Source organism: SAR202 cluster bacterium (assembly GCA_009392515.1).
Classification (GTDB): Bacteria; Chloroflexota; Dehalococcoidia; order Lucifugimonadales; family UBA6952; genus UBA6952.
In genome coordinates this window covers 1-49,204 of sequence record VFGE01000028.1, presented here as the reverse complement: position 1 = coordinate 49,204, position 49,204 = coordinate 1, and the positions used below count along the sequence as shown (strand labels likewise).

The window sequence follows — 49,204 nt, the reverse complement described above, 5'->3', positions numbered from 1 at the left end:
CCTTTAGCTATTTTTTCTCCAACAAGGTTTTTAAGCCAAATTTGTTTTTGACCTGCATAAACAAAGCCAAGATATTTACGTATAAAAATATTACTAAGGCCAGATAAAGTACCAAAAATTAAAGCACCATATATAGCAATGCCACCACGCCATACTTGATATATATGACTCAAGTTATCTTGATAATAATCCCATCTATCAATAACGTGAACTAACCTGGCACCTAATATTCCGCCAATAATAACCCACAAAGCTACAGAATAAATCACATCGCTGTCGATTTCTTCCTTTGAAGACCATCGATCAATTAAGTAGATTGCTAGACCAACACCAACAAAAGTAAAGAATCCATGCCAACTCAATACTATTGGATCCCGAAATATAAATGGATCTATTCCTATTGTCATAATTTATACCTCCAAAGAAAGAATTCTAAAAGTGTTATGTAATTGTGTCAACAAATTCTTAAAACCCTTTCATTCCATAGATGTAATCATCATGGTATCATGAAATGTAATAAACTTAAGGGAATTGCTATGGATATAAGAATAGAACAATTTCTTCAGTACCTAATGATTGATCTAGGTCTATCTATAAATACTACAGCTGCGTACCGAAATGATCTAAACCAATTCTTTAATTCAATCGATAAAAACAATGATTCAATTAATTTTATCAAGGTAATAACCCGTGAAAACATAAATCTATATATAAAAATAATGCAGAAAAAACAATATGCTGCTACAACCATTTCAAGAAAAATTGCATCAATTAAATCATTTGTCAGTTATTTAGAAGAAGAGGGAATTTTATTCGAAAATGTAACAAAAAATATTAAAACTCCACGAAAAGGATTATCTATACCTAATACCTTAAGTATAGATAATATTCTTTCTATATTAGATTACTTAAAAAATGATACCTCACTAATAGGTGTAAGAAATTTAATCATGATTGAACTATTATATGCTACAGGTATGAGAGTTTCCGAACTTATCAATCTTAATTTAAATGATATTAGTATCGAACAACAACACCTACGTTGTACTGGTAAGGGATCAAAACAAAGAATGGTGCCCATGTATTCGTCAATTTCAACACTATTGTCTAACTATATAAATTTCGTTAGACCTAAACTTACCAGAAAAAAATCTAGTGATATGAAAACTGTTTTCGTTAATTCACGAGGTGCGAAATTAACTAGACAGTCAATTTGGCTATTAACAAAAGAGATTGTACACGCAACAAAAATAAAATCATTTTCCCCACATACATTACGTCATAGTTTTGCAACCCACCTACTCGAAGGAGGTGCAAGTCTAAGAAATGTACAAGATCTATTAGGACATTCAAATATATCTACAACACAAATATACACACATCTTAATGATAATAAACTTCTTGAAATTTATGATAAATCATTTCAACGATAGTGTTTGTTGTTGACAAACTTTGGTATTATTCTATAGTTTTAAATGTGAAACTAATCAAAAATAGTGTTTGAAAAATAAAATGGCAAATAAACCAAAAACTAAAACAAGAAAAAATAGAGTTAAAGTACCTAACGTTGGACCGGGGAAAAGTGTTTCGGTAGAAGAAAGCAAACCAATTACAACAAGTGAACCAATAAAATCAAATACAGAATCCACTAATATCTTAAAATCTAAAACAACAAAAATCCCAAATCAAAACACCCTTCCATACAAACGCGAGATCATACGGATTAGTATAACTAGTATGATTACTTTCGGAATTTTAATTGCACTAATATTTACTATGTAATTTATGCGTGTGATGCTGCGCCACCATCTACAAAAATTGTCTGGCCGGTAACAAAATCGCTAAATTCAGAAGCTAAATAGACCAATAATGGTCCTATTTCTTCTGATTCTCCTAATCTTCTTAGTGGAATATATTTAGATAAATTTTGTTTCTGTGCTTCGTCTGTTATCTGATCTTTAAACCATCCCATCGCAATAGAATTAATTCTTATGTTTTCTAAAGCCCATTCTAAAGACAATGATTTGGTAATTTGTTCAATAGCAGCTTGTGTTGCAGAGTATAAAACTGCATTCTTTAAACCTATTTGTGCTAATGCAGAAATAACATTTATAATTCTCCCGTATTCGTGATTTAACATTTTTTTGCCAACCTCTTGAATTACCAATAAGGTGTTCCTAATATTTGTATCAAGTAAAAAATTAAGTTCACTATCAGTTGTATCCACAAACGGTTTACCCAATACACTTTGTGCACAATTAACTAAAATGTTTATATTCCCAAATTCTTTTTCAATTTTATCTAAAGATTCTAATAATGATTTACGATTATTTCTCTCAGAGAAAAATATATTATTACCGCTAGAACTATGAGAATCAAAATTAAGAACACATACATTTGCACCAGCTTCTTCTAATGCTACAATTGCAGCATTAGAAATAAAATCGCCTCCTGCTGTAACAAGTGCATTTTTACCCGATAAATCCCATTCTTTTGGTTTCATAATTTCTCCTAAGAATACTTTTTACTGTTTATTATTAGTCTCAATCACATTAACTACGTTATAAGCACTTATAGCCGCACTCTCCATTGTAGATGGCCATCCAGTATCAACCCAATCGCCAGCAATATACAAATTATCTATAGGGGAAATATTAGTCAAGCGGTATTTCTTAGTATTAGGAGTACATCTAAATGTAGCTTTTCTTTCTTTAATTATTTTATATTTTTCAACAAATTTAACATCAAATTCTGGGAAAATAGATTTTAATTCTTTAAAGATTAAATCAATTATATCTGCTGTTGTTTTTTGCAATAAATCCTTACCGTCACTTATTGAAATATCAAGTAATTGATATTGATTATCTTGTGATGATTTATTAAAAATCCACTGTAAGGGACTATCAATAACATTAATAAATTGATCGTTCATTATTCTTGTATTTAACCAAATATAAATATTAACAATTGAAGAATGTTCTATTTGGGGTAATCTGTTAAAAAATTTATCCGATTGTAATTCTTCTGGAAGAATCTTGTAAAGAGAATTTGAAGGTACTGCGCTTATGATTACATCTGCAGATAATTTTGTCCCGTCTTTTAATTCGATATTGGTAATTTTGTTATCTTTATAGAATAATTTCATGACACCATTGCCCACGTATATAGTTCCACCCTTATTTTCAATAAATTCTTTGCCTGGAATAGATATAATTTCATCTAGGGTACCTTTCGGGAATCCTAATTTTACGTAACGATTTCCTCGTAAAACTGATTCTTGAAAAACCATTAAACCCATATCTGCACTTACTTTAGAAACATGATCATTCAATGTTGGCAATATGACTAAATCCCAAAATTTTTCGATTACATTTTTAGATTGCCCATTATGTTCTAACCATTCGGAAAAAGAAAAACTTTGATACTTAGGATTTTTTCTATTTATGAATTTCATTTTTACTAATGTAAATATTGCGCTCAATTTTTCTTGAAATCCTATATACGGATATTTTAATAGTGAAACTAATAGAATCAATCCGAATGGAAGAAATTTTGTATCGCGAATAATTCCAATCTTTCCTGTTCTATCAATGATTTTTACACTAAATGAATCTTGAAAATGTATTTCAGATAAGCTTCCAATTTTTTTGAAAAACTGTAATAAATTTCGATAACAACCCATGAGTAAATGTTGCCCATTATCATATTGAGGTTTTAAAGATTTTTTAACCGAATAAGTTCGACCACCTAAAAATTTTCTCTGTTCAATCAATGAAACTATATAGCCCTTTTCTTGTAATAAAATGGCACTATATATCCCAGCGATACCTCCCCCAATTACTATGGCATTATTTTTTTTTATTTCTTGGTTATTTTGTATCTCAACCATGCAAATCCCATAATGGATAACTTTTCAAATGTGTTCAATCTATAATTTGTTTGAAAAATATTATAATTAGACTTCTCAATTTTTTTTAAAATTTTGCTATATATTTTTGATAAGATTACCAAACAAATACGTGAATCTATATCTACAAGAGGGAGTAACCTTGATCCTGATTCAAAATATCTTTTAGCTCTATCAACTTCAAATTTCATTAATTGTATAAAATCTTCATTATACAAAGATTCTGTTAATAGCTTTATTGAATAATTAAATTTTTCCATTTCTTCATAAGCTAAATAACATCTGTTTTCATTTAAGTCATCTAGAATATCTCTTAATATGTTGGTTAATTGCATTGCTAAACCGAAATCAATTGCATATTCGACTGCTTTAGGATTTGTATATCCAAATATTTTTATACAAATTAAACCAATAACACTGGCAACTTTATAGCAATATTCTTTAACTTCATCAAAAGAATCAAATGTTGTAAATTCAATATCCATTCTTACGCCTTCGATTACATCAAAAAAATACTGTTGGGGAATATTATAATCTTCAATTATGGCACAAGTTGCTAAAATTATCGGGTTATTTTCGAGAATTGACTTATCTAAATTTATTCCAGATTTTAAATTATTTTCAATTTCATCTAACAAACGTTTTTTTTCATTTGTAGATTCACTATTATCTACAGCATCATCACATCGTCTACAAAAAGCATACGCAGTGTATATCGCTCTTTTTTTTCGCATTGGTAAAGTAATAAAGGCATAATAAAAATTTCTAGCCTCTTCTTTTGTGATCTGTTCACAATAATCATAAGCATATTCTAGTTGTATATCACTAATGCCTAATGTGTCCAAATAATTTATATCCTAACCGATTTGAAATCAAAACTGATTTTAATAAAAGCCCTGTTTTATCTATGTGACTTAATTTTGGTCTGCCTAAAAAAACATTGTACTTTCTTTTCTTAATCTTTTCCAAAACACCTAGACCCCCAAGATTAAACATAGCAATTTCAATTTTTGGCTTACCCGAAATATAATCTAGTAACTTTAATCCCTCTGAAAAATAACCTGATGTTCTATCAATCTGAAATTGCATTAGATTTACAAAGCTTTGGTTATACTCGCGATTCCATAATTGTTGTTCATTATAGTTGAAATTTTTCATATCTTCTAAGGGAATATATATACGATCTCTTAAAATGTAATCTTCTTGAACATCTTGCCAAAAATTTGTGAGCTGTAATGCTGTACAAGTTAAATCAGACAGTTCAAAACATTTATCTTCAATAAAACCCAAAATATATAAAACAAGATGTCCGACAGGGTTTGCAGATTTTTCACAATACAATAAAAGATCTGCAAAAGTATTATATCTTTTTTTATTCTGGTCTATTCTGTTGGCTTCTATCAGATCTTGGAAAGGTTTTATTGGTATATCAAATTCACAAATTGTTTTATACAGAGCATGAAAACTTAATGAATCAGGTTTACCTCGATAACATAAATTTAATTGCTCTTCAGCGTAATCGAGGAAATTATTCGATTCCCCAGAAAATTTATCCCCAAAATCATCAATCATACGACAATAAGCATAAATTGAATGAAAATGTTTAATTATTTTTCTAGGTAAGAATAATGTTCCAATAAAAAAGTTTTCATAGTTACTTTTCGCCAAAGATTCACAATATTGGAAAGCTAAATCTACTAATTGCTTTCTCTTCAAAATAACACCATTTACCTCTATTAGGATAGTCTATATGCTAAGTAATTTGTTAAATGACATAATTGATTATAACCCCATTTTGATAGTGAGTCTTTAACACTATTAATACATTCAAGAGCTAATTCTGAGTGATATTCAATCATATTTTGAGATTTTTCAAAAACTTCATAATCACTCATTATTGTAATAATTTTATCCATTTCTAAATCTGAAATCTCAGATTGAAACATTAAACTTGCTAATTCTGGATTATCTACCTCATTTGCAACATCTAATGCTAATAAAATTGGATATGTTTTTTTCTTTCGTAATATATCGCTCCCAACAGGCTTTCCGGTAATTTTCGTATCTCCCCAAATACCTAAAACATCATCACGAATTTGAAAAGCCCTACCTAGATGTGATCCGAAATCTCTAAATTTTGTTGTTATATATTCGTCATTTAAAGAATGAAGAGCACCAAGTTCTGAAGCACATCTAATCAGAGCCCCAGTTTTTCTGGAAATCATTAACAAATATTCATCCGAGGTAACATGTAATCTTTTTTCATACTCTACGTCCATAAATTGCCCTTCAATCATTTCCATAGAAGCTTGGGATAAAAGTTCAGCAGCCTTCAACATAATAGTAGAATCTAGCTCAATATTTGATTGAGTAGAATCAGCTAGAGAACGCATTGTATTCCCAATCCATAATGCTCTAGGTTCCCCCCACAAAGTCCAGACTGTTTTTTGATGTCTACGCTCTGTATCTCTATCTTGAATATCGTCATGAATTAATGAAAAGTTATGAATCAGTTCGATTGCAAGAGCTGAATATAAAACTGGTAAGTAGTCACTAGTTAATGATTCACATACCAGTAAACTTAAAGTAGGCCTCAAAGATTTACCGGCTGAACGCTTATCTAATAAATTGCCATCTTGATCATTAAAACCTAGATGATAACCCATTGTTTTTTTTAATTCGTTACTAAATGGGCCAATACAATCAAATAACCCTTGATCTACGATGAGTCTAAATTTATCGAAGCATTCAGGAGGATTTGAGAAAACATTATCAATATTATCAAAAGATTTTCTATTCATTATTTTTTAGTACTTTATATATCGTAAATCAGTTTAGCATTTAATAATTAAAGAATATATCTATTTATATAGCCTATACTTGACAGTGACACCATAGAAGTTTACATTTAACTAAAGTGGTTTGTTAATATATGCGAGCCCTTTAATCGAAAGGACGGATCTATGGAAACATTAATTCCCGTCTTCTCGGCTTTAGTAGTAGGAATTATTTTAGCAGCAACGGTTCAGTTTATCTTGAATCGTAGAGGTGTAACGCAAGCTCGTTTAAAAGCAATTAGTGTTATAGAAGAAGCTGAAGAAAACAAACGAAAAATTGTACTTCAAGCAAAAGAGGAAGCACTAAACATTCGCAGTACATCTGAAAAAGAATTACGCGATAGACGCTCAGATCTTAATCGTACAGAAAGAAGATTAAACCAAAGGGAAGAACAAATTTCCCAAAAGAATGAAAGTACACAGCAACGTCATCGCCAAATAGAAGCTGAATTAGATAGAAAGCAAAATTTACTTGATGAATCAAGAGCAGAATTAGAGGAGATTAAGGAAAAAGAAGTAAAGCAACTTGAAATAATTGCTGGTGTATCAATCTCCGATGCTAAAAATGCCTTAATGAAAAAAGCTGAAGAAGACATCAAATTTGAATTAGCTAAGCGCTATAGAGATTTAGAAAACGAATACAAAAATGATGCGAATAACCAAGCCAAACGTGTATTAACTTTAGCAATACACAGGTTAGCCTCAGATGTTGTATCAGAAAATAGTACTTCTACTGTTAAACTTCCAAATGATGAAATGAAAGGTCGATTAATTGGACGTGAAGGTAGAAATATTCGTGCAATAGAAGCAGCAACAGGGGTAGATTTAATAATTGATGACACTCCAGAAGCAGTTAGTGTTTCTTGTTTCGATCCAATACGGCGTGAAGTTGCAAAAATAGCACTTACCAACTTAGTTGCAGATGGTAGAATCCATCCAGCTAGAATTGAAGATATTGTAGAAAAAGCTCAAGAAGAGCTTGATGAAATTATTTGGCAAGAAGGTGAGAGAGCTGTTTTTGAAACAAGAGTTAGAGGAATGAACTCTGAATTAATTCGCCTAATTGGTCGCTTAAAGTATCGATATAGTTATGGCGAAAATATACTTCAACACAGTATTGAGGTTTCAAATATAGCAGGTATGCTTGCTGCTGAACTCGGTGCTAATATTGAAGTTGCCAAAGCAGGTGGACTTCTGCACGATATTGGTAAAGCTTTGACTCACGAAGTTGAAGGTACGCACGCAGAAATAGGTGCTGATGTTGCTCAAAAACATGGAATATCTGAACCAATATGGCGTGCAATTATGGAACATCATGATGAAGATATGGGATCTATTGAAGCCTTCATTGTTGCAGCAGCGGATGCAGTTAGTGCAGCAAGACCTGGTTCTAGAAAAGATACTTTAGAACACTATGTAAAACGACTTGAGGCTCTAGAAGCAGTAGCAAATGAATTTCCTGGTATTGAGAGAAGTTTTGCAATACAGGCAGGTAGAGAAATTCGAATAGTGGTACAACCAGATACTGTTGACGATACTTCTGCTGCAAAATTAGCTCGAGATGTTGCAAATAAAATACAAGATACCTTAGCTTATCCAGGACAAATTAAAGTAACTGTAATCAGAGAAACACGTAACGTAGAAATTGCAACATAATTTCACGTACAGTTTGAAAGGATTTGTTTACCTATGGTGAATGTAGATCTACATCTCCATACAACCTATTCCGATGGTGCGCTTACGCCTGATAAATTAGTAGAATTAGCACTAAAAAACAATCTGGGCATTATTGCTATAACAGATCATGATTGTACAGATGGAATTGATGAAGCAATGCTTGCCTCGCAAGGTAAGAATTTAACTATAATACCTGGAATAGAGCTTAATACAGATACCGATGAGGGCGAAATACACATTCTAGGTTATTTTATTGATTATAAAAATAAAGACTTACAAAAATTACTAATTGAATGCCGTAATAACCGTGTAGAACGTGCAAAAATAATGGTTGAAAAACTGAATGATATTGGTATTAATATCCAATGGTCGCGTGTTGAAGAACTTGCAGGATACGGTGCTGTTGGTAGACCCCACATAGCAAAAGCAATGTTAGAAATAAAATCTATAGCAACATTCCAAGAAGCTTTTGACAAATATATCGGAAGAAATGGTATAGCCTATATTGAGAGATTTAGGCTTAATGTATATGATGCAATAAAAACTATTCTTCAATATGAAGGAATACCTGTTCTAGCTCATCCTGGTTATATAAAAAACCTTCATCAACTATTGCCCAGTCTAATTAAATCTGGTTTAAAAGGAATAGAGGTTTTCTATGCCAACTATGACACCAACACTATTAATGGATTAAAAAATATTGCATCAAAATATAACCTTATACCGTGTGGAGGAAGTGATTATCATGGTATTAAAACTAAAACTGAAAAGCTACCTGGAACTCTTGGCCCACCTATAGAATCAGTTAATAAATTAATAGAATTAACAAAAAAATAGTCAAAAAAGCTTTTTAAACCTTGGCAAATAAATAACTTAGTCTATACGAATTTATATTATTAGATGAATCACTAAGTAATCTTGATTACCAAACCAGAAAAATATTTTTCAATATGTTAAAGGATATTTCACGTAATAATATTGGTATATTGCTAGCTAGTCACGATTTAGACATGGTTGAAAGATATGCAGATCAAGTCTTATTAATCAAAAATAATACCTTACAAAGACTCACAAAGCCTTTTTCAAATTTAAGTGAATATATATTCTAATTAAGTCTAGCGACCTTTGAAATTAGGTTTCCTTTTCTCCAAAAATGCCCTAACACCTTCCTTATGATCCTCAGTACCCCTTGCAATATTTTGTGCGACGGTAGCAACCTTTAGGCTATCTTCAAGATTAGTATATAAAGATTTTTGGACCAAATACTTAATTAATGACATTGAATATGTTGGGCCTTGAGCAATTCTTTTTGCTAATTCCATAGTGGTATCAAGTAATTTGTCATGTTCCACCACTTCGTTTACTAATCCAAGTTGAAATGCTTTATCGGCAGGAATAAGGTCACCTAAATATTGAAGTAATAGGGTATTACCAAGTCCAATCATTCTAGGTAATTGCCAACATGATCCATCAGCAGGAATTAATCCATTTCGGATAAAAGCTTCTGAAAAGCTAGCTTTATCGGATGCGATTCGAATATCACACGAAATAGCCATTCCCATGCCTATCCCCATAGCATATCCATTCACCATTGCAATAGATGGTTTTTGTAAATTATGTAATCTTAAAGGCAAGAAGCGTAACCGGTCTCTGTCTTCTGTTTTGTTAGCATACACCGCTTCCATGCGTTCCCATGCAGAAATACTATCCTCAACATTAGGGTTTTCTTCTGCCTTCTTTTCACGCTCTTCAATATTTTTATTAAAATTACGTACATTAGCACCAGAACAAAAAGAGGGATCCTCGCCAGATAAAACTAATACACGTAATGAAGGATCAGATTCAAGTCTATCTAATTGATCATTAATTTCATCTGACATGTCAGAGCCCAAAGCATTTCTTGTTTTTGGATCATCCATTTTTATAAATAAAACACCATCATTTTCTTCAACATGAATATATTCGGTATTCATAATCCCTCCTACTTATTGCGAGAATAAACTAACTTATTTGCATAAATAGAATAAAAAAAAATTAAGTAAATCGGAAACAAAATCAGTATACTTTAGTACAGTAAGAACGCAATTTAATTAAAATATAGCAATTATACATAGAAAAAAACCAACACTATCGTTTGAAACTAAAAGGATATGTGTTGGTTTTTTGCATTTACGGGTTCGAAATAGGATGATTTTATGCTAAAGTGACAAAAATTTAGAATCGATAGGAGTAATATGGCTAATAAATATAACACCATAACTTTAGAAAAATCTGAATCAATTGCAACTATTACTTTAAATAGACCTGAAAGACTAAATGCAATTAACATTGAACTTGGATACGAATTTCTCGACGCATTAAATGATTGTGAAATGGATGATGATGTGAGATGTATCATTCTCACTGGTACTGGACGCTCATTTTGCGCAGGAGATGATCTAAAAGGAATGGAAAATGATAAATTCCCCAGAGAAACCGGACCAGATGAAGTTAAACACTATACATTTGGTGCAAACCGTTGGACTTTAGTAGTCAATGCAATGAGGCGTCTTGCAAAACCAATTATTGGAAGTCTTAGAGGACACGCCCATGGTGGTGGATTTAATCTTGCAATGGGTACAGATATACGTATAGCATCAGACACTTTAGATATGGCTATCCCATTCATTAAATGGGCACAAGCTACTGGTGCAAATCAATTGCATTATCACATAGGTATAGGCTTGACTTTAGAGTTAGCATTTACTGGAGATTCAATAAATGCTGAACGAGCAGAAAGACTTGGATTAATTAATAAAATTGTTCCAGACGATAAACTAGAAGAAGAAACTTTAACATTTGCAAAAAGATTAGCTAATGGTCCAACAAGATCGATAGGATTAACTAAATCAGCTATCTATAAAGGATGGAATAAAGACCTAGATACTGCTTTTGATTACCAAGGTATAGCTCAAGTTTTTGCTAGACAATCCGAGGACCATGCTGAAGGAAGACTCGCATTTTCAGAAAAACGAAAACCAGAATTTAAAGGACAATAGAGAATTTGAATAAGGATCCTAAATTATTAGAAGAATTAAAGGTAATTGAAATAGGGCAACATATTGCCGCTCCTTTTGCATCAAAATTACTTGCTGATTTAGGCGCTAATGTGATAAAAATCGAACCCAAAGAAGGAGATATAGCTAGACAAATAGGCCCTTTCCCTAACGATATTAGAAACCTAGAGAAAAGTGGCCTTTTTCTCTCATTAAACACGAGTAAAATTGGTATTACTTTAGACTTTGATGATGAGGAGCATATTAAATCTTTATATACCCTTTTGGAAACCACGGATGTTTTAATTGAAGATCAATCATATCAGCTCAATTCAAACTTTAAATTTGATTATGATAAATTAACAAAAATGTTTCCTAAATTGATAATTACCACAATTACTCCATTTGGTTTAAGTGGTCCTTATAAAGATTATAAAGCTAATGATTTAATTCTTTTTCACATGAGTAGTTATGCTCATATAATTGCTAGCTCTGTGGAAGACCCAAATCAGGAACCCCCAATACGAGCTGGTGGACACCAATCTGAATTTGTTTCTGGTTTATCCGCTGCAACCGCCACAATGATTTCAGTCTTTAGTCAATTACAAAATTCACAAGGTACTCATATAGATATTTCAAAACTAGAATCTATCACAATGATGCCTCAAGGACCATTAGCTGACGCAGCTTTTTCAAAAAAGCGTCAATCAAGAAAAGCAAGTGATAGAAAGGTTGGAGCTATTGTTGCAATGCTCCCTACTATTGATGGATATATCACAATTTCGCCAAGAGAAGATCACCAATGGGAAGCTTGGTTAAAAATTATTGGCAACCCTGAATGGTCTTTAAAACCCGAATATGATACTAGAAAATCAAGGCAAACAAACTGGGTCGATCTTGAAAAATTGCTTTCAGAATGGACTTGTACAAGAAAAAAAGAAGACATCTATCGTGCATGCCAAGATGCACATGTACCAGCTTTCCCAGTAAATACTGCAGCCGATTTATATAAGTCTAAACAATTAAACAGCCGAGAATTTTATCAGAAAATCGACCATCCTATTGCAGGAGTTTTTCCTTATACTGGTTTTCCGTATAAATTATCACAAGCTACACTCGAAATAAAAGGCCCCGCACCTACTCTTGGACAACATAACAAAACTATTTTAAATCTTAGCTAAATGAATTTTAAACCAACTGAGAGCTTTACATACATATAACTTATTTGTAACAAGAATTTAACATTCTTTCTATAGATTGAATCCTAATGTTTTTTTTGAAAATTAAAATGGGGATTAGGAGGGATTTATGGATTCTGGTTCAATTGCCTGGATGTTGATGGCATCAGCATTAGTGTTGTTTATGACACCTGGTTTAGCTTTCTTTTATGGAGGTTTAGTTCGAGGAAAGAATGTTATCTCTACAGTAATGTATTCTTTTATTTCATTAGGAGTCATTAGTGTAGTTTGGGTTTTATGGGGTTACTCTCTTGCCTTTGGTGAAGGCGGCAATGCATTCATAGGATCACTTTCAAACTTTGCACTTAATGGGGTTGATACACCTGACGACCAAGTATTTGCTATTTTTCAAATGATGTTTGCAATTATCACACCTGCGCTTATTACTGGTGCATTTTGTGAAAGATTTAAATTTAAGACCTACTTAGTATTCCTAATTTTATGGGTAACTATAGTATATGCACCAATAGCTCACTGGGTATGGGCATCAGATGGGTGGTTACTTAAAAGAGGAGCTTTAGATTTTGCTGGTGGAGCAGTCGTTCACATTAATGCAGGTATGGCAGCCATTGCAGCAGCTGCATTAGTCGGAAGAAGAAGAAATATTGAACAAGGTATAGAACCTCATAATGTACCATTTGTAATTCTAGGAGCATCAATGCTCTGGTTTGGTTGGTTTGGTTTTAATGCTGGATCAGGCTTAGCAGCAAATGGCCAAGCAGTTAGCGCTTTTCTAGTCACTAATACTGCTGCAGCAACAGCTATGGTTGTATGGGTAATACTAGGAATGAATCATGGTGGAAAAGTTAGTGGTGTAGGCGCTGCTACAGGTGCGATTGCAGGGTTAGCAACTATTACACCGGCTTCTGGATTCGTAGGGGTAGATTCTGCCTTAATCATAGGTGTAATTACTGGAATTGTAACGTTTTATGCAGTCTACTTTAAAAATAAAGTTAACTTGGATGATGCATTAGATGTTTTTGCTGTTCACGGTATTGGAGGAATTATTGGTGTAATAGCAACTGGAATTTTTGCTGAAAAAGCTATTGGTGGAACAGAAGGCTTAATTGAAGGTTCATCCACACTATTAGTAGAAAACTTTATACTTGTAATAGTAACTATTGTCTATTCTTTAGTAGTCAGCCTAATCCTTCTCAAGATATTAGATATAATTCCAGGCTTAGGATTACGATCAGAAGAGTCTGAAGAAGATCAAGGATTAGATGTGAGTGACCATGGTGAAAGAGCTTATGTTGCGGATGGTGCAGATAATTAAACTCAATTAACTACTTCTACACTCCTAATTTAAGTTCTAAAGCACTTAAAAGGTTTGTGAAAGAGTTAGCAAATTGTCTAACACCGTCAACAAGTAACTTATCCGTTATTTCGTTAAGATTAATGTTAAAGTCTGACAACTGATTCAAGCTATTCTTCGCTTGCTCTAACCCTGTTTGGATTGTGTTGTCAGCTTTACCATGATCTATAAATGCTTCAAAGGTAATTTGCGGCATAGTATTGATAGTAAAATTACCAATTAGTGAATCAACGTATACTAAATCACTATAATTAGGGTTTTTGGCACTTGTGCTACCCCATAATAATCTTTGCACCCTAGAACCTTTCATATTTTCACTCATAAAGTCCTCTGAAGAAAACGTTTTATCAAATTCATCATATGCAACCTTAGCATTAGCAATAGCAATTTCCCCTAGAAGATGACTTGTATCATATTTAGAATTATTAAGTATTGTATCTATTGCTGTATCAATCCTACTTATAAAAAATGAAGCAACAGAGTAGATGTGATCTACATCCTGACCTTTTTCAATTCTCCTTTTAAGTCCATTAATATAGGCGTTTTGAACATTTTTATATTGTTCTACAGAAAAAATCAAAGTTACATTAATGTTTACTCCTTCAAAAATAAGTTCTTCAATTGCTAATATCCCTTCACTAGTCGCAGGTACCTTAATAAGTACATTAGGTTTATTAAGTCTATTAAATAAATACTTTGCTTCCTGAATAGTAGCTTTTGTATCATATCCAATGAGTGGGCTTACTTCTAATGAAACATATCCATCTTCACCATGAGTTTCATTAAAAATTGGAAGTAAAATATCAGCCGCATCACTAATATCTTTACACACTAAATCTTCATACACCTTAAAGGTATCACTTTTATCAAGTATGTCATTTATCTGCTTATCGTATGAATCACTTGCGAGTGAATTTTCAAAAATACTCGGATTGGAAGTAATGCCAGTAATTCCTAAATCCAATAGTGATTTTAATTCACCAGATTCAATAATATCTCTACTTAAATTATCTAACCAAAGTGACTGTCCTATAGATCCCATTTTGCTCATTAATTCATTCACGACATACTCCACGATTTATGAATACTTATGGTTTAAAATCACCTTAATTGTATAACGAACTTACATCTATAAAAAGCCTAGAAAGAAAAAAATTAATTTGTTACAATGCTAAAACTATTAAATATTAACAATTTCTTAACTCATCCAAACAAGGAGGATATATGTCAGCTGAAGTAGGACAACCAGCCCCAGAATTAACATTAATTAATAATGAACGACAACCTGTAACTCTTGCAGATATAAAAGGTAAAACAACAGTTTTAGCATTTTTCCCAGGAGCTTTTACAGGTGGTTGCCAACAAGAAGCTTGTACATTTAGGGATGCACTTTCTGAGTATAATAACCTTGGAGCACAAGTCTATGGAATAAGTGTAGATTCCTTTTTTGCGCAAAACGCATTTGTAAACGAAAATAATTTAAATTTCCCTTTTCTTAGCGACTACTCTAGAAAGACTATTGAAGACTATGGGATTGCGGTAAACGACTTTGCAGGAATGCCTGGATATACGACTTCAATGAGAGCTGTATTTGTTATAGATTCTGAAGGTACAATACGATATAAAGTTGCAGTTGCCCCACCAGAACAACCCGACTTTGATGAAATAAAAAACGCAGTTAGCCAAATATAAATTAGTTTCTACGGGGGTATGGTATGGTATTGAATTTAGGAGATAAAGCACCTGATTTTAATTTAAAATCAACAGACGGGTCGAACATTTCCCTTGACTCCTTGAAGGGAAATAAAACTATCCTATATTTCTACCCAAAAGACGATACTCCTGGTTGCACCATAGAAGCATGCGAATTTAGAGACTCTAATGAGGAATTACAAAAATTAAATGTTACAGTACTTGGTGTTAGTCCAGATGATGAAGAATCTCACCAACAATTTACCAATAAATTCGGTTTAAACTTTCCTTTATTAGCTGACCCTGGCGCAGAACTTGCAAAAACATACGGAGCATGGGGTGAAAGAGAACGCCAAGGTAAGATTATAGTTGGAATTTTAAGAACAACTTTTGCAATTGACGAAAATGGCTATATATCTAATATTTGGCCAAAGGTAAGTCCGGAAGGGCATGCAAAAGAAATCATTGACTGGGTAAAAGAAAATTAATTTCTACTCAAAACATTATCTAACTTGATTCTCCAAAGCATAAATGTCCCGACTAGTAATATAATTAATAGAGAGAACACCCCAAACCTTGGATCTATTAAACCTGCAACAATACCATATAAAATTGGACCTATTGTTGCAGAAAATCGACCTACGAATCCAAAAAATCCAAAAAACTCCCCTGATTGTTCTTTAGGTATTATTACCGCAAAAAGACTTCTAGCTAATGCCTGACTTCCTCCCATAACAAATCCAACAAATACCCCTAAAAATATCCACTGCAATGAAACACTGATACCTAAAGGTTCCCATAAAATACTTCTCATCAATTTGGGCCATACTGAAAGAGAATCATTCAAAATTGATTTGTGTGAGCCACCAATTCCAGAAATTGCTTCAGCTCCACCATCAATATATAAAGAATAAGGAGACAAATTTTCATCCAAAACAATTTTCTTTATTTCTTTCACATTATTTTGGTCTAACTGATCCCCAACACTATAATTTTCTAAAACGTCAAAAGCTTTTATTGGTTTTTCTATTGAGCTAGGTATTGTAATAATTTCATATTTTGAATCATTTAGACTTTTTATTTGTATATCATAGTCAGATTTATTTTCAGGGGTTAATGGTGCAAATCCAAGAGCAATTACTACAATAAAAGCCCATCCAAGCAAAGCTATTAATAGCGCTTTTTGAGAGCCGATTTTTTTTGCAAATACGCCAAATGCCATCGCACCAGGTGCAGCTATAAATTGAATAATTAATATTGTTACCATATTAATTTGCAGGGTTACTCCCAAAACATCAGGTCCAAATGCCCCAGCAACGCTAATAATCGTTTGTATAGCATCATTAAAAATAAGATATGCTATAAGATACAAAAATACAGTTCGGAATTTTGAAACTTTTTTCAAAGTACCTATAACTTGCATAAATGCCTCGGGTACAGTCATTTTTTCATTCTCATATATAGAATCAACTTCTGGTTCAGGAACATTCTTAAAAGTGATTAATGCTGACACATACCACCAAACAGCAACTGATGCCATAGATAGTCTTATAACAAAATCTGATGATTCAAAATATATGATTGCCACCAAATGAATTGCTAAAAGTAATCCTCCTCCTATATACCCATACGCAAAACCTAAACTACTTACATAATCTATCGATTCCTCTGCAACAATTTTAGGAAGTAATGCATTATAAAAAACCCATGCGCCAAGAAAGCCTGCATTTGCTAAAGTTGCACACATTAACAACCACGCCCATTCGTACCCAGTATATGCAGAAAAGAATAAAAGAAGAGTTGCAAAACACCCTATATAAGTATAAATAACCAGAACTTTTTTCTTTATTTTCCTCGTATCTGAAATTGCTCCAAGAATAGGGCTTGAGAAAGCAATAACAGCAGTTGCTAAAGCTATCGCTAATGCCCATATAGAACTTGCTGTAAAAGTAAACGGGCCAAAATCAAGACCCTGTGGGTAGGCTTCTTTAAATATAGCAACAAAGTATGGAGGTAAAATAGCCACCATTATACTTGTAGAAAAAGCTGAGTTACCCCAGTCATATAAGCACCAACCACGGATAATTTTTCGCTGTTCTTGTGGAAAATTACTTAAACGGCCTAACACTACGTCTTCTCCTATTCTTATAGTTCTATCGTGTTTTTACCTTTATAGTTAATAATTATGCAAAACACAACACAAAAAATATTAATAACTACTTAACATTATGTAAATTGCATTTTAGAATCACTTTTATGAATAAATTACCATTAGAAGGCATACGAGTAATAGACTTTAGTTGGATCATTGCTGGGCCAACATGCACGAGAATGCTAGGCATGATGGGTGCAGAAATAATAAAAATAGAAAGTCACAGAAGACCAGACCCTACAAGAGTAGGTGGTGGTGGAAACTTCCATTTTTTAAATCAATCCAAGACTTCTTTAAGTCTTAATCTACGTACTGAAGAAGGTGTAGATATTGCTAAAAAGCTTATATCAATCAGTGATGTTCTTGTAGAAAATTATGCCAGTGGTGTAATTGAACGTATAGGGCTTGGATATGAAGATATTAAGAAAGATAACCCAAACCTAATTATGGTTTCTTCTTCAGGTCTTGGACACTCGGGGCCTGATAAAGACCATGTCGCTTATGGTACATTACTCCAATGCTTCACCGGGTGGAGTTATCAAACAGGGATACCTGAAAAACCACCTATGATTGGCGGCGTTTGGGCAGACCCATTAACTGGAATGATGCAAACATTCCTAGTAGCTAGTTGTCTATCCGGAAGATATAGAACAGGATTAGGACAGTATGTTGATTTTTCGATGGCAGAAGCAAATACCACATTATTACAAGAATCCTTGATGAATTTTTTTATGAACAACAAAATTATTGAAAGAGATGGAAATTTTGAGTCAAATGTCGGTATTCATGACCTTTTTCCATGTAATGGATTCGACTCCTGGATTGCTCTAGTCATAGAAAATGATGAAGACTGGACTAAATTTTGTGAAATATCACAAATCTCTGAATTGAATAAATATAATTCCAATGAAAAAAGAATCGAAAATAGGGCGAAATTAACACAGTTAATTTCAAACTGGACAAAACAATTTGATAAGTTTGACCTAATGGAAAAACTACAGGCAAATGGTATTATGTGTGGTGCATCAATGGATAGTTTAGAAGTTATACAAAATAAACATCATTTGGATAGAAATTTTGTCAGTGACTACATTCATAAAGACTTTAAGGGCATTAAACTCCCCAATGTTCCTTGGACACTGAATAATGCTCCTGAAACAAAGATAACTCCTGCGCCTGAACTTGGAGCCAATAATAACTATATCCTAAACAAACTTTTGGGTATTGAACAAAGCACTATTGATAAAATGGTTGAAGAACAAATCATTTATTAGGGTGTAATTGTATCAAGATAAGAATGATAGTTCCTTCTGGTTTCATCTAAATGATCTCCACCAAATTTTTCAAGCATACTTTCTGCAATTACACATGCAACCATAGCTTCACCAATAACTGCACAAGTAGGAACAAAAGTTATATCGCTACGTTCAAAATGAGCTTTGTCGACAAAGTCTCCAGTATGTAAATCCACTGTTTCTAGTCCATTAATTATTGTTGCTATCGGCTTTACTATAGCATTAATAACTAATGGTTCGCCATTACTCATACCGCCTTCCACACCACCAGCATTATTAGTTTTTCTAGACCATGCACCATACCCTGGTTTATTATTATCTTTATTCCATTTACTTTTTGGTAAAATCACATCATGGACTTGTGAACCAAAAAGATCTGCCTGGCTAAATCCAGCACCAAACTCAACTCCTTTTACAGCATTAATGCTCATAACAGCCCCAGCAAGTTTAGTGGTGATTTTTCTATCCCATTGTATATGAGTCCCTAAACCTATTGGTAAACCCGTTGCAACAATTTGAATTATTCCTCCTGCACTATCTCCATTAGCCCTTGCACGATCGATAGTTTCAATCATTTCAGAGGCTTTTTCAGGATCAAAACATCTCACTGCTGCAAGCTTGGAGCCCTCTGGATTTTCTTGATGAAATGGTGCTTGTTCTAGTAAATCCCAATCTAATTCACCCATATAATTTGAATGAACACCACCAATACAAGTTACATGAGAATGAACTTCAATATCGAATTCTTCTAAAAATCTTTTTGCTATTGAACCAGCAGCAACTCTAGCAGCACTTTCTCTGGCACTTGATCTTTCTAATATGTTTCGAGCATCATCTTGATGATATTTAAGTGTTCCTGCAGTATCGGCATGACCTGGTCTAAGTTTGGTGAGCTTTTGATATTCAACATCAGTAGGATTTATGCTCATTTCATCAGTCCAATTAACCCCATCTGGTCCTGTTCCTGTAGACCAATCTCGGTTCTCGATCCACATTGCTACAGGACTACCCATTGTAAGACCATGCCGAACTCCTGATAAAATTTCAGCAAAATCTGTTTCGATCTTCATTCTACCTCCACGGCCATATCCAACTTGTCGTCTTGCCATGTCAGCAGCAATATATTTTTCACTAACAGGAATGCCTGCCGGCAATCCTTCTACTATCACTGTTAAACCTTTACCATGAGATTCTCCAGCAGTTAAAAATCGAAACATATTTTTATTCTCCTAATATAAACTTCTTTACAGGCTTTTCATTATACCAAACAAAAAATAATTTTTCGTATATAATTAATATTTTAATAATTGATAACAATATTATGTTAATTAGAGACTATATAAAAGAGTTAATTTCAGAAAGTATTAACACTTGTCATAAAAATGGAACATTACCAATATTTGATGTCGGTCAAATTGAGGTTGAACGACCACAGAACACAGATAATGGAGATTTTGCAGTAAGTTTACCTCTAAAACTTACTAAGATATTAAAAACCAATCCTTTAGAAATCGCAAATGCATTAACAACAAATTTAGATAATGAAAAAACCAATACAGTTTTTGAAAAAATCATAGTTGCTCCTCCTGGGTTTATAAACTTCTACTTAAGCCAAGAATGGGTACAAAACCACCTAAACGAAATCTTGAAATCAGGTAATAAATATGGAAATATCATAAAAACAAATCCAATAAAAATCCAATTAGAATTCGTAAGCGTTAACCCAACAGGCCCTTTACATGTTGGGCATGCCAGAGGAGCTGTGCTAGGCAGTAGCCTCGCAAGCATAATTCAAGCATCTGGAGATATGGTTTCAAAAGAATATTATATTAATGATGCTGGAAATCAAATCGATTTATTTGTTAAGTCAGTATATTCAAAATATTCCATTCTTAATGGAAAAGAATACCCAATGCCAGAAAATGGATATATGGGAGATTATATTGAAGGAATTGCACAAGAAATACATGATGAAAACAATACTCAAACATTAAATGAAGCCGAAATTAAACCTATAGCTTTAAACAAAATGCTTTCAAATATACGATCAGATCTTTTAAATCTTAATGTCGAATTTGATAACTGGTTTTCCGAAAAATCTTTATTTACCAGCGGAGAATTTAATGACACTATGAATCAATTTGAAACAAATCAACTATCATTTACAAAAAATAATGCAGTCTGGTTTAAAGCATCAGACTTTGGAGAAGAAAAAGATCATGTATTAATTCGTACCAATCTTGAACCAACATATTATGCTACTGACATTGCATATCATAGGAACAAATTCCTTGTAAGAAACTATGACAAAGTAATCGATATTTGGGGAGCAGACCACCACGGTCATATATCGCGATTAAAATCTGCATTGGAAGCTATAGGAATAGATCGTACCAAACTGAGTATCCTGCTTTATCAATTAGTAAGTCTTAAACAAGGTGAAGATAAAGTTCGTGCTTCAAAAAGAGCAGGAACTATAATTACAACAAATGAGTTAGTTCAAGAAGTTGGGCCTGATGCGTGCAGATACTTTTTTATTTCAAGATCACCAGATAGTCATATGGATTTTGATATTGATCTTGCACAAAAAAAATCTTCAGAGAATCCTGTATTTTACATTCAATATGCCCATGCTCGTGCATTCTCGATCCTAAAATCTGTAAAAGAAGGAAACATTACGTTGAATGATGGTAATTTTACGCTACTAGAAAACGAGCATGAAATAAATTTGCTTAAAAAGTTCTCTGAACTAACAGAAATTATCCAAATTGCTGCTGATCGTTATGAAACACATCATCTTGCAAAATACTCATTAGAGCTAGCTACATTATTCCATCTCTTCTATCAAAATTGCAGAGTTATTGATGAAAGTCAAAGCAAAGAAATCACCAGTGCTCGGGTAAAGCTCGTAGAGGGATTTATTATAGTTATAGGTAAGTGTTTAGATTTAATGGGAATGTCTAAACCTGAATCAATGTAATAACTATATAGTTATCCTTCTAATCCACCTTCTGCTTTATAGTTTTTGCCTCTTTGAGTGTAATGTGATGCAGTTCTTTTTATTAATTCATGATGTTTTTCAGATGTTTCCCCACGAGGTTTGCCAGGTATACCTGTTACAATAGTCTTTTCAGGGATTCTTGCCTCTTCAAGAACAACTGAACCCGCTGCTATTATTGATAATTCTCCTACTTCAACTCCATCATTTACTACGGCGCCATTCCCAACTAAACAATTATTAGATAGAATTCTTCCATGCCATACAACTCCATGCCCAATTGTAGAATCATCACCTATCCAAGAGTCTGCATCAGAATGAACTACACTGTTATCTTGAATATTTGTTCTCTTACCAATTTTAATTTTCCCACTATCCCCACGAATTATAACTCCAGGTAAAATCATGGTATATTCATCAATTTCAACGTCACCAATAACATATGCAAACTCACTAACAAATGCTGTAGGATGAATCTTAGGTTTTTTTCCTTGGAATTCTCTAATCAAAGTAATCCTCCTTAATGAATGATTCCGTCATTATTTTTCAATAATAAATAAAGTAACGTTATTATAGGGTTTAGTACTTACTATTGCTACTATTTATTTTACAGAAAGGTTTTTATACAGAAATTGGAAATTAATATATTGATTTAATGTTTAAATATATTGTATACATTATTAAAATAATGACATGGAAACAGATAAGAAATATGCTGTATTAAGACTAAGGTCTAGCACACATGAACGACTAAAAATAATAGCAGAAATACAAGATAAGTGCATTATTGATGTGGTAGATGAATTAACTGAATTCATGGATAAATACATTCTTAAACAAGAAAAAGAAACTGTTTTAAATAAATTTGATTGGGAACAATACATTATCGATAAATATGACGAAAATATATGGAAATCAAATAAGGATCTTATAACTAAAAGTACAGAAGATACAATTTTACGACTAGTAAATAAACATATTATCAATCCTAAAATAAAATCGAAGGATTCTAATAGGCCATCCACTGCCATACTTGATTCATGTTTACTAATCCAACTTAAATACATTAGTGGTGGTACGGTTGAAAAGACTAGGGAACAACTTAAAAAAGGCAGTATAACTTATCTATCCAAAGGTTGGTTTAATATATTCAAGTCTTTTGGAAGAAACCCAGAAGTACGACACTCTCAATTTGAACGATTTTTCGATAACAGAATTAAACAATTAGTAAAAGATAGAATAATAAAATCTCCTGAACCTGGTGTATTTCAATTACTTAAAAGACTTACTGGTGATGATTGGAAGTTGGTTGAATCTATTTTAACTCTACCTCCACACAAAGATTTAAAATTAACAAAACTAAAATTCTAATAAGGAAATTAATTTGCTAGTAGAGTTAACAATTCTGGGAGTCATAATTGGAATATTTTTATGGATGAAAAGTGATTCACTAGAGGGTGGAAGCGGATTAGTATTTACCATACCAATATCACTATGCATTGTATTCATAGTGTACGGACTAATTCAATTTATCTTAAAAGTTATCAATTAAACTAAGTTAATATTTGTATACAAGTAATAAATAACGACAATTAAAACTAACCAGACTGCATCATTTATAAAAATAGGAAAATTTATCTTAAAAAGGTATGTATTCTGACAAAACGAAATCGTCAGGAATGTATGTCAAAATCAAACCTTGTTGAGATACAAGAATTTAATACTAAAAATTGTTTCTCGTCGATTTTAGGCGATTTCTACATAGGTATAACCGTCAAGGCCAATAGCTTAGAATTAGTATAAATATATAGAATTAGACAATTTCTCTTCAAAAAACATATTTAGAGAAATAATCTTATATATGTATCAAACAATCTTAATTGCTGTAAAAAAAGAACAACAGGTATTATAAATCCCCAAAAGCACGACAATAAATATTTGTGAGTTACACTTTTTATTACAAAACAGATATTAAACAATGTTATTCTATATACTAAGTATAGTTATACGAAGTAATATTTCTACAGAAATTTAATAATATTAAAGGAACATTATATTGATTTTTAATAACATGAATGACACTGAAATCCAACCAATTCTTACATCTATAATTAAAGAAGCTGGGGAATTAGTTAAAGAGGGATTTTATACTACAAAACAAATATCCTTTAAGAGCCCATCAGACCCAGTTACAAATATAGATCTAGCTTCAGAAACTTTAATTCGAGAAAGATTGGGGCAATATTTTCCTGACATTGAAATTCTTGGTGAAGAATATGGCGGTAATATAATATCCGATGAATTACGATGGGTTATTGACCCCATTGATGGTACAAGAAATTTTGCAGCAGGTATACCGCATTTTTGTGTATCAATCGGTTTAGTTCAAGGTAACAACCCAGTTGTTGGGTCAATATATGATCCAATACGAGACGAGCTATTTTTTTCTCAATCCAATCAAGGAGCTACTCTTAATGGAGAATCAATGCAAGTTAGCACAAAAACAAATCCAGGAGATTTTATAATTGGACTAGATATAGGTCGCATAGATGATAAAGCTATACATGCTTTCAAACTTATTGAAAATCTTTTTCCTACCATGCAATGCTTAAGAGTATTTGGCTCAGCAGCGTTAGGAATGGCATATGCTGCTTCTGGGCGAATCGATATATTTTTACATCATTCTCTTTCACCTTGGGATATAGCTGCAGGATTATTATTGGTAACAGAAAGCAACGGAATTACCCTTGATAAAGCAACATTAAAACAAGCTAATCTTCTTACTAAGGGTTTATTATGTTCTAGTGAAGAATTACTAAATATATTTCTCAAAATGACAGAAAATGAAAAATGGTATCAGTAAAGAGTATTAGGAAATCTCGTCTATGAAAGAAACCTCTGGTCGTCCAAGTCCTCCTGACTTCCCTAAAGACTTTCGTAAATCATCAGACATACCAAACTCTTGAGCATCTTCAATATCTTCCCATTCTGTTAATATAAATACTTCTTTATCTGATACTGAGTTACGAAATATTTTTTCACTGACACATCCATACGACTCTCGTACAGCCTTTTCTTTATCCCAAATTGACTTCCACAAACTGAAATTCTGTAATTCAATCTTTACTAACATGAACATAATTTACTCGATCCTTGGATTATATTTATGCCATTCAGTATTTTGTTCGAAAGCATATGCAAGATTTAAAATATTTTGTTCGCTAAACCTTGGCCCAATAATTTGCAAACCAATTGGTAATCCATCAGAAAATCCACAAGGTATAGATATTGCAGGAAGCCCAGCAATATTAACGGGGACAGTACAAACATCACTTAAATACATTTGAAGTGGATTATCGGTTCTTTCACCTACACCAAACGCAGTGGTAGGAGATGTAGGAGTTACTAATAAATCATATTTTTTAAAAGTTTCTTCAAATTCATTAATAATTACAGTCCTTACTTTTTGAGCCTTTAAATAATATTCGTCATAATATCCTGAAGATAAACTATAGGTACCCAACATGATTCTTCGTTTCACTTCTGGTCCAAATCCTAATTGACGCGTAACTTCTAATTCTTCCCACATAGAGTTCCCATCTTTATATCGAAAACCATACTTTACTCCATCAAACCTTGATAGATTGGAAGAACACTCTGATGGGGCAATAATATAATATACAGCTAATGCCAACTCGCTTGAGGGTAAAGAAACTTCCCGATCAACCTTTGCTCCAAGAGATTCCAATTGTTTAATTGCTGTTTCAACAGATTCTCGAACTTTATTATCTATACCAGATACAAAATACTCTTTTGGAACACCTATTTTTAGATTAGAAATATCATCAGATAAATTGTTCAAATAGTCAGGAGAATCATACTTCAAAGAAGTTGAGTCATTTATATCATTACCAACTATAGAATTGAGAAGTATTGAACAATCCGTAACATCTTTGGTTATTGGTCCAATTTGATCAAGTGAGGATGCAAATGCTATAAGCCCAAATCTACTAACTAGACCATATGTAGGTTTCAGGCCAACAACCCCGCATAAAGATGCTGGTTGTCTAATCGATCCTCCGGTGTCTGATCCAAGAGAAGCTATGGCTTGAGATGCTGCAACAGCTGCGGCCGGCCCCCCACTACTCCCGCCTGGGACTTTTGTAATATCCCAAGGATTTTTTGTTGTATTGAATGCAGAGTTTTCTGTAGATGAACCCATAGCAAATTCATCTAAATTTCCTTTGCCAAGAAAAACTGCATTTTCATCTCTCAATTTCTTTACAACAGTTGCGTCATATGGAGGGATAAAATTTTCAAGCATTTTTGAAGAACACGTTGTCAACGTATCCTTTGTACACATATTATCTTTAATCTGTAAAGGAATACCTGTTAAATATGATGCTTTTCCAGATTTAATAATCTCATCAGCAGTTTCAGCTTGTTTTAAAGCTTTTTCGCCATCTACTGTCACATAGCTCTGAATAAGATTTTCTGTGTTTCCTATTCGATCAAGATATAGTTGTGTTAATTCCTTGGAAGAAATAGACCCTTCATCAAGTAATTTTCGCGCACTATTAATCGTCATCTTTTGTAGTTCTAAATCCATATTTTTAATCTTTCAAGTTATTAATTATTCTAATACTGGCTTGACCTTAATATATTCGCCCTCAACATCAGGAGCATTTTGTAAAACTTGGGACTGTTCTAAAGATTCAGCTATTCTATCTTCGCGCATAACTGTTTGTAAAATCCCGTACTGAGGTTCAACACCTTTGGTATCAACACCTTCTAAAACTTTAATATGATCTAAAATATCATCTAGTTGATTGGTATATTCACCTAATTCTTTTTCATCGAGTCTGATTTTAGCCAACCTAGATACATACTCAACTGTTTCTTTATCAATTGCCATATTACCTCCAAAATAACATCATAGCAGGTAGATCAATGTGAAGAAATAATTTTATCAATCATCTCTACTGATTCTAAAATTTCATTATCATTATTGGTAACAATATAATCAAAATGTTCAATTTGATCCATTTCATAAGAAGCTTTTGATATTCTTGATTTTAATTCAGTTTGATTTTCTGAATTTCTTGTAGTTAAACGAGAAATTAATTGATCAATACTCTCTGGTTGAACAAATATCAAAATAGCATCATCAAATTTTGATTTAATTGTTAAAGCGCCCTGCACATCGATTTTTAATATTGCATGGCGGTTAGAATATTTTGCTATATCAAATTGCGAACTAGGTACTCCATACCTATTCCCATAAACTTCTGCATTTTCTATAAATTGGTCTCGATCTAACATTGCCTGAAATTGATCATCTGTAAGAAATAGGTAATCTTTACCATCTCTTTCACCTTCTCGTATAGATCTAGTTGTAGCTGTAACTACAAAATACCAATTCTTATCTCGAGACTTTAAATGATTAATTATTGTATCTTTACCCACACCAGAAGGCCCTGAAATAACAAAAAGTTTTGTATCAGGCATCGTAGTGGTCTCCTGTTAAATTACTCAAATCATCCCAGAATTGCGGATAAGAAATTGCAACACATTCACTATTTTTTATAGTTGTTTTACCCTGTGATAAAATAGCAGCTATAGCTTCCATCATTGCTATACGATGATCGTTAAATGATTCACAAATTGTACCGCTTAAACTACCAACACCATTAATAATAATACCATCTACAGTCTCTTCAATATCAGCACCAAATTTTGATAATTCACTAACTGTAATGGATAATCGATCACTTTCCTTATTCCGTGCATCAGATGCGTCTCTTATAACTGTTTTTCCTTTAGCAAAACAAGCAGCTAAAGCAATTATAGGAATTTCATCTATTAATCTTGGAATAATATCCCCACTAATTTCGATACCTTGTAATTCACTTGGTTCTACTACAATATCTGCAACTTCTTCTCCTGCAACAATAGTTGCATTTTTTACATATATATTCCCACCCATTTCAGACATAACATCTAAAATGCCAGATCTAGAAGGATTAATTCCTACATTTTTCAAAGTAATCTTTCCTTGCTGATGACATAAACCAGCAACAATCCAAAAAGCTGCAGAACTTATATCTGCAGGGACATTTACATCTATACTTTTAAATTCACCAGTAAATGGTTCTATTGTTAATTTCAATCCATCATTTTGTATATTAACGCCCATATTCCCTAGCATTTTCTCTGTATGATCTCTAGAAAGAGCTGGTTGATGCAAAATCGTTTTGCCCACACTATTAATTGCAGCTAATATTAAACACGATTTTAATTGTGCACTAGCCACAGGCATAGTATATTCAATCCCTTCTAACTCTGAACCGTATATTGCAAACGGAGCTTTAGTATTTCCATCTCTCCCTAATATATTTGCACCCATCTGTTTCAAAGGTAAAATTATTCTACCCATTGGCCTAGAACGCAGAGAATCATCTCCTGTTAGTACAGAAAAAAATGGTTGGGCGGACAATAGTCCTGAGATGAGCCTCATTGTGGTGCCAGAATTACCTGCATCTAAAACTATATTTGGTTCTCTTAGTCCCGTTCTACCAACCCCTTTTATAATAAGAGTAGTCGTATCTTGTTCGTTGAGATCAATCTCTACTCCCATATTTCTCATAATATTAATAGTAGAAATACAATCTTGCCCAAGAGAAATATTAGTTATTTTAGCAGTACCATTTGATATAGAATTAAATATTACTGATCGATGGGATATTGATTTATCTCCAGGTAAATATAGTTCTCCTTGTATCTGAGAAGATTTACCGACAACCATCTCCATATCATCTACTCCATCGCCTGTTTTTCTTCTGATTATCTATTAATTGTTTTGATGTAACTTCAAACATTTTTTGATATCTTTCCCTTAGTCTACCTCCAAACAACATATCAGCTATTTGATCACTAGAGGTTGGAAGATCAGGTTGAGTTGGGTTGTTGCCTAAATCGTCAAAATCTTCCCCAGCTTCATATCTATAAAGCCAACTTTCTCGGGAATGCAATGCTTCTAAAAATGTATCTAATAATTCGTCCATAGATTCTTCTTTTTCATCTATGTCTTCAACATCAGTTTTTTCAATTAACATTTTTATATTTTGTAGTTGTTCAGTAGCGCGATCTATCCAATAAATAATTGAATCTTTATTTGTTAAAGCTATATCTAAATGCATAATTGGACTACCTGAAGCTAATCTAGAAATATCTTTATATCCTGTTGATGCAAGTTTAGCGATTTCTCTCCAAGAAGGACTTTGACTTGTAGATAATATAAGTGCTTTGGATAACATCATTGGTAGATGGCTAACCGCCCCAACATAACTATCGTGTTCTTGAGGGTCCATAAAATAGGGTTTAGCACCAATATATTCAATCATTGAAATAATAGAATCTACAGCTTTTTGATCAGCTTTAGCATGCGGAATCACTACATAGCGACATCCTTTATAAAGAGTACCGTCAGCACTTCCAATACCAGAAGTTTCACGTCCAGCCATGGGATGACCACCTACAAAATGAACATTTTCTGGTAAATATTCATCTGCCCAATCCATAATCACTCTTTTTGTACTTCCAGTATCAGTAACAATAGCTCCAGGTGATAAATGTTCTGCAATATCTTCCATAATTTGTCGTACCGACAAAACAGGTGTAGTAATTATTACGATTTTGGCTTCTTTAACTGCATCTGGTAAATTCCATACAGATTTATCGATTGCACCAACTTTTTTTGCTTTGTTTCCAACGGCATTATCTTGATCGTATCCCCAAATCTCTATATCAGAACGTTTACCAGATTTTAGGGCAAGTCCTATAGACCCACCTATTAAACCCAATCCAATTATTGCTATTTTATCCATGGAAAACCCCATTTCTAAAAGAATATTTGATACTATTCGTCATCATCTTCATTTTCTATATCAACATTGTCTACAGAAAAAGATATTCGATCATTATTTTTACTAGTATTTTTGTTTTTCTTATCAGGCAATTTAAGTATATTTTCTTTTAATTCTAATATTTCTTTTGTACCAATAGATTCATTAAAAATAAAACCATCAATACCAATTTCTCTTAATTCTTGTAATTCTCTAGTTGTTAATTTCTTACTCGATTCAATAAAGAAATATTTAGTGATATAGTTTCTTATGTTTGATAAGACAACAAGAGTATTTAGTGTAATATTAGGCTCATCAGGAAGTGATGTAACAACTACATCTATTGGTAAATCTTCTAAATTTTTTACATACAATTCAGTAATATCATTTTCTACAAATAAAAATCTTCCGATTGATCCTTCTTCAAGTGGTTCTATTGATGAATTCTCAACTCCGAACATGATAAATTCAGGTTTATTTTTAAGGGTTTTCTCAGCTTTCTGAATTGTCAAAGAATTAATACTGATACCCCAAGAAAAATCCTTTAACAATTGAGCTTTTGGTTTTGGTAAATCTTCAGAATAAATAATCAATGCATCAGGATTGATTTTTTTAAAAGAACTTACTGATTGTTTTGTAACTGTTTTTGTAGAAACCATAATTATTGATGAAGGATTTTTATCTTCATCTTTGGTAATTTTAAAACCCAAACTCCGTGAAGCAGTTTTGGTGATTTTGTCAAATTTTTCAATTATATTTGTCATTTACTAACACCTTATAAAGTTACATATCAGCGGCAGCGCCTGTCTCTTCATCATACCACTGCGTTCCATGTTCTTCATCCTCTTTGTCTATCTGTTTTAGTTCATTCTCAAGCATACCAATTCTCTTTTGCAAATCTCCTCTAGATGGATCATCTGAACGCATTAATTTGAATTCTTGTTTTAAAACTGCAAGCCTTTCCTCTACTTGCCAACGCCAAAACTTTGGATCATAAATAGTCATATTATTACTATCCTCAAGATTCTTGTGATATATTAATGTAAAGGAAATCATACCATGAAAAAAAATAAAAAACTAAACCAAAATCATACCAAGCAAAAAGATAATAAGATTTCTCTGAAAAATGAAATTGCTAATATATCTCCTGAAGAAAATAAAACTGAATACGGGAAACTCGGTCGTCCAACAAAATATAAATGGGACGGGCCTGAAGGATGATACTATTCAGAAGAACTTTTAAAATCCAAAGAAACGGAATTGATACAATATCTTAAACCGGTTGGCGCTGGTCCATCTGGAAATACATGCCCTAAATGAGCATCACATTTTACACATGTTATTTCAACTCTTACCATGCCATGTGAAGTATCTACTTCTTCCTTTATTTGCTCAGAATCCATAGCGTCCCAAAAACTTGGCCATCCACAACCTGAATCATACTTTGTATCAGATGAAAATAATGGATTAGCACAACAAACACAAAGATAAGTACCATCTTCTTTATTATGTAAATATTCGCCTGTAAATGGTGGTTCAGTTGCTTTGTTTCTTGTTACTTCATATTGAGCGGGTGTTAATTTATTTTTATATTCTTCATTATTCATAATTACCTCTCATACTCTAGCAAACTTCTGATATATATAGTTATAAAATTCATTAACCCAATTATCGTTATCATTTAAAGCGGGTATTAATGTTAGACTTTCTCCACCTGCATCAATAAAGTATTCTTGATTTCTAATAGCTATTTCCTCAAGAGTTTCCAAACAATCGAAAGTAAACGCAGGGCAAATAACTGAAATATTCTTTATACCTTTTTTAGGTAATGCTTCAATAATATCTGTAGTGTTAGGTTTAATCCAGGGATCAATACCAAATCGACTTTGAAATGCTATATCAAAAGGTTTTTTTAAATCTGCTTTATCAACTACTCTTTGCACTGTTTCATAACAATGGCGCTTATAACACAACTGATTAAACTCACACTCAATTTCACAACAGTTCTCCTGAACTAAACAATGGTTGTTAGAAGTATCCATTTTTTTAATTTGTCGTTCTGGTAAACCATGAAAACTAAAGAGAAGAAATTCGCTTTCATGATATGCTGTTGAATTTTTAATTGTTTCAGCTAAACAATTAATTAAAAAATCTTCATCATAAAAATATGAATTAATTTCATAAGGAATATTGATATCTTCATGTTCAATCACTTCAATAGCTCTTTTTATACAAGACCCTGACGTCGCTTGAGCATACTGTGGGAACATTGGGCACAATATAATTTTTTCGACATTGGCTTCTACCAAATTTTTGAGTCCTTGCTCTATAGATGGTGTGCCATACCTCATACCTATATCAAATATAATATCAGTGTTTTTCTCTGTAATTTTTTTTACGAATTTTTGGGTGTAAACAAGTAAAGGAGATCCTTCATCCATCCAAACGCTTTGATATTGTGGCAATACTTTTTGGGGTCTAAAAGGAACAACAAGCAAATTGACAATAATCCATCGTAAAATCGGATTAGTATCAACTACATCAGGGTCAGATAAAAATTCCTTAAGGTAGGTTCTTAAGCCTGATACAGTAGGTTCTGATGGAGTTCCAATATTCATCAATAAACAGCCAATTTTCGCACTAGTCACGTGTTCAAGCATCCTTTATATATATAAGTCATATCTCAACATTATATATGATTTTCAGTATTAGATGCTAATATACTTTCACGAGTTCTTCCCAATTTGTGGTATATCGCGGGGAAAGATTGTTTCGTCGCATCTTCCAATTTTGTTTAACTCCTTGAGCTGCATAAAATATTGTATCTCGCCCCATAAACTCATTAATTCTATCTATTGATTTCATTAAACTATCTCGAGATGGATCATAAGAAGTAAAAAAGTGTCCCTGTTGATACTGTTCTGAAACCAAATTGAATAACATAATTCCACATTTATGATAGTGATACCCAGATATATATATTTTTTTTAATAATGTTTTGGCAATCTGGATAATAACAGTTGTGTCAGATGTAGGTAATTCAAAGTTAAACTTCAAACTATTTCTATACTGAGGTAGATCATCTCTAAAAGGGTTAGTTTGTAAAAAAATGTATAGACCATTAGCTTTACTGCCTTGTTGTCGCATTTTTTCACAAGCTCGCGCTGTATAAGTAGATAATGCCTGTTCTATTGGTTTTAATTCATAAAGTAAATTCCCAAAAGATTTAGAAGATATAATAGACTTTTTGGGCATTTGTTTTTCTAAATCAAGACAAGATATTCCATGAAGTTCATATACTATTCTCTCCACTACAACACTTAATTTTTTCTGTATAAACTTTGGGTCGGCATTTTTTAATTGCAGTGCTGTAGATATACCTAGAGCTCGTAATTTCTCGCCCCATCTACGAGATATACCCCATAATTCTTCCACAGGTAAATCTGAGATAATATATTCTTGCAAATCTATATCTCGTAAATCAAACACACCGTTTTGAGTCTGTTTTTTTGCAACATGATTAGCAATTTTACAAAGTGTTTTTGTAGAAGCTATACCAATAGATGTGGGTATTCCTGTCCATTTAAGAATGCTACTTCTTACTTCAATCGCCCATTCAAATAAATCCCGTTTTACAAATCCGTCTAAACGTAAAAATGCCTCATCAATCGAATAGATTTCTAAATCTTGATTGGGTAGCATCATACTTAATGACCTCATAACACGTTGTGACATATCGCCATAAAACTGATAATTAGAAGAAAATACTTTGACATTATTTTTCTCTATAAATGATTTATATTGATAATAAGGAGCCCCCATAGGTATACCAAGTTCTTTTGCTTCATTAGAGCGTGCAATAACACATCCATCATTATTAGAAAGAACAACAATTGGTTTCCCTATCAAATCAGGATTAAAAACTCGTTCACAAGATGCATAAAAATTATTGCAGTCGACTAATGCAAATATACTCATAATTTCTATACCTGATGCAATACATTAGTTACTACACCCCAAATTACCACATCATTATTTTCTTCAATTTTGATAGGTTCATAATCATCATTTTCAGGTACAAGATAGGTTCCTTGAGATGATTTTTTCAACCTCTTTACCGTTAGTTGCCCATCTATTGCTGCTATAACAATTTTCCCATTTTTTGCCTCCAGGCTTCGATCAACTACTAAAATATCACCATGGTGAATACCTGATTTAATCATGGATTGGCCTGCAGCTCTTACAAAAAATGTAGCAGTCGGATGCTTAATAAGGTGTTTATTTAAATCTAAATTACCTTCAAGGTAATCATCAGCAGGAGAAGGAAATCCAGCTTGTACTGCACTGGCATATAAAGGCAAGTTATAACCATTCGTTTCAACATATTCTAATATTTCTTGAATCATACTTTCAGGTATTCGAACAGGTCTGGTTGATTCTTTATATTTACCTTGACCTTTAGGTCTACCAGCTCCAATCCTTGATCCACCTCGTGGCATTTTGGTATCCTTAGCTATAATATATATAATAATAGAATAGTGTACATTATTCAAAAAATCAATATACGAGTAAATTATGAAGTTAAGAATTTTTCTTACATATGTATTAAGTATGAGTATTGCTACGATTATTGCTATACTGGTAACCAATCTATTATTTAATGGAGAAAATTACTTAATTGCCATAATAGGTGCTATGGGAGCTGGTTGGATAAGTGCCAGATATGGATTAGAGTTCAAAAATCAGAGGTGATGTGTGAAAAATGTTGAAGAAGAAATCCGAGCTCTTATTCAACAAAACGGACCGATAACGTTTTCTCAGTTTATGCAAATTTGTCTTTACTCCCCCAAAGGAGGCTTTTACTCTACTCGTGCGAACAGAATTAATACAGAATTTGGAACTTCTCCAACAAGTCATCCAGTATTTGGAACACTCATTGCAAAGCAACTAAACCAAATGTGGGAAATTCTTGATTCCCCTTCTACTTTCCAAGTTATTGAAGTGGGCTCTGGAGACGGAGCTCTAGCGAGATCTATTGTAGACGAAATTCAGCTACTAGACTCTGGCCTTTCTGACGCATTACAATATGTAGCTACAGATTACGAACCCTGGTGGCCAAATTCATTAGAAGAATCACTTGGCTGGGATGGAAAAGCTCAAAATAGTCGACCTAATAAAAGAGAAATAACGTGGGGAATTAATCGAGTAAAAGCAGAAGGAGTTACCCCTTTTAAAAACATAACTGGATGTATTCTTTGTAATGAATTAGTAGATAATTTTCCTTTTCATCAATTTGTTATACAAGATGGATTAGTAAAAGAGATATATGTAACAAATTCAGATAAAGGATTTACTGAAATTTTAGATATACCATCCAGTCCATTAATTTCTAATCGTTTAACATCATTAAATCTTGATTTACCAGAAGGATACCGGGGTGAAATAAATTTAGGCATTGATTCTTGGATGGCAGAAGTTTTTGAAACTTTGGATCGAGGTTTTACACTATCAATTGACTACGGTGAATTATCAAAAGATCTCTATTCATCAAAATATAGTAGTGGTACTCTAATGTGCTACAATCAACATCAATATACTAACAATCCATACCAAAATATTGGTTCTCAAGACATTACATCATTTGTCGACTTCACATCACTTATGAAAGCTGGAGAAAAACAAGGTTTTACAACACAAGGATATACATTACAGCGTAGATTTTTAGAAAATCTAGGTTTTTATTCTTATTTAGATTCACTTGATACAAAAGAATTATCATATGCAAGAAAAGAATTGAGTCGTATAGCTATGAAAACCCTCATTGATCCAGATGATTATGGCGACTTTAAAGTTCTTATTCAATCAAAAGGAATCATAAAAGATATAAAACTACTAGGTTTTAAAAACTAAGACAATTAATAACTACTGGAGAAAAATATGAAAACAGCTATACAAAATGGAAAGATTATAATGAATACTAATATGATTTCAGTTTTAGAAAATCATTCTATCGTTATTGAAAATGACATTATTCTTGATATCTTGCCAAATACTGAAGTCCTAAAACAGTATCCTGATTCGACTATAATAGATGCGACTAACAGAGCAGTTTTTTCAGGATTTGCGAATTGCCACACGCATTTAAATCTAACATTAGCCCGAGGAGTTTTTGAAAATGAATCATATGCTAATACACCCCCATTTCCTGGTCCTCCAAGAAGATCTCTCCCAAAAATTTCTACAGAAGAACAACAAATTATGGTTTTACTAGGTGCTATAGAAGCAATAAAATCTGGGACCACAATCACAATGGAAGTTGCACAAGGAATTATGAACTATGCAAATGAACTTCAAAAAACTGGGCTACGTTTAGTTTTAGCAGAGCAAATGTCTGATAGAGTGTCTGGCAGTATTGGAGAGCCAGGTAAATTTGAATCTGATCAGCAAAAATTAGAGGATGGCATAGAACGAATTATCGATTTACACACAAAATGGAATGGATATGATCAATCAAGGGTTACTGTAGCACTTGCAGCACATGCACCTGATATGAATTCTCCAAAGTCATTGCAAGAATTAAGAATACTTCAAGAAAAACTAGATATTCTGTCAACAATCCACTTAAATCAATTATGGGGAGAGGTACAAAACATTAAAGATAATTTTGGTACAACCCCTACCGAATATTTAGAACAAAATAACTTTTTAACAAGTAAACTTGTAGCTGCCCACTGTAGATGTATGACAAAAAAAGAAGAGCAAATATTAGGCAAGTTTAAATCGTCAGTATCATTTAATTCGTCTATCGCTGCTAGAAGAGGATTGAGCCCTAATATAAAAGATTTAGAGGAATACGGGTGCAATATTGCTATGGGTTCAGATAATATGGACGAAAATATGATCGAAGTTATGAGAACTGGATTATTTATGGAACGTGTACGAATTATGGATGGTAGAAATCCTAATCCAAATGAAGTATATAAATGGGCAACACAAAATGGTTACCAATCTTTAGGAATTAATGATGCAGGATTTATCGCCAAAGGGAATAAAGCTGATTTAATTATAGTTAATACCTTTCAACCTCATATGATACCTCAAACGGACGTTGTTTCTAACTGGGTTCATATGGGACAAATACAAGATGTTGAGTCAGTTATGGTAGATGGTAAATGGATCATGAAAAACCATAAAATTCTTAATTTAGATGAAGAATATATAATTAAAGAAGCTAATCAAATCGCTAAAAAAGCGTGGAATAACTAGAATAATTTAATTGGAGGAAAACTATGCCCAGAGTGGATATTTTAGAAAAAGATCAAATACCTCAGGACAAACAACAATTCTATGATGAAATAGCTAAATATCGAGGACATGTTGCCCGACCATTTAAAGCTTTATTGAATAGCCCAGAAATTGCAACCAAAATTGCTTCATTAGGAGAAGAACTCAGATATGTATCTTCTACAATTAATTCTGAAATCAGGGAAATAATAACTCTAACTATATCTAAAATTCAAAACTGTGAATATGTCTGGACTCATCATGTTGCTTCCGCTAGAGAAGCGGGTATAAGAGAAGAAGTAATTGAAACTATACAAAACAATATTCCACCACGTAAATTACTTCCTAAAGAAGGCGTATTTGTACAATTCACAAAAGAATTATTAGAAAATACCAAAATATCTAATGCAACCTATAGTGCAGTAGAACATTTATTAGGCCAAAAAGCACTTATAGATTTGATAGCAATTATTGGATATTACAATATGCTGTGCTTATCCATTAATGCTTTAGAAGTAGACTTAGAAGATGGGGTTAATCCCTTACTTAATACATAATAAATAATAATCTTGATCTATAAACTCAACAAGAATGAAATAAATTCTGCGGATTCAATAAGTAGAACTCAATGGATCCAACTTATTCTGGTTGGTTCTGGTATGTTTCTAAGTGCTTTAGATATAAGTGTGAATGTCGCCCTACCAAATATTTCAGAATTTTTCACTGTTTCTCCTAACATCACCTATTTTATGATAATTTTTTACCTTGGGACTACTGTAGCTTTACAATTACCAATGGGAAGTGCCGGAGACGCGTTTGGATTAAAAAACGTGTTTATTTTCGGATTAATAGTATACACAATTGCAATGGTATCTATTGGACTTTCTCCTACAATAAATACTGTTCTAGGATTTCGTATATTACAAGCATTTGGCAATTCCGCTATATTGTCTATCGCCCCTGCTTTAGCAACATCGTTATTTCCATCATCTTATAGAGGTAGAGCTCTTGGGATTATGGCAGGCATAGGAAGTTTAGGCATGATTTTTGGTACAGTATTTGCTGGTGTAATTCTAGAATTTTTACCTTGGCAATGGATATTTTTAGGCAGGATACCAATCTGTGTGTTATGTATTATTGGATCATTGATTGTAATTAAAACCTATAACACATCAAACCTTCAAAAAACCCACAGAACAACTGATTTCGATTGGATTGGAGCAATATTAATATTCATTGGTATTATATCTGCAGTATTATTTTTAAATTTAGGGACAAATATCGGCTGGATTCAAATACCAACTCTTTCTACTTCAGTAATATCAATAGGTTCAATAATATTATTTATTAGAAGACAAATATCACTAAATAATCCCTTAATTGAATTTACATTAATTAATAATCCTATTGTTTTGGGTGGTTTTTTTGCAAACCTATTTTTATATATGGGATCTTTTGTTAATTTATTTATACTTCCTTTTTTTGTAGCAGAAATAATTTCCGCATCATCAATAATTTTAGGAATATTTCTATTACTAAACGCAATTTCAATATCGTTATGTTCTCCAATCGGTGGATATTTTTCTGATAAATATGGCTCTGGAATTACTAGTGTTGCAGGACTATGTATTGTGAGTTTAGGCCTATTATCATATAGCATATTATCTCCGGAATCTTCATTAGTAGAAATAGGTATTAGGATGATTATTGTTGGATCTGGTATAGGCCTTTTCCAAAGTGCAAATTTAAGTTTAATTATGGGTAACATGTCGTCAAATTCTTTAGGTACTGGCGGAGCTATATCCGCTATATCTAGAGCATTTGGTAGCGTAACTGCAGTTACGCTCATCGGTTGGTTTTTCACCTTTTTATATCAATCCAATTCACCTGATGTAGACCTTATATATGCATCTTCAACTAGGGATTCTATTGAATCATTTATGTATGCTTTTCAAATATCGTATATATTAGGTTCAATACTTATGATTCTAGGTGTTATCTCTTCGTTAATTGCTTGGATTGGGTTGAAAAAAACCCAAATTAACATTAATTAGTGTTTGGCAAATCTTAAAGGAAATGCGACAATCGAGAAGAAAAAAAGAAAAAGCTATAGGGGCAAGTAATGGATGATAAGAATACTATACCACCAACTGCATTAATTGATTGCTGTATCTTAGCGTCATGGATACATTACGATCCTGATCAACCAAGACAAGTAAAATCACGAGACGATATTTTCAACGCAGTATTTAAGCGATTTTCTGAAGGCAGCTATCCAAGTGGAATTGATATTGCCTTATCTTCTGAAATTGGAAGTGAAACTTGGGGTAGCATTTACCATGAATGGTTTACGAATTTTAATATTCCTAATGGTCAATACCAAGTAGTAATCGGAACTCAGATAGCTAAATTAATCTCAATGGATATAATTATGCGAGATAATTTTGAAGACGGATTTTACAAACTCGTTAAACCATTATCTCAAGATATTGTCGATGCAATAAAAAGTACTACACTTTCGATACCACAAATTGGAATAGAAATTCCTGAATTAAGATTAGCATAAAATGTCTACTTGGGTTTTTATCACTATTTTTGCAGCATTAATGCAAACTATTCGTACAAGTATCCAAAAATCATTAACTAAATTTCTATCTGCTGAGGTTATAACATGGATACGCTTTATATTTGGATTTCCTATTGTAATCATCTATGTAGTTGTGCTACATAATAGCGGTTTTGAATTTCCATCAATAAATCAAAAATTTATTGTTTATTGTTTATTTGCGGGATTATTTCAAATTATTGGAACAATATTACTAGTTTCGCTGTTCTCTCATCGGAATTTTGCTGTAAGTACTGCCTATACCAAAACCGAAGCAATACAAGTTGCCATATTTGGAGCAATTTTCTTTCAAGAATATCTCAACATCCTAAGTAGTATAGCTGTAATTTTAGGTATGTTAGGTGTGGTGATTATGTCGTCTTCACAACAAAACATAGAACTAAAATCACTACTAACTGGTTTAAACAACAAGTCTGTATTTATTGGCATAACATCTGGAGCATCGTTCGCTTTTGATGCATTACTTATTCGTGAAGCCATTCTTATACTCAATCATGACATCCCCTTAACTAATGCTGCCTTAACACTACTTGTTATATTAATCCTTAATATATTTCAACTTGGTATATGGATTACATATAAAAACAGATCAATGTTTAATGGAATCTTATTCTACTGGAAACGTTCTTTATTAGTGGGTGTTACAAGTGCAATTGGATCGATTGCTTGGTTTACAGCCTTTGCTTTGACACAAGCAGCATACGTAAAAACTGTTGGACAAGTAGAGTTACTATTCTCGATATTGGTCACTCAGAGAATATTTAAAGAAGGAATTAGTCGCACTGAAATCTTTTCTATATTTTTAATTATTGCCAGTATTGTTATTTTGATATATAGCACTAATTCATAGACATTTATTTCAATATAGATTAACTTATCTGAATGTTAAAAAATAAAACAAATAAAATATTAGCTTTTTCTTGTAGTAACCATATTATAAGTGATCTATATTTTGCGATTATGTATCCTTTGTTGCCATACATAGCCATAACATACCAACTAAATTATACTCAAACTGGTCTTATCAAAACCGTATTCGACTTGGGTGCTGCATTAACACAACTACCAGCAGGTATTGTTTCTGACCGTATAAGTGAATTTTGGCTTATTGGGGGTGCTAATATATGGGTTGGCATCGGTGTCATATTAATGAGCTTTGCAACTACAAATGTAATGTTTCTAGGTATGTCATTTATAACGGGAATAGGTGGTGGAATTCAACATCCTGTTGGGGCAAGATTTGTTTCTAGAGGCTCAGACACAAAATCACTATTTACTTCTATCGGTATATTAAATTTCTCGGGCGATCTTGGGAAAATAATTGCACCAATTATTGTCGCAATATTAGTCGTTTCTTTTGGGTGGCAAAAGTGTCTATTGTTTGTAGGTATTACAGGCATAATAGTGGTAATTGGAAGTTTATTAATGAGCTTATCAATATCAAGATCACCTAGTAGTGCAAATGGTAAACAAACTCCAACTAAAACTAAAACATCAAATTTGCCCCCTGTAATTGATTCACAATTTGTAGTACTCATGGCGGCAGGATTTATTGACTCAATGATTCGAACAGCAACACTAACGTTTATACCATTTTTATTTATTTCAAAAGGTATGAGTACACTCCGTACTACACTAATATTTACGATATTATATAGTGGAGGAGCTATAGGAAAATTCTCTTCAGGATGGTTGAGTGACCGATATAATGCTTTCTCTATAATTTTTGCCACAAAAATAGTAGTTAGTATTCTACTCCCGATAATACTTATTACCAATATCCCTATTGGCACAGTATTAGTATTTCTTTTAGGTATAGGATTAAATGGAACTTCTTCTGTTCTTTACGGAATAGTTGCACAAATTACAAATTCAGAAACACGGGGAAAAGCATACGGTATTTACTATACAAGTACTGAAGTTGGGGTTGCTATTGCACCAATTTTGTTTGGATTTATTGCTGATAATTATAGTTTAAATATTAGTATGATAGGTATTTCAATAGTAAGTTTATTAGTAATTATTCTGAGTAAAAATATAAAAATACAGTGAAAGAATGTTGAAACAATGCCAAACTTAGACTTAGATGATGTTTCCATCCATTATGAAGAAACTGGGAAAGGCTCCTTTGCATTTGTACATTGTCATGGTATTGGCCAAAGTGGGAAACCTTTCATAGAAGAATTCAGCTTTTGGGAAAAATATTTTGATCGTGTAATCACATGGGATAATCGAGGGTTAGGAGAGTCTTCACAAGCTACAAAATATTCTGTACCTCTATATGCAAATGATTTAGCACGATTATTAAATCATCTCAATGTAACAAAAGTAGTTCTTCATGGAGTTTCTTGGGGTGGAATAGTTGTTCAACAATTTGCATTAGATTATCAGGATATGTGTTCTGCAATAATAATTGATTCTAGTTCTAGCGAAGTAAACGTTACAGCCTCTGAAAACTGGTATAAACAAAGTGAAGAATCCAGAGTTGGTAAAGGAATTAGAAAAATCAAACCTGAACATATGGATTCATTTCTAGCACAAGCTCGTGCAACGGCTGGTCTAAGAGAACACCCTTATACACCTAGGTTAAAAGAAATAAAATGCCCGGCACTGATAGTCGGTGGGGGGCAAGATTCAATAGCAGGAGCTGGAGGATCTATTATTCTAGGAAGAAATCTACCAAATTCTCGTACAGAAATTTTTCAAGATTCTGAACATGGTGTGTATAAACACAAACAAGCTGAATTTAGGAAACTTGTACTAGAATTTTGTAAAAATATAGAAGTTATAAATTAAAGAGAGAATACACAATGACTACAAATTTACTTTGGAGCAATCTAGAAAGTACATTGGATAATATAATAAACCAATTCGAAGGTGTTGCAGGATTGTCTATAAGGTGTCTAAATAATAATAAAACGATATCTATTAATGGAGACGATGTATTCCCAACAGCGTCTTCTATTAAAATACATATATTAACTCAACTATTTACCTTAGAAGATAAAGGAACAATAGATTTAGCAAAACGAGTGAGATTCACACAAGATATGTATGGAGCCGGGAGTGGAGTTATACATTTTTTGGAAAATGAACCAGAATTTACAATTTTAGATATCGCCATTTTGATGATGCTTGTCTCAGACAATACTGCGACGAATATGTGTATAGATCTAGCAGGAATGCAAGAAACAAATAATCTTATAAAAGATCTAGGACTGTCTAAAACAAAACTCGGACGTAAAATGATGGATCCAGATGCAATTAATCGAGGAGAGGAAAATATTTCTACTCCTAACGAATTAACTAAAATGATGGAATTATTGTATCAAAAAAAACCATCTCCTAAAGTTGCTAACAATGTGTTAAATATTATGAGTAAACCAAAATCAGCATATCTGAATAAAGCTATTGGGCCAAATACGAAAATAGCAAACAAGCCAGGGGGTATGGATAAAGTTAGATGCGATGTTGGGATTGTATATTTACCTAATAATCCATATGCTATTTCTATAATGTCTAATTATGGAATTACCGACTCCCTTTCCCAGGAATCCTTTGTAATCGAATTAGCAAAAACTGCACATAAGTTCATGCTGACTTTAGATCAAACAAATGAATTTGGTTTAGGACTACCCACTACTATTCCATTGTAAAGTACAAAAATCCAGAAAGAAAATCAATGAAATTAGATATAAAATGGCTAGGGTTTTTTGCCATTGCTTTTGGAGTTTTTGCCAGTGTGACTGAACAAACTTCAGCACAAATTCTCGTACCCAAAGTTACAGATCATTTTGAATTAAGCTTACCTCATGCACAATGGATAATGTTGGCATATATATTAACAGTTTGTGCTTTATTTATGCCCTTAGGGAAAATAGCTGATAAAATCGGTAGAAAACCAATATTTCTGACTGGCCTTATCACCTTGATGCTTGGAGGAATTATTGGAAGTATTGCGACTACCTATTCAGTTATATTAATTGCAAAGGTTATAGCAGGTTTTGGTGGAGCATCAATCGAAGCAAATGGTATGGCTATGATTGCCGATGTTTTCGGACGAAAACAACGAGGTAAAGCAATGGGATTATATATGTCTATAATTGGATTCAGTGCTATAGCAGGGCCTCTTATAGGTGGATATTTAACAAATATTTACAATTGGCGAGCTTTGTTTATATTTAACGTCATCCTTTGTGGGTTAGGTATAATTATTGCACTTATCATATTTAGAAATAAAGAACTCAATATACAACCGAATCAAATTACAGGTGCATTTTCATTTGACTGGAGAGGTGGTTTTTTATCTACTGCAACTCTTCTAATTTTCCTTCTAGTCATAACATTTGGAAACCAAGAAGGCTGGACTTCACTATATATTAGTAGCGGCATTTTTCTTTGCCTGTTGCTATTTTTCTTATTTATTTGGCAAGAAAAAACTACTAAAGATCCATTATTAGATTTAAATTTCTTTAAAATCAAAACTTTTTCTCTGAGCGTTACTACTAGATTCTTAGCATTTTTAAGTATGTCATTTTCGGGATTTCTTATGCCATTCTATTTAATTCAAATAATGGGATTCACAACCACCACCGTGGGTGTATTGCTTGCTCCAGGTGCACTTTCGATGGCTATTATTGGGCCATTTAGTGGTCAATTATCCGATAAAATTGGAACTAAATGGCTAACTGCATTTGGTATGGCTATTAGTGGTTCAGCCTTGATATTCCTTGCGTATCTCAATATAAATTCAAGTATTACTGCTATTTTACTAGGATTGACACTGCAAGGATGTGGAGCAGGAATATTTATGTCTCCAAATAATAGTGCAATTATGAATTCTATTGACAGTTCTCACTTTGGTATTGGATCAGGATTTATGAATTTGATTAGGGCAACTGCAAGTTTATCCGGTATCGCAATAGCAACAACTATTGTCGTAATTACAATGACACAATTAAACTTTGAGCCAAATCTTTCAAATATTACTGATTCATCAGATAATGGTATTAAGTTATCATTTATAAGTGGAATGAAAAACTCATTTACTATCGCTGGTTTTATAATGTATGTATCCGCAATAATTTCGATTATACGTGGAGAACCGAAATCTATGAATAATAGTTGAGGTGAAAAATTAAAAAGTTAATTGTTATATTAATTTTTCTAATATTGCTTATAGCTTGTACTAATAGTTGTGATGAAGAAGTCTCAGATCAAACTATTACCAACAAAAAAGTTGATGAAACAATAGATCCCAACGTTCCAAAAGATGATGCAAAACTATGGAAAGAAGACCAAATTGCAAGACATGATAAATATCCTGCATTGGTATATTAAAAGAGGTGAAATATTACAGCAATAAACTTAAAATCATTGAAGTATCTATGGGTAATTTTATTAATATTAGTGGTTTTTATTTTACAAACAAATAAAATCTACGCACATCAACCATTTAAAATAATTAAATCAACCACAGATATAACAACCATTGATTTAAGTGACGCATCTGTATCTCATGCATTTTATGGAGAATTTGAGTCTACAGATGAAGAAATAATATTCAATCTCAATAATTTTTCTGACAATATACTGAAATTTAGCATTTTAATACCAGATCAAGAACCTGAAAATCAAATTAAAGAAAATTATCTTCCTGAACTTTCAATCGAAAAATTATCAAATTCTGAAAACCAACAAGAATCTATTAAGGAATTATACAAAGCTAATATACGAAGTACATTCTATGAACCCTATAGTCAAATGAACCTAATTAGAGTGATTTCACATCAAGAAACCTTACAAAATGGTTCTACAATCAAAGTTACCTTAAAATCTAATGGTGTATTAAGATATGTATTTTCTGTAGGATCTAAAGAAATTTTCTCATCGGTATATGCATCGGGGAATACCGAATATTTTAACTCATCAGCACAAATAGCTTGGTATATTAATCCTATATATATAAATGAACCGACTTCTACACCCCAGGAACTAAATGAAAGCAAACCAACTCCTACACACGAAGAATTAAATGAAAATAAACCAATACAATCAGCTGAAGAAATTCAGTCAACCACAAAAACACAGGATTTGTTTATAGAACAGATAGACAATACAAACATTTCAGAAAACAGAATAAATATATCTACTCTAATTTCAGTTTTTTCATCCATAATATTAATTGTTGTAATAGTTCTAATAACGTACAAATATAAAGGTAATAAAAATGGAAACAACTGATTCATTAATAGAAGCAAATACAAGATTTTATCGAGCATTCGAATTATTTGATATAGAGGAAATGAATGAATTATGGGATAAAGAGTTAGCAGTTACCTGCATCCATCCAGGATGGCCCTTAATTCAAGGAAGAAAAGAAATACTCCAAAGCTGGATAAACATATTTAACAATACTATGGTAATGCAATTCACCATAATCGAATCTTCTATTACAATTGAAGGGGAATGGGGATGGATTGTTTGTACTGAATCTCTACGCTCAGTAGTTAATGGGAAAGTTAATGAAGGTAGAGTAGAAGCTACAAATATTTTCCGTAGAGTGGAAAACCAATGGTATCTAGTACATCACCATGGATCTCCGATTATTAACTAAATTTGTAATTATGATTTTATGAGTTTAAAATCTTCTTATCTAAACTATTAGTAAATATCTATAAATGACTATAAAAAAGATACAATTAACACCAATATTAATAAGCTTAATTCTTTTGATTGGATGCCAATCAAATAATGATGTAGAACCCAACGACTGTGCAATTATTGAAGACCCTAAATGGTATGTACAACCTGCAATGGTAAGCATTGAAGTTAAAGACGTCGGATACATAACAGGCGTTTTAATAAAAGATACAAACTTCATAGTTACAAGTGCAAATAATATCGCTGAAAAAATCTCATCAAACTCAGATCTCTTTGTTCATTTCTATGGGGGTTTTGTATCCGAAGGTATCAATGCTAAAGTTTACCCATCAGCAAATATAGGTATTATTGAAACTGAAATTCCATCGAGTTTAACTGGAATTGTAACAAAAAACTCTATCCCAATCCAAAACGAAAGTGCTATTACAAGCTCATATATATTCAATGGACCATATAGCACTATTAACGCTTCATACCAATCTACTCGCTCCAATCTTACTGGTATAAACACTCACGTATTTTCTTCCCAAACTGCAATCTCAGAAGACTTTAATGGAGGATCAGTATTCGATTTATGTGGTCAATTAATTGGTATTGTTACTGGAGCTACTGCTGGAGATAACCCAACAATTATAGTTTCTGAATTAAATCCAGAATTATTAAATGAAATAGACAATAATTATTCAACGCTCAAAACTTATTATGAAAAACCTGATTTAACAATAGGTACGACTACGTCAAATTCGATAATTAGTACCACAAATAACCTAAATGCTATAACAAGTACAGAAACAGTTGCTGTCCCTACACCTACAAAAACTCTTGATATAACTCCTACTCCTACACCTGAAACAACTTCTACACAAGTCGCTGGAAAACTAACCACGACTCCTGTTTCAGCTACTCCTACTCCTACTCCTACTCCTGCTCCTAAACCTACCCCTACTCCTACGCCTTTACCTTTACCTACACCTACTCCAACACCTGCTCCAATACTCGGACCAGTGCTCAACAATTTGAATATATCAAATAATGAACGGGCAATTTCAATAGAAATAGGAATTGAACCTAACCTTAATGGGGTTAAAGAAGCGAGCGTTTGGTTTATAAGAGATACCCAAGAAACCAGTTTTTCATGCTTTGGATTTAGTAATGTAATTAGAGATAATAAAGCAATGTTAAGCTGCAAAATAGCTTTAAACGTAGAAGGTGATTTCTGGAATCAGGCAGGATATTACTTATGGGACCGTGTAAATCTTAAAGATAATAACAACATTCGTTCAACATATTGGAACACAGGAAAAGTTGATCAAAATATCGACGATCCCACTAATAAAATTATTAACCATGAGATAACTGCAGAACACTTATATTTTGATTTTGCTGCCCCAACTCCAACACCAATTGTGACACCTACACCTACGCCTACACCCACTCCTACTCCTACTCCCACGCCGACACCTACTCCAACTCCTACTCCGGCACCTGAACCAAGTCCTGAAGATTACGCTAATATTTTTTCAGTGACGTTTAATAGTTCTTACGACAACACTAATCGTAATAGCGGTACAGTTACTGGGATAAAAGACGGATTTTTAAACTTAGTAGGATGTGATATTTCTGGAACATATAATCTTGGATCACCTTGGCTTATTGTTGATTTTAAAGATACTTCTAGTGGTGAAACATTACAAATTAACGAACACGAACTTACCTGTAATGCGAGTATTTCAACACCTAAAACTGGTACATATATCTGGCAAAAAGCACAAATAGTATCACCTTTAAACAATAATCAAACACTTACTAAAACCTACTATCCAGATGGAACTTATAAGGATAATAACGACAACCTTATGGGAACACAAAATATATTTATTCCACAAATAAATATTATTAATCCTGGACAAACAGTAGCTTATAACGAATTAACTCATTCTCATGGCTATGCAGGTCGCACATTAAACTGGACAAACTTAAATATCAATAGTACAGGAAAGCCGTATGCTATTGTTACTCCTGGTTCAACTGTTAATGTTAGTAGTAACTTAACATACACCCATACAAGTGGATATTGTCCAGGATGTATAGTTCAATTCTACTTACGAGTTCAAGATGTTCATAATACATGTCTTAGGAGTGGGGGAACTTATGGTGGAGGGAATGTAACAAAGAATTTCAGTTTTACTGCACCTAGTGATCCTGGAACTTATTACATCCAATCAAGAGGATCTTTACAGTATTCTTGTAGCAATAGCAACAATGCCGGAGGTAATAGTTTTGGTAATAATTCTATCGGAGTTATTGTTGTTGCAAATACTGGTTCTACTGAAGCCGCCTACACAACTTTCGAAGGACAATAATTAAACTATGAAACGTACTACTATTCATTTAATAAGAATCTTCGCATGGTTCTTAGTGTCATTCCATTCAATAAATCTCATATTAAAAATAATACGAAATGTAGGATTAGATGAAGGAATTACTCCTCGAAATCTTATGATAATCCCGTATTATTTACTTTGGATTGGTTTCGAGGCATTGATCGCAATTCAATGTGGGAAATTACTGAAGAAAAATA

General features: G+C 32.8%; 51 protein-coding genes. 26 read left to right on the top strand and 25 right to left on the bottom strand.

Translation table 11 applies throughout. The annotated features are described in order from the left end of the window. A partial coding sequence (locus tag FI695_03895) for a hypothetical protein (GenBank protein ID MQG51103.1) occupies nt 1-407 on the bottom strand: 407 nt, incomplete at its 3' end. A 99-nt stretch (nt 408-506) separates the two neighbouring features. Here FI695_03895 and FI695_03890 point away from each other — a divergent pair. Together FI695_03890 and FI695_03885 are read left to right on the top strand one after the other, a co-directional pair. Continuing rightward, nucleotides 507-1,433 (top strand): tyrosine recombinase, encoded by a 927-nt coding sequence (locus FI695_03890; GenBank protein ID MQG51102.1) that lies wholly within the window; start codon nt 507-509, stop codon nt 1,431-1,433. 79 nt (nt 1,434-1,512) lie between these two features. Further along, nucleotides 1,513-1,782 (top strand): hypothetical protein, encoded by a 270-nt coding sequence (locus FI695_03885; protein MQG51101.1) that lies wholly within the window; start codon nt 1,513-1,515, stop codon nt 1,780-1,782. Between the two features lies 1 nt (nt 1,783). Here FI695_03885 and FI695_03880 read toward each other — a convergent pair whose 3' ends face one another. Genes FI695_03880 through FI695_03860 form a run of 5 tightly spaced genes read right to left on the bottom strand, consistent with a single transcriptional unit; the run spans nt 1,784 to nt 6,708 of the window. Continuing rightward, nucleotides 1,784-2,503, bottom strand: a complete 720-nt coding sequence (locus tag FI695_03880; protein MQG51100.1) for an SDR family oxidoreductase — start codon at nt 2,501-2,503, stop codon at nt 1,784-1,786. Nucleotides 2,504-2,524: 21 nt separating this feature from the next. Beyond that, the gene (locus FI695_03875; protein MQG51099.1) at nt 2,525-3,889 is read right to left on the bottom strand and encodes a hypothetical protein; all 1,365 of its coding nucleotides are present in this window, start codon (nt 3,887-3,889) and stop codon (nt 2,525-2,527) included. Beyond that, the gene (locus FI695_03870) at nt 3,859-4,752 is read right to left on the bottom strand and encodes a phytoene/squalene synthase family protein (GenBank protein MQG51098.1); all 894 of its coding nucleotides are present in this window, start codon (nt 4,750-4,752) and stop codon (nt 3,859-3,861) included. The genes FI695_03875 and FI695_03870 overlap by 31 nt, the downstream gene beginning before the upstream one ends. Continuing rightward, a complete protein-coding gene (hpnC, locus tag FI695_03865; protein MQG51097.1) occupies nt 4,733-5,650 on the bottom strand; it encodes a squalene synthase HpnC in 918 nt (305 codons plus the stop codon). Before hpnC ends, FI695_03870 begins: the two co-directional genes overlap by 20 nt. Continuing rightward, nucleotides 5,644-6,708 (bottom strand): polyprenyl synthetase family protein, encoded by a 1,065-nt coding sequence (locus FI695_03860; protein MQG51096.1) that lies wholly within the window; start codon nt 6,706-6,708, stop codon nt 5,644-5,646. The genes hpnC and FI695_03860 overlap by 7 nt, the downstream gene beginning before the upstream one ends. A 162-nt stretch (nt 6,709-6,870) precedes the next feature. Here FI695_03860 and rny point away from each other — a divergent pair, with 162 nt between their 5' ends. Both rny and FI695_03850 read left to right on the top strand, forming a co-directional pair. Beyond that, a complete protein-coding gene (gene rny, locus FI695_03855; protein ID MQG51095.1) occupies nt 6,871-8,400 on the top strand; it encodes a ribonuclease Y in 1,530 nt (509 codons plus the stop codon). Between the two features lie 33 nt (nt 8,401-8,433). Next, the gene (locus FI695_03850; protein MQG51094.1) at nt 8,434-9,258 is read left to right on the top strand and encodes a PHP domain-containing protein; all 825 of its coding nucleotides are present in this window, start codon (nt 8,434-8,436) and stop codon (nt 9,256-9,258) included. Nucleotides 9,259-9,536: 278 nt separating this feature from the next. On the opposite strand, the gene FI695_03845 is transcribed toward FI695_03850, so the two are convergent. Further along, nucleotides 9,537-10,394: a hypothetical protein gene (locus FI695_03845; protein ID MQG51093.1), complete on the bottom strand. Its 858-nt coding sequence runs from the start codon at nt 10,392-10,394 to the stop codon at nt 9,537-9,539. A gap of 261 nt (nt 10,395-10,655) precedes the next feature. On the opposite strand from FI695_03845, the gene FI695_03840 reads away from it, so the two are divergent. The 3 genes from FI695_03840 (at nt 10,656) to FI695_03830 (ending at nt 13,970) form a co-directional block, all read left to right on the top strand. After that, complete coding sequence (locus tag FI695_03840) at nt 10,656-11,459, top strand: enoyl-CoA hydratase/isomerase family protein (protein MQG51092.1); 804 nt, start codon at nt 10,656-10,658, stop codon at nt 11,457-11,459. Continuing rightward, nucleotides 11,456-12,637 (top strand): CoA transferase, encoded by a 1,182-nt coding sequence (locus FI695_03835; GenBank protein MQG51091.1) that lies wholly within the window; start codon nt 11,456-11,458, stop codon nt 12,635-12,637. Before FI695_03840 ends, FI695_03835 begins: the two co-directional genes overlap by 4 nt. 127 nt (nt 12,638-12,764) lie before the next feature. Further along, nucleotides 12,765-13,970 carry an ammonium transporter gene (locus tag FI695_03830; protein ID MQG51090.1) on the top strand — a complete coding sequence of 402 codons (1,206 nt, stop codon included), beginning with the start codon at nt 12,765-12,767 and terminating at the stop codon, nt 13,968-13,970. A gap of 16 nt (nt 13,971-13,986) precedes the next feature. On the opposite strand, the gene tal is transcribed toward FI695_03830, so the two are convergent. Next, on the bottom strand, nt 13,987-15,072 hold the full coding sequence (gene tal / locus FI695_03825) for a transaldolase (GenBank protein MQG51089.1): 1,086 nt from the start codon (nt 15,070-15,072) through the stop codon (nt 13,987-13,989). Between the two features lie 161 nt (nt 15,073-15,233). Between tal and FI695_03820 the strand changes: the two genes are divergently transcribed. Both FI695_03820 and FI695_03815 read left to right on the top strand, forming a co-directional pair. Beyond that, nucleotides 15,234-15,701: a peroxiredoxin gene (locus FI695_03820; GenBank protein MQG51088.1), complete on the top strand. Its 468-nt coding sequence runs from the start codon at nt 15,234-15,236 to the stop codon at nt 15,699-15,701. A gap of 23 nt (nt 15,702-15,724) precedes the next feature. Further along, nucleotides 15,725-16,189: a thioredoxin-dependent thiol peroxidase gene (locus FI695_03815; GenBank protein ID MQG51087.1), complete on the top strand. Its 465-nt coding sequence runs from the start codon at nt 15,725-15,727 to the stop codon at nt 16,187-16,189. On the opposite strand, the gene FI695_03810 is transcribed toward FI695_03815, so the two are convergent. After that, nucleotides 16,186-17,829, bottom strand: a complete 1,644-nt coding sequence (locus tag FI695_03810; protein MQG51086.1) for an MFS transporter — start codon at nt 17,827-17,829, stop codon at nt 16,186-16,188. The two genes, FI695_03815 and FI695_03810, sit on opposite strands and share 4 nt — an antisense overlap. A 128-nt stretch (nt 17,830-17,957) precedes the next feature. On the opposite strand from FI695_03810, the gene FI695_03805 reads away from it, so the two are divergent. Then, nucleotides 17,958-19,127, top strand: coding sequence for a CoA transferase (locus tag FI695_03805; GenBank protein ID MQG51085.1), 1,170 nt, complete (start codon nt 17,958-17,960; stop codon nt 19,125-19,127). Here FI695_03805 and aroC read toward each other — a convergent pair. After that, nucleotides 19,124-20,365 (bottom strand): chorismate synthase, encoded by a 1,242-nt coding sequence (aroC, locus tag FI695_03800; protein ID MQG51084.1) that lies wholly within the window; start codon nt 20,363-20,365, stop codon nt 19,124-19,126. The two genes, FI695_03805 and aroC, sit on opposite strands and share 4 nt — an antisense overlap. A 104-nt stretch (nt 20,366-20,469) precedes the next feature. Between aroC and FI695_03795 the strand changes: the two genes are divergently transcribed. After that, nucleotides 20,470-22,128 (top strand): arginine--tRNA ligase, encoded by a 1,659-nt coding sequence (locus tag FI695_03795; GenBank protein MQG51083.1) that lies wholly within the window; start codon nt 20,470-20,472, stop codon nt 22,126-22,128. Between the two features lie 11 nt (nt 22,129-22,139). Here the strand turns inward: FI695_03795 and FI695_03790 are convergent, their stop codons facing one another. Beyond that, complete coding sequence (locus FI695_03790; GenBank protein ID MQG51082.1) at nt 22,140-22,655, bottom strand: gamma carbonic anhydrase family protein; 516 nt, start codon at nt 22,653-22,655, stop codon at nt 22,140-22,142. Between the two features lie 184 nt (nt 22,656-22,839). Between FI695_03790 and FI695_03785 the strand changes: the two genes are divergently transcribed. Beyond that, complete coding sequence (locus tag FI695_03785) at nt 22,840-23,517, top strand: hypothetical protein (protein ID MQG51081.1); 678 nt, start codon at nt 22,840-22,842, stop codon at nt 23,515-23,517. Between the two features lie 700 nt (nt 23,518-24,217). Then, entirely contained in the window at nt 24,218-25,009 is a 792-nt protein-coding gene (locus FI695_03780) for an inositol monophosphatase (protein ID MQG51080.1), read from the top strand. 6 nt (nt 25,010-25,015) lie between these two features. On the opposite strand, the gene FI695_03775 is transcribed toward FI695_03780, so the two are convergent. From FI695_03775 to umuD, 12 genes are all read right to left on the bottom strand, one after another. After that, nucleotides 25,016-25,279, bottom strand: a complete 264-nt coding sequence (locus FI695_03775) for a hypothetical protein (protein MQG51079.1) — start codon at nt 25,277-25,279, stop codon at nt 25,016-25,018. Nucleotides 25,280-25,288: 9 nt separating this feature from the next. Further along, nucleotides 25,289-26,755 (bottom strand): Asp-tRNA(Asn)/Glu-tRNA(Gln) amidotransferase subunit GatA, encoded by a 1,467-nt coding sequence (gene gatA / locus FI695_03770; GenBank protein ID MQG51078.1) that lies wholly within the window; start codon nt 26,753-26,755, stop codon nt 25,289-25,291. 24 nt (nt 26,756-26,779) lie between these two features. Then, nucleotides 26,780-27,061: an Asp-tRNA(Asn)/Glu-tRNA(Gln) amidotransferase subunit GatC gene (gatC, locus tag FI695_03765; protein ID MQG51077.1), complete on the bottom strand. Its 282-nt coding sequence runs from the start codon at nt 27,059-27,061 to the stop codon at nt 26,780-26,782. A gap of 32 nt (nt 27,062-27,093) precedes the next feature. Then, the gene (locus FI695_03760; GenBank protein ID MQG51076.1) at nt 27,094-27,654 is read right to left on the bottom strand and encodes a guanylate kinase; all 561 of its coding nucleotides are present in this window, start codon (nt 27,652-27,654) and stop codon (nt 27,094-27,096) included. Then, nucleotides 27,647-28,957, bottom strand: coding sequence for a 3-phosphoshikimate 1-carboxyvinyltransferase (aroA, locus tag FI695_03755; GenBank protein ID MQG51075.1), 1,311 nt, complete (start codon nt 28,955-28,957; stop codon nt 27,647-27,649). The genes FI695_03760 and aroA overlap by 8 nt, the downstream gene beginning before the upstream one ends. A 1-nt stretch (nt 28,958) precedes the next feature. Beyond that, complete coding sequence (locus tag FI695_03750; GenBank protein MQG51074.1) at nt 28,959-30,044, bottom strand: prephenate dehydrogenase; 1,086 nt, start codon at nt 30,042-30,044, stop codon at nt 28,959-28,961. A gap of 20 nt (nt 30,045-30,064) precedes the next feature. Beyond that, the gene (locus FI695_03745; protein ID MQG51073.1) at nt 30,065-30,814 is read right to left on the bottom strand and encodes a hypothetical protein; all 750 of its coding nucleotides are present in this window, start codon (nt 30,812-30,814) and stop codon (nt 30,065-30,067) included. 19 nt (nt 30,815-30,833) lie between these two features. Further along, nucleotides 30,834-31,055: a hypothetical protein gene (locus FI695_03740; protein MQG51072.1), complete on the bottom strand. Its 222-nt coding sequence runs from the start codon at nt 31,053-31,055 to the stop codon at nt 30,834-30,836. 218 nt (nt 31,056-31,273) lie between these two features. Further along, on the bottom strand, nt 31,274-31,657 hold the full coding sequence (msrB, locus tag FI695_03735) for a peptide-methionine (R)-S-oxide reductase MsrB (GenBank protein ID MQG51071.1): 384 nt from the start codon (nt 31,655-31,657) through the stop codon (nt 31,274-31,276). 9 nt (nt 31,658-31,666) lie between these two features. Beyond that, the gene (locus tag FI695_03730) at nt 31,667-32,710 is read right to left on the bottom strand and encodes a ferrochelatase (protein MQG51070.1); all 1,044 of its coding nucleotides are present in this window, start codon (nt 32,708-32,710) and stop codon (nt 31,667-31,669) included. A 55-nt stretch (nt 32,711-32,765) separates the two neighbouring features. After that, on the bottom strand, nt 32,766-34,028 hold the full coding sequence (locus FI695_03725) for a Y-family DNA polymerase (GenBank protein ID MQG51069.1): 1,263 nt from the start codon (nt 34,026-34,028) through the stop codon (nt 32,766-32,768). A 5-nt stretch (nt 34,029-34,033) separates the two neighbouring features. Beyond that, complete coding sequence (gene umuD / locus FI695_03720; protein MQG51068.1) at nt 34,034-34,549, bottom strand: translesion error-prone DNA polymerase V autoproteolytic subunit; 516 nt, start codon at nt 34,547-34,549, stop codon at nt 34,034-34,036. Between the two features lie 256 nt (nt 34,550-34,805). Here umuD and FI695_03715 point away from each other — a divergent pair, with 256 nt between their 5' ends. From FI695_03715 to FI695_03660, 12 genes are all read left to right on the top strand, one after another. After that, the gene (locus tag FI695_03715) at nt 34,806-35,960 is read left to right on the top strand and encodes a hypothetical protein (protein ID MQG51067.1); all 1,155 of its coding nucleotides are present in this window, start codon (nt 34,806-34,808) and stop codon (nt 35,958-35,960) included. A gap of 27 nt (nt 35,961-35,987) precedes the next feature. After that, entirely contained in the window at nt 35,988-37,316 is a 1,329-nt protein-coding gene (locus tag FI695_03710; GenBank protein MQG51066.1) for an amidohydrolase family protein, read from the top strand. A 23-nt stretch (nt 37,317-37,339) separates the two neighbouring features. Next, nucleotides 37,340-37,891, top strand: coding sequence for a hypothetical protein (locus FI695_03705; protein MQG51065.1), 552 nt, complete (start codon nt 37,340-37,342; stop codon nt 37,889-37,891). Between the two features lie 12 nt (nt 37,892-37,903). Beyond that, nucleotides 37,904-39,388, top strand: a complete 1,485-nt coding sequence (locus tag FI695_03700; GenBank protein ID MQG51064.1) for an MFS transporter — start codon at nt 37,904-37,906, stop codon at nt 39,386-39,388. A gap of 68 nt (nt 39,389-39,456) precedes the next feature. Next, the gene (locus tag FI695_03695; protein MQG51063.1) at nt 39,457-39,900 is read left to right on the top strand and encodes a hypothetical protein; all 444 of its coding nucleotides are present in this window, start codon (nt 39,457-39,459) and stop codon (nt 39,898-39,900) included. A 1-nt stretch (nt 39,901) separates the two neighbouring features. Continuing rightward, on the top strand, nt 39,902-40,810 hold the full coding sequence (locus FI695_03690; protein ID MQG51062.1) for a DMT family transporter: 909 nt from the start codon (nt 39,902-39,904) through the stop codon (nt 40,808-40,810). A 32-nt stretch (nt 40,811-40,842) separates the two neighbouring features. Next, nucleotides 40,843-42,012 carry an MFS transporter gene (locus FI695_03685; GenBank protein ID MQG51061.1) on the top strand — a complete coding sequence of 390 codons (1,170 nt, stop codon included), beginning with the start codon at nt 40,843-40,845 and terminating at the stop codon, nt 42,010-42,012. Nucleotides 42,013-42,027: 15 nt separating this feature from the next. After that, nucleotides 42,028-42,756, top strand: coding sequence for an alpha/beta hydrolase (locus FI695_03680; protein ID MQG51060.1), 729 nt, complete (start codon nt 42,028-42,030; stop codon nt 42,754-42,756). 14 nt (nt 42,757-42,770) lie between these two features. Continuing rightward, complete coding sequence (locus tag FI695_03675) at nt 42,771-43,616, top strand: serine hydrolase (GenBank protein ID MQG51059.1); 846 nt, start codon at nt 42,771-42,773, stop codon at nt 43,614-43,616. A 26-nt stretch (nt 43,617-43,642) separates the two neighbouring features. Then, nucleotides 43,643-45,088, top strand: coding sequence for an MFS transporter (locus FI695_03670; protein ID MQG51058.1), 1,446 nt, complete (start codon nt 43,643-43,645; stop codon nt 45,086-45,088). 248 nt (nt 45,089-45,336) lie between these two features. After that, complete coding sequence (locus FI695_03665; protein ID MQG51057.1) at nt 45,337-46,203, top strand: hypothetical protein; 867 nt, start codon at nt 45,337-45,339, stop codon at nt 46,201-46,203. Beyond that, nucleotides 46,190-46,576, top strand: a complete 387-nt coding sequence (locus FI695_03660) for a nuclear transport factor 2 family protein (GenBank protein MQG51056.1) — start codon at nt 46,190-46,192, stop codon at nt 46,574-46,576. Before FI695_03665 ends, FI695_03660 begins: the two co-directional genes overlap by 14 nt. Before the next feature lie 369 nt (nt 46,577-46,945). Here FI695_03660 and FI695_03655 read toward each other — a convergent pair whose 3' ends face one another. Continuing rightward, nucleotides 46,946-47,134 carry a hypothetical protein gene (locus FI695_03655; GenBank protein ID MQG51055.1) on the bottom strand — a complete coding sequence of 63 codons (189 nt, stop codon included), beginning with the start codon at nt 47,132-47,134 and terminating at the stop codon, nt 46,946-46,948. A 189-nt stretch (nt 47,135-47,323) separates the two neighbouring features. Continuing rightward, on the bottom strand, nt 47,324-47,812 hold the full coding sequence (locus FI695_03650) for a hypothetical protein (protein ID MQG51054.1): 489 nt from the start codon (nt 47,810-47,812) through the stop codon (nt 47,324-47,326). Between FI695_03650 and FI695_03645 the strand changes: the two genes are divergently transcribed. After that, complete coding sequence (locus FI695_03645) at nt 47,799-48,986, top strand: hypothetical protein (protein ID MQG51053.1); 1,188 nt, start codon at nt 47,799-47,801, stop codon at nt 48,984-48,986. The two genes, FI695_03650 and FI695_03645, sit on opposite strands and share 14 nt — an antisense overlap. The last annotated feature ends 218 nt before the right edge of the window (nt 48,987-49,204 follow it).

Coding starts and splice junctions, on each gene's coding strand:
- FI695_03690 (MQG51062.1), top strand. CDS start 39,902: ATGTCTACTTGGGTTTTTATCACTATTTTTGCAGCATTAATGCAAACT.
- aroC (MQG51084.1), bottom strand. CDS start 20,365: ATGTTTCGATTTTTAACTGCTGGAGAATCTCATGGTAAAGGTTTAACA.
- FI695_03880 (MQG51100.1), bottom strand. CDS start 2,503: ATGAAACCAAAAGAATGGGATTTATCGGGTAAAAATGCACTTGTTACA.
- FI695_03685 (MQG51061.1), top strand. CDS start 40,843: ATGTTAAAAAATAAAACAAATAAAATATTAGCTTTTTCTTGTAGTAAC.
- FI695_03710 (MQG51066.1), top strand. CDS start 35,988: ATGAAAACAGCTATACAAAATGGAAAGATTATAATGAATACTAATATG.
- FI695_03845 (MQG51093.1), bottom strand. CDS start 10,394: ATGAATACCGAATATATTCATGTTGAAGAAAATGATGGTGTTTTATTT.
- FI695_03695 (MQG51063.1), top strand. CDS start 39,457: ATGGATGATAAGAATACTATACCACCAACTGCATTAATTGATTGCTGT.
- FI695_03780 (MQG51080.1), top strand. CDS start 24,218: ATGAATGACACTGAAATCCAACCAATTCTTACATCTATAATTAAAGAA.
- FI695_03890 (MQG51102.1), top strand. CDS start 507: ATGAAATGTAATAAACTTAAGGGAATTGCTATGGATATAAGAATAGAA.
- FI695_03820 (MQG51088.1), top strand. CDS start 15,234: ATGTCAGCTGAAGTAGGACAACCAGCCCCAGAATTAACATTAATTAAT.
- FI695_03830 (MQG51090.1), top strand. CDS start 12,765: ATGGATTCTGGTTCAATTGCCTGGATGTTGATGGCATCAGCATTAGTG.
- FI695_03725 (MQG51069.1), bottom strand. CDS start 34,028: ATGAGTATATTTGCATTAGTCGACTGCAATAATTTTTATGCATCTTGT.
- FI695_03815 (MQG51087.1), top strand. CDS start 15,725: ATGGTATTGAATTTAGGAGATAAAGCACCTGATTTTAATTTAAAATCA.
- FI695_03750 (MQG51074.1), bottom strand. CDS start 30,044: ATGGGGTTTTCCATGGATAAAATAGCAATAATTGGATTGGGTTTAATA.
- FI695_03860 (MQG51096.1), bottom strand. CDS start 6,708: ATGAATAGAAAATCTTTTGATAATATTGATAATGTTTTCTCAAATCCT.
- FI695_03785 (MQG51081.1), top strand. CDS start 22,840: ATGGAAACAGATAAGAAATATGCTGTATTAAGACTAAGGTCTAGCACA.
- FI695_03795 (MQG51083.1), top strand. CDS start 20,470: ATGTTAATTAGAGACTATATAAAAGAGTTAATTTCAGAAAGTATTAAC.
- FI695_03730 (MQG51070.1), bottom strand. CDS start 32,710: ATGCTTGAACACGTGACTAGTGCGAAAATTGGCTGTTTATTGATGAAT.
- FI695_03745 (MQG51073.1), bottom strand. CDS start 30,814: ATGACAAATATAATTGAAAAATTTGACAAAATCACCAAAACTGCTTCA.
- umuD (MQG51068.1), bottom strand. CDS start 34,549: ATGCCACGAGGTGGATCAAGGATTGGAGCTGGTAGACCTAAAGGTCAA.
- FI695_03660 (MQG51056.1), top strand. CDS start 46,190: ATGGAAACAACTGATTCATTAATAGAAGCAAATACAAGATTTTATCGA.
- FI695_03645 (MQG51053.1), top strand. CDS start 47,799: ATGTTAAGCTGCAAAATAGCTTTAAACGTAGAAGGTGATTTCTGGAAT.
- FI695_03775 (MQG51079.1), bottom strand. CDS start 25,279: ATGTTAGTAAAGATTGAATTACAGAATTTCAGTTTGTGGAAGTCAATT.
- FI695_03740 (MQG51072.1), bottom strand. CDS start 31,055: ATGACTATTTATGATCCAAAGTTTTGGCGTTGGCAAGTAGAGGAAAGG.
- gatC (MQG51077.1), bottom strand. CDS start 27,061: ATGGCAATTGATAAAGAAACAGTTGAGTATGTATCTAGGTTGGCTAAA.
- msrB (MQG51071.1), bottom strand. CDS start 31,657: ATGAATAATGAAGAATATAAAAATAAATTAACACCCGCTCAATATGAA.
- FI695_03675 (MQG51059.1), top strand. CDS start 42,771: ATGACTACAAATTTACTTTGGAGCAATCTAGAAAGTACATTGGATAAT.
- FI695_03875 (MQG51099.1), bottom strand. CDS start 3,889: ATGGTTGAGATACAAAATAACCAAGAAATAAAAAAAAATAATGCCATA.
- rny (MQG51095.1), top strand. CDS start 6,871: ATGGAAACATTAATTCCCGTCTTCTCGGCTTTAGTAGTAGGAATTATT.
- FI695_03705 (MQG51065.1), top strand. CDS start 37,340: ATGCCCAGAGTGGATATTTTAGAAAAAGATCAAATACCTCAGGACAAA.
- FI695_03670 (MQG51058.1), top strand. CDS start 43,643: ATGAAATTAGATATAAAATGGCTAGGGTTTTTTGCCATTGCTTTTGGA.
- FI695_03760 (MQG51076.1), bottom strand. CDS start 27,654: ATGCCTGATACAAAACTTTTTGTTATTTCAGGGCCTTCTGGTGTGGGT.
- FI695_03840 (MQG51092.1), top strand. CDS start 10,656: ATGGCTAATAAATATAACACCATAACTTTAGAAAAATCTGAATCAATT.
- FI695_03850 (MQG51094.1), top strand. CDS start 8,434: ATGGTGAATGTAGATCTACATCTCCATACAACCTATTCCGATGGTGCG.
- FI695_03805 (MQG51085.1), top strand. CDS start 17,958: ATGAATAAATTACCATTAGAAGGCATACGAGTAATAGACTTTAGTTGG.
- aroA (MQG51075.1), bottom strand. CDS start 28,957: ATGGAGATGGTTGTCGGTAAATCTTCTCAGATACAAGGAGAACTATAT.
- FI695_03885 (MQG51101.1), top strand. CDS start 1,513: ATGGCAAATAAACCAAAAACTAAAACAAGAAAAAATAGAGTTAAAGTA.
- FI695_03680 (MQG51060.1), top strand. CDS start 42,028: ATGCCAAACTTAGACTTAGATGATGTTTCCATCCATTATGAAGAAACT.
- gatA (MQG51078.1), bottom strand. CDS start 26,755: ATGGATTTAGAACTACAAAAGATGACGATTAATAGTGCGCGAAAATTA.